This is a genomic window from Asticcacaulis currens, from assembly GCF_028550395.1.
Taxonomy (GTDB): Bacteria; Pseudomonadota; Alphaproteobacteria; order Caulobacterales; family Caulobacteraceae; genus Asticcacaulis; species Asticcacaulis currens.
In genome coordinates this window covers 1-56,922 of the sequence record NZ_JAQQKW010000014.1, presented here as the reverse complement: position 1 = coordinate 56,922, position 56,922 = coordinate 1, and the positions used below count along the sequence as shown (strand labels likewise).

52 protein-coding genes and 5 tRNA genes are annotated in these 56,922 nt (G+C 60.5%); 8 read left to right on the top strand and 49 right to left on the bottom strand.

What is annotated here, in order from left to right:
• Positions 1-37: 37 nt before the first annotated feature.
• From bamA to rplM, 18 genes are all read right to left on the bottom strand, one after another.
• Positions 38-2,446: an outer membrane protein assembly factor BamA gene (gene bamA, locus PQU94_RS17210; RefSeq protein ID WP_272742654.1), complete on the bottom strand. Its 2,409-nt coding sequence runs from the start codon at positions 2,444-2,446 to the stop codon at positions 38-40.
• A gap of 80 nt (positions 2,447-2,526) precedes the next feature.
• Entirely contained in the window at positions 2,527-3,729 is a 1,203-nt protein-coding gene (locus PQU94_RS17205) for a M50 family metallopeptidase (RefSeq protein ID WP_272742653.1), read from the bottom strand.
• A 44-nt stretch (positions 3,730-3,773) separates the two neighbouring features.
• The gene (dxr, locus tag PQU94_RS17200; protein ID WP_272742652.1) at positions 3,774-4,973 is read right to left on the bottom strand and encodes a 1-deoxy-D-xylulose-5-phosphate reductoisomerase; all 1,200 of its coding nucleotides are present in this window, start codon (positions 4,971-4,973) and stop codon (positions 3,774-3,776) included.
• Complete coding sequence (locus tag PQU94_RS17195; protein ID WP_272742651.1) at positions 4,970-5,800, bottom strand: phosphatidate cytidylyltransferase; 831 nt, start codon at positions 5,798-5,800, stop codon at positions 4,970-4,972. Before PQU94_RS17195 ends, dxr begins: the two co-directional genes overlap by 4 nt.
• On the bottom strand, positions 5,784-6,542 hold the full coding sequence (uppS, locus tag PQU94_RS17190) for a polyprenyl diphosphate synthase (RefSeq protein WP_272742650.1): 759 nt from the start codon (positions 6,540-6,542) through the stop codon (positions 5,784-5,786). Before uppS ends, PQU94_RS17195 begins: the two co-directional genes overlap by 17 nt.
• 92 nt (positions 6,543-6,634) lie before the next feature.
• Positions 6,635-7,192: a ribosome recycling factor gene (gene frr, locus PQU94_RS17185; protein ID WP_272742649.1), complete on the bottom strand. Its 558-nt coding sequence runs from the start codon at positions 7,190-7,192 to the stop codon at positions 6,635-6,637.
• A gap of 171 nt (positions 7,193-7,363) precedes the next feature.
• A complete protein-coding gene (gene pyrH, locus PQU94_RS17180; RefSeq protein WP_272742648.1) occupies positions 7,364-8,095 on the bottom strand; it encodes a UMP kinase in 732 nt (243 codons plus the stop codon).
• Between the two features lie 171 nt (positions 8,096-8,266).
• Positions 8,267-9,169, bottom strand: a complete 903-nt coding sequence (gene tsf / locus PQU94_RS17175) for a translation elongation factor Ts (protein WP_013480306.1) — start codon at positions 9,167-9,169, stop codon at positions 8,267-8,269.
• Between the two features lie 189 nt (positions 9,170-9,358).
• Complete coding sequence (gene rpsB, locus PQU94_RS17170) at positions 9,359-10,126, bottom strand: 30S ribosomal protein S2 (protein WP_013480305.1); 768 nt, start codon at positions 10,124-10,126, stop codon at positions 9,359-9,361.
• A gap of 252 nt (positions 10,127-10,378) precedes the next feature.
• Positions 10,379-13,807, bottom strand: a complete 3,429-nt coding sequence (dnaE, locus tag PQU94_RS17165; protein ID WP_272742647.1) for a DNA polymerase III subunit alpha — start codon at positions 13,805-13,807, stop codon at positions 10,379-10,381.
• Between the two features lie 265 nt (positions 13,808-14,072).
• The gene (locus PQU94_RS17160; RefSeq protein ID WP_272742672.1) at positions 14,073-14,771 is read right to left on the bottom strand and encodes an ABC transporter ATP-binding protein; all 699 of its coding nucleotides are present in this window, start codon (positions 14,769-14,771) and stop codon (positions 14,073-14,075) included.
• Positions 14,772-14,778: 7 nt separating this feature from the next.
• Positions 14,779-16,062 carry a lipoprotein-releasing ABC transporter permease subunit gene (locus PQU94_RS17155; RefSeq protein ID WP_272742671.1) on the bottom strand — a complete coding sequence of 428 codons (1,284 nt, stop codon included), beginning with the start codon at positions 16,060-16,062 and terminating at the stop codon, positions 14,779-14,781.
• Positions 16,062-17,381, bottom strand: coding sequence for a proline--tRNA ligase (gene proS / locus PQU94_RS17150; protein WP_272742670.1), 1,320 nt, complete (start codon positions 17,379-17,381; stop codon positions 16,062-16,064). Before proS ends, PQU94_RS17155 begins: the two co-directional genes overlap by 1 nt.
• 93 nt (positions 17,382-17,474) lie before the next feature.
• On the bottom strand, positions 17,475-17,735 hold the full coding sequence (locus PQU94_RS17145; protein ID WP_272742646.1) for a DUF1467 family protein: 261 nt from the start codon (positions 17,733-17,735) through the stop codon (positions 17,475-17,477).
• Positions 17,735-17,974, bottom strand: coding sequence for a hypothetical protein (locus PQU94_RS17140; protein ID WP_272742645.1), 240 nt, complete (start codon positions 17,972-17,974; stop codon positions 17,735-17,737). The genes PQU94_RS17145 and PQU94_RS17140 overlap by 1 nt, the downstream gene beginning before the upstream one ends.
• A gap of 1 nt (position 17,975) precedes the next feature.
• Complete coding sequence (gene argC, locus PQU94_RS17135) at positions 17,976-18,908, bottom strand: N-acetyl-gamma-glutamyl-phosphate reductase (RefSeq protein ID WP_272742644.1); 933 nt, start codon at positions 18,906-18,908, stop codon at positions 17,976-17,978.
• Positions 18,909-19,153: 245 nt separating this feature from the next.
• On the bottom strand, positions 19,154-19,636 hold the full coding sequence (rpsI, locus tag PQU94_RS17130; RefSeq protein ID WP_013480297.1) for a 30S ribosomal protein S9: 483 nt from the start codon (positions 19,634-19,636) through the stop codon (positions 19,154-19,156).
• 2 nt (positions 19,637-19,638) lie between these two features.
• Complete coding sequence (gene rplM, locus PQU94_RS17125) at positions 19,639-20,115, bottom strand: 50S ribosomal protein L13 (protein ID WP_272742643.1); 477 nt, start codon at positions 20,113-20,115, stop codon at positions 19,639-19,641.
• Between the two features lie 276 nt (positions 20,116-20,391).
• Between rplM and PQU94_RS17120 the strand changes: the two genes are divergently transcribed.
• Entirely contained in the window at positions 20,392-21,828 is a 1,437-nt protein-coding gene (locus PQU94_RS17120; RefSeq protein ID WP_272742642.1) for an alkaline phosphatase PhoX, read from the top strand.
• Between the two features lie 301 nt (positions 21,829-22,129).
• Here PQU94_RS17120 and PQU94_RS17115 read toward each other — a convergent pair whose 3' ends face one another.
• Positions 22,130-23,179, bottom strand: a complete 1,050-nt coding sequence (locus PQU94_RS17115) for a COX15/CtaA family protein (RefSeq protein ID WP_272742641.1) — start codon at positions 23,177-23,179, stop codon at positions 22,130-22,132.
• 162 nt (positions 23,180-23,341) lie between these two features.
• Here PQU94_RS17115 and PQU94_RS17110 point away from each other — a divergent pair, with 162 nt between their 5' ends.
• Together PQU94_RS17110 and PQU94_RS17105 are read left to right on the top strand one after the other, a co-directional pair.
• Complete coding sequence (locus PQU94_RS17110) at positions 23,342-23,611, top strand: transglycosylase (protein ID WP_272742640.1); 270 nt, start codon at positions 23,342-23,344, stop codon at positions 23,609-23,611.
• Complete coding sequence (locus PQU94_RS17105) at positions 23,598-23,858, top strand: DUF2842 domain-containing protein (protein ID WP_272742639.1); 261 nt, start codon at positions 23,598-23,600, stop codon at positions 23,856-23,858. The genes PQU94_RS17110 and PQU94_RS17105 overlap by 14 nt, the downstream gene beginning before the upstream one ends.
• On the opposite strand, the gene PQU94_RS17100 is transcribed toward PQU94_RS17105, so the two are convergent.
• The 11 genes from PQU94_RS17100 to PQU94_RS17050 all read right to left on the bottom strand — a co-directional run bounded on the left by PQU94_RS17100 (position 23,855) and on the right by PQU94_RS17050 (position 31,139).
• On the bottom strand, positions 23,855-24,238 hold the full coding sequence (locus PQU94_RS17100) for a hypothetical protein (RefSeq protein WP_272742638.1): 384 nt from the start codon (positions 24,236-24,238) through the stop codon (positions 23,855-23,857). The two genes, PQU94_RS17105 and PQU94_RS17100, sit on opposite strands and share 4 nt — an antisense overlap.
• A complete protein-coding gene (locus PQU94_RS17095) occupies positions 24,235-24,957 on the bottom strand; it encodes a L,D-transpeptidase family protein (RefSeq protein WP_272742637.1) in 723 nt (240 codons plus the stop codon). Before PQU94_RS17095 ends, PQU94_RS17100 begins: the two co-directional genes overlap by 4 nt.
• A 272-nt stretch (positions 24,958-25,229) precedes the next feature.
• A tRNA-Pro gene (locus PQU94_RS17090) sits at positions 25,230-25,306 on the bottom strand.
• 89 nt (positions 25,307-25,395) lie between these two features.
• The gene (locus PQU94_RS17085) at positions 25,396-25,857 is read right to left on the bottom strand and encodes a DUF192 domain-containing protein (protein WP_272742636.1); all 462 of its coding nucleotides are present in this window, start codon (positions 25,855-25,857) and stop codon (positions 25,396-25,398) included.
• 4 nt (positions 25,858-25,861) lie between these two features.
• Entirely contained in the window at positions 25,862-26,677 is an 816-nt protein-coding gene (locus tag PQU94_RS17080; protein WP_272742635.1) for a glutaminyl-peptide cyclotransferase, read from the bottom strand.
• A gap of 130 nt (positions 26,678-26,807) precedes the next feature.
• Complete coding sequence (locus PQU94_RS17075) at positions 26,808-27,368, bottom strand: cold-shock protein (RefSeq protein ID WP_272742634.1); 561 nt, start codon at positions 27,366-27,368, stop codon at positions 26,808-26,810.
• 261 nt (positions 27,369-27,629) lie between these two features.
• Positions 27,630-27,704 (bottom strand) — tRNA-Glu (locus PQU94_RS17070).
• A 26-nt stretch (positions 27,705-27,730) separates the two neighbouring features.
• Positions 27,731-27,805 (bottom strand) — tRNA-Glu (locus PQU94_RS17065).
• Positions 27,806-27,873: 68 nt separating this feature from the next.
• Positions 27,874-29,742: a single-stranded-DNA-specific exonuclease RecJ gene (gene recJ / locus PQU94_RS17060; RefSeq protein ID WP_272742633.1), complete on the bottom strand. Its 1,869-nt coding sequence runs from the start codon at positions 29,740-29,742 to the stop codon at positions 27,874-27,876.
• A 6-nt stretch (positions 29,743-29,748) separates the two neighbouring features.
• Positions 29,749-30,717 (bottom strand): class II fructose-bisphosphatase, encoded by a 969-nt coding sequence (gene glpX, locus PQU94_RS17055; protein WP_272742632.1) that lies wholly within the window; start codon positions 30,715-30,717, stop codon positions 29,749-29,751.
• 26 nt (positions 30,718-30,743) lie between these two features.
• Complete coding sequence (locus tag PQU94_RS17050; protein WP_272742631.1) at positions 30,744-31,139, bottom strand: hypothetical protein; 396 nt, start codon at positions 31,137-31,139, stop codon at positions 30,744-30,746.
• A gap of 191 nt (positions 31,140-31,330) precedes the next feature.
• On the opposite strand from PQU94_RS17050, the gene phaC reads away from it, so the two are divergent.
• Positions 31,331-33,373, top strand: coding sequence for a class I poly(R)-hydroxyalkanoic acid synthase (gene phaC, locus PQU94_RS17045; RefSeq protein WP_272742630.1), 2,043 nt, complete (start codon positions 31,331-31,333; stop codon positions 33,371-33,373).
• A 130-nt stretch (positions 33,374-33,503) separates the two neighbouring features.
• On the opposite strand, the gene PQU94_RS17040 is transcribed toward phaC, so the two are convergent.
• The 19 genes from PQU94_RS17040 to PQU94_RS16950 form a co-directional block, all read right to left on the bottom strand.
• Positions 33,504-35,171 carry a ribonuclease J gene (locus PQU94_RS17040; protein ID WP_126423712.1) on the bottom strand — a complete coding sequence of 556 codons (1,668 nt, stop codon included), beginning with the start codon at positions 35,169-35,171 and terminating at the stop codon, positions 33,504-33,506.
• Entirely contained in the window at positions 35,164-35,952 is a 789-nt protein-coding gene (locus PQU94_RS17035) for a type III pantothenate kinase (RefSeq protein WP_272742669.1), read from the bottom strand. The genes PQU94_RS17040 and PQU94_RS17035 overlap by 8 nt, the downstream gene beginning before the upstream one ends.
• Entirely contained in the window at positions 35,949-36,677 is a 729-nt protein-coding gene (locus PQU94_RS17030) for a biotin--[acetyl-CoA-carboxylase] ligase (RefSeq protein ID WP_272742629.1), read from the bottom strand. Before PQU94_RS17030 ends, PQU94_RS17035 begins: the two co-directional genes overlap by 4 nt.
• 65 nt (positions 36,678-36,742) lie before the next feature.
• Positions 36,743-38,176 carry an NADH-quinone oxidoreductase subunit NuoN gene (nuoN, locus tag PQU94_RS17025; protein WP_272742628.1) on the bottom strand — a complete coding sequence of 478 codons (1,434 nt, stop codon included), beginning with the start codon at positions 38,174-38,176 and terminating at the stop codon, positions 36,743-36,745.
• 11 nt (positions 38,177-38,187) lie between these two features.
• Positions 38,188-39,690: an NADH-quinone oxidoreductase subunit M gene (locus PQU94_RS17020; RefSeq protein ID WP_272742627.1), complete on the bottom strand. Its 1,503-nt coding sequence runs from the start codon at positions 39,688-39,690 to the stop codon at positions 38,188-38,190.
• Positions 39,691-39,706: 16 nt separating this feature from the next.
• On the bottom strand, positions 39,707-41,743 hold the full coding sequence (nuoL, locus tag PQU94_RS17015; protein WP_272742626.1) for an NADH-quinone oxidoreductase subunit L: 2,037 nt from the start codon (positions 41,741-41,743) through the stop codon (positions 39,707-39,709).
• 8 nt (positions 41,744-41,751) lie between these two features.
• Positions 41,752-42,060: an NADH-quinone oxidoreductase subunit NuoK gene (nuoK, locus tag PQU94_RS17010; protein WP_272742625.1), complete on the bottom strand. Its 309-nt coding sequence runs from the start codon at positions 42,058-42,060 to the stop codon at positions 41,752-41,754.
• Entirely contained in the window at positions 42,057-42,665 is a 609-nt protein-coding gene (locus PQU94_RS17005; protein WP_272742624.1) for an NADH-quinone oxidoreductase subunit J, read from the bottom strand. Before PQU94_RS17005 ends, nuoK begins: the two co-directional genes overlap by 4 nt.
• Before the next feature lie 199 nt (positions 42,666-42,864).
• On the bottom strand, positions 42,865-43,356 hold the full coding sequence (gene nuoI / locus PQU94_RS17000) for an NADH-quinone oxidoreductase subunit NuoI (protein ID WP_272742623.1): 492 nt from the start codon (positions 43,354-43,356) through the stop codon (positions 42,865-42,867).
• Positions 43,353-44,438: an NADH-quinone oxidoreductase subunit NuoH gene (gene nuoH / locus PQU94_RS16995; protein WP_272742622.1), complete on the bottom strand. Its 1,086-nt coding sequence runs from the start codon at positions 44,436-44,438 to the stop codon at positions 43,353-43,355. Before nuoH ends, nuoI begins: the two co-directional genes overlap by 4 nt.
• 6 nt (positions 44,439-44,444) lie before the next feature.
• Entirely contained in the window at positions 44,445-46,508 is a 2,064-nt protein-coding gene (gene nuoG, locus PQU94_RS16990) for an NADH-quinone oxidoreductase subunit NuoG (protein WP_272742621.1), read from the bottom strand.
• Positions 46,509-46,546: 38 nt separating this feature from the next.
• Positions 46,547-46,987: an NINE protein gene (locus PQU94_RS16985; protein WP_013480271.1), complete on the bottom strand. Its 441-nt coding sequence runs from the start codon at positions 46,985-46,987 to the stop codon at positions 46,547-46,549.
• A gap of 9 nt (positions 46,988-46,996) precedes the next feature.
• Positions 46,997-48,310, bottom strand: a complete 1,314-nt coding sequence (nuoF, locus tag PQU94_RS16980) for an NADH-quinone oxidoreductase subunit NuoF (protein ID WP_272742620.1) — start codon at positions 48,308-48,310, stop codon at positions 46,997-46,999.
• Positions 48,311-48,312: 2 nt separating this feature from the next.
• Entirely contained in the window at positions 48,313-48,978 is a 666-nt protein-coding gene (gene nuoE, locus PQU94_RS16975; protein ID WP_272742619.1) for an NADH-quinone oxidoreductase subunit NuoE, read from the bottom strand.
• A gap of 48 nt (positions 48,979-49,026) precedes the next feature.
• The gene (locus PQU94_RS16970; protein WP_272742618.1) at positions 49,027-49,395 is read right to left on the bottom strand and encodes a hypothetical protein; all 369 of its coding nucleotides are present in this window, start codon (positions 49,393-49,395) and stop codon (positions 49,027-49,029) included.
• Positions 49,395-50,654, bottom strand: a complete 1,260-nt coding sequence (locus PQU94_RS16965; protein WP_272742617.1) for an NADH-quinone oxidoreductase subunit D — start codon at positions 50,652-50,654, stop codon at positions 49,395-49,397. Before PQU94_RS16965 ends, PQU94_RS16970 begins: the two co-directional genes overlap by 1 nt.
• Before the next feature lie 9 nt (positions 50,655-50,663).
• Complete coding sequence (locus PQU94_RS16960) at positions 50,664-51,278, bottom strand: NADH-quinone oxidoreductase subunit C (RefSeq protein WP_272742616.1); 615 nt, start codon at positions 51,276-51,278, stop codon at positions 50,664-50,666.
• Positions 51,279-51,293: 15 nt separating this feature from the next.
• Entirely contained in the window at positions 51,294-51,854 is a 561-nt protein-coding gene (locus PQU94_RS16955; RefSeq protein ID WP_126423697.1) for a NuoB/complex I 20 kDa subunit family protein, read from the bottom strand.
• Positions 51,845-52,222 (bottom strand): NADH-quinone oxidoreductase subunit A, encoded by a 378-nt coding sequence (locus PQU94_RS16950; protein ID WP_013480264.1) that lies wholly within the window; start codon positions 52,220-52,222, stop codon positions 51,845-51,847. The genes PQU94_RS16955 and PQU94_RS16950 overlap by 10 nt, the downstream gene beginning before the upstream one ends.
• Positions 52,223-52,543: 321 nt before the next feature.
• Here PQU94_RS16950 and PQU94_RS16945 point away from each other — a divergent pair.
• From PQU94_RS16945 to PQU94_RS16930, 4 genes are all read left to right on the top strand, one after another.
• Positions 52,544-52,620, top strand: a tRNA-Asp gene (locus PQU94_RS16945).
• A gap of 60 nt (positions 52,621-52,680) precedes the next feature.
• Positions 52,681-52,757 (top strand) — tRNA-Asp (locus PQU94_RS16940).
• Between the two features lie 324 nt (positions 52,758-53,081).
• Entirely contained in the window at positions 53,082-56,288 is a 3,207-nt protein-coding gene (locus tag PQU94_RS16935) for an autotransporter family protein (protein WP_272742615.1), read from the top strand.
• A 143-nt stretch (positions 56,289-56,431) separates the two neighbouring features.
• The gene (locus PQU94_RS16930) at positions 56,432-56,677 is read left to right on the top strand and encodes a tumor necrosis factor receptor family protein (RefSeq protein WP_272742614.1); all 246 of its coding nucleotides are present in this window, start codon (positions 56,432-56,434) and stop codon (positions 56,675-56,677) included.
• Positions 56,678-56,922: the final 245 nt, after the last annotated feature.

Genomic DNA, 56,922 nt, shown 5'->3' with positions numbered 1-56,922 from the left:
AGCGTGAGAACTCGTTGATGGCTTTGGTAAGCGTGGGTTAGAACTGAGTGGATTGCGAGAAGCGGAAGGTTTCGGTCTTGTCGTAATCTTCGCGCGACAGGATCTGGCTGATATCGAACTGGATCGGACCCATGGGGGACTTCCAGCGGATGGTCACGCCTGCCGACGCACGCAGGGACATTTCGTCCTTGATATAGCTGAGGCGCGAACCGGCGGCACAGCTACCGACCGCCGCCTGAGCCGCGCTACAATATTTCAGGCGGTCGTCGATGCCCCCCAGGGTACCGAAATCGACAAACAGAGCGGTTTTAAGGCCGTACTGTTCGGGCAGGCCGTTGGGGATGCCCATTTCGACGGTGCCGATGGCGTAGGTTTCACCGCCCAGCGCGTAGGTCGTATTGCTGTCGCGCGGGCCGATACCGGCATTTTCGAAGCCGCGGAATGTGGTGCCCCCCTTAAAGAAACGGTCATTGATGCGAACGGCGTCGCCGCCCACCGGCGTGATATTGCCGGCGATGCCTTGCAGGTGCAGGACCATATCCTTGCGGAAGCCGTGATACCAATGGCCTTCAAGCTCGGAGCGAACATAGCGCGTGTCACCGCCCAATCCGGCGAAATCCTGACGCAGGATGGCCTGCCAACCGCGCGTCGCCAGCACGTAGTCATTGCGGCGATCGAAGGACAGGGTGTAGCCGACGCTGGAGGTCACGCCGTTGCCGCAGCTATATTGCAGGGCGTCACATTCCGACGAGCCCGAATAGCGCAGTTCGTCGCTGCGCAGGTTATAGCGCAGGCGCAGGATGGAGTAGCCGTTCAGGCTGTAGCCCAGACGCAGGCCCGCCCCGGTCGTCTTCGACGAATAGCTGACGCCCGAATAGTTGTACGAGCTGGAGAACAGATCGACGCCCGCCGACACGTCGCGGCCCATGAAGCGCGGCTCGGTGAAGCTGAGGTCGATATTCTTCTGGATCGAGCCCAGCGACACGCGCGCGCGCACGTTCTGACCGCGACCCCGAAAGTTGCGTTCGGTAATGCCGACGTCGAGGATGAACTTTTCATAGGACGAGAAGCCCGCCCCGAAGCTCAGTTCGCCGGTCGGCTGCTCGGTGACCTGCACCTGAATATTGGTGCGGTCAGGGGCCGAACCCGGCGTTTCCTTGATATCGACGTCCTTGAAGAAGCCCAGCGCATTGACGAACATCTTGGAACGTTCGATCAGGGCCTTGTTGTAGGCATCGCCTTCAGACACCAGCATTTCACGGCGCACGACGCGGTCGAGCGTGCGGGCGTTGCCGACAATGTCGATCTTGTCGATATAGACGCGGGCACCTTCGCGCACGTTGAAGGTTACATCGACCGTCTTCGTTTCGGGATTGCCTTCGTCGCGCGGACGCACGTCCACGAAGGCAAAGCCCGCCTGCCCGGCCGCATAGGTCAGGGCATCGACCGACTTTTCGATCAGGTCGCTCTCATAGAGCTGGCCCGGCTGGATCGGCAACATACGTTGCAGGTTCTCGCCGTTCAGCTTCTCGTTTTCGGTCTTCACCACGACGCGGCCGAAATTATACTTCTGACCTTCGTCCAGCGTGTAGGTGATGACGAAGTCCTTGCGGTCCGGCGTCAGTTCGGCCACGGCCGAGACGACGCGGAAGTCGTAATAGCCGCGGTTGGTATAAAACTTCTTCAACTGCTCGCGGTCGTAATCCATACGATCCGGATCGTAGTTGTCGTTCGAGGAGAAGAACTTCCACCACAGCGACTTTTTGGTGACGACCACCCCGGCCAGTTCATTGTCCGAAAAGGCCTTGTTGCCAACGAAGTTGACGTTCTCCACGCCGGTCTTCACACCTTCGTCGATTTCGAAGATCAGATCGACGCGCTTTTGCGGCAGTTCGACGATTTTCGGCGTCACCGTGGCCGAGATGCGGCCTGAGCGGCGATAAAGCTCGATAATGCGCTGGACGTCGGCCTGCACCTTGGCCTTGGTGAACACGCCGCGCGGGCGGATCGTCACTTCGTCGCGCAGCTTGTCCTTCGACAGGGCGCTGTTACCCTCGAACACCACCTGGTTGATGATCGGCGCTTCGACCACGCTGATAACCATTTCGTTGCCGTTCATGACGATCTGCACGTCGGAGAACAGTTCGGTGCGGTAAAGCGTCTTCACCGACTGGTCGATCAGGAGATCGTTGACCGTCTGACCCACCTGCACCGGCAGATAGGAGATGACCGTGGCGGCGTCGATCCGTTCGTTGCCTTCCACCTTGATTCGCCCGATGACGGCGACCTGTGGGGCTGGGGCGGCCTGAGGGGCCGGGGCCTGAGCCGCGTCGGCGGCCGGCGCCTGTTGCGCCAAAGCGGGACCGGTGGCCGCCAGAAGCGCCAGCAGGCTGACGCTGGCGGTCCAAGGACGTATCTTGGAGGTAGTGGAGGCAGGACTATTCATGGAAAGGTATCGTTCCGCTTGTATGTTTGGCCGTCACGAACGGAGGGAGTAGACAGGGATAAGGCCCTGATCTGTGCCGGTCATGAAAACAGCCCCCCGAAAAACTTGATGATGCCGGTACGGTTAAGGTCATTCCATGTAGCGAACAACATCAAACCGAACAAGGCCACAAGTCCAAATCTGTATCCCAGCCCCTGCACGGTGGCGCTGAGTGGCCGCCGCGCAATGGCTTCGTAAGTGTAAAAGACCAGATGCCCGCCATCGAGCACCGGTACCGGCAACAGGTTGACGAAGCCGATACCGACCGAGACGAAGGCCGCCATCTGTAACATGGTCAGCATCCAGCTAAAGGCAATCTGACCCGGCGTCGCCTTGATGCTGGCGACTTCGGCGGTCAGATCACCCGTCGCCTTGGTCATGCCGATAATGCCCGACAGCTGATCTCCGTTTTCTTTTCCGGTGAAAATACGGCCAATATAGGTCAGGGTCGTGTCAAGCACGCCGAGCGTCTTCTGCGTCCCCAGCCACAGGGCTTCGTGCGGCCACGGCACACGCGGCTTACCGTCGCCAATGGCCACAGCCAGCACGCCGGCATAGGTCGGCACATGTTTGGAGGCTTCGGGAATAAGTCGACGCTCCGGCGTAACGGTCAGGCGCACGATCTGCCCGTCGCGACGCACCTCGACCGCTACGGACTCGTTGCCGCGCATCCGCACCAGCATGATCACGTCTTCGGAGGTCTTGACCTCGCGGCCGTCGATGCGGACGAACTGATCGCCGACCTTCAGGCCTGAGCGGGCCCCCGGCCCATTGGGCTCCGGGAATCCCATGACCGTGCCGGGCGCCATGCCCTTGCCCACAATCATGAAGACGGCGGCGAAGATCAGAATAGACAGCACAAAATTAGCGACCGGACCGGCCAGCACGATCAGAAAGCGTTGCCACACCGGCTTGAAATGGAAATAGGCCATTTCCGCGCCCGGACCTTCGCGCTCACGGATGGCGCGGCGGGCCTTTTCCAATTCTTCGGCGTCGGGTGACATGGAAGACACATGTTCATCGCCCGAAAACTTGACATAGCCCCCCAGAGGCAGGGCGCTCAGGCACCAAAGCACACCATTTTTGTCGCGTCTGGACCAGATGACCGGGCCGAATCCGACGGAAAAGCGCTCGATCTTCGTTTTAAACAGGCGGGCGACGCTGAAGTGACCCAGTTCATGAAAGGTCACGATCAGGGATATCACCAGCAGGAATGTGGGTATGGCCAGAATTTGAAAGATCATTAGTGTCCGTACTTTATCCCGTCACGCCCGCAAAAAGGCCTGCCCTATGTTCCCGCTGCCCGGCGCGTATCGTCTCCGGAAGCGATCAGTTGTGATCGCGTTTCGGCATCCACCCGCTCGATTTGTGCCACATCATGGCGCAAATCATTTCCGAAAGCCATAGAGAGCGATTGCGCCCGCATCATGGCGGCTTCGACCGTTGCCGGAATGTCGAGGAAACCGATGCGGCCCTCAAGAAAGGCCTGCACCATCACCTCGTTGGCGGCATTATAGACGACAGGCATCAGCCCCCCCGCCTCCAGCGCCTCACGCGCCAGCCGGAGCATGGGGAAGACCTCGGTATCCGGGCGCTCGAAGGTCAAGGTCGAGAGTGCGCACAGATCGAGCGACGGCGCGGCCCAGCTATGGCGCTGCGGCCAGCCGAGGCAGTAGGAGATCGGCACCCTCATATCGGGCGGTCCCATCTGTGCCAGGGTCGAGCCATCGCTGTATTCGACCAGGCTGTGCACGACGGATTGCGGATGGATCAGCACGTCGATCTGAGCCGACGGCATGTCGAACAGATAGGCCGCCTCGATCAGCTCCAACCCCTTATTGGCCAGAGAGGCGCTGTCGATAGTGATCTTGGCCCCCATCGACCAGTTGGGATGCTTCAGCGCCTGCTCGAGCGTGACATGGGCCAGGTCTTTGCGCTGGCGACCGCGGAATGGCCCGCCCGAAGCCGTCAGGATCAGGCGGCGGATGCGCGCCCGCTCAGCCTCCTCAAAGACCTGAAAAATGGCGTTGTGTTCCGAATCGACCGGCAGGATGCGCCCACCGGCCGCCTCGGCACGCAGGATCAGGGCGCGGCCACAGCAGACAAGGCTCTCCTTGTTGGCCAGCGCCACCGTGGCCCCCGTTCCGGCCGCCGCCCACACCGGACGCAGACCGGCGATGCCGACAATGGCCGCCATGACCCAATCGACGGGACGCGCCGCTGCGGCTTCCACGGCGTCGGGACCGCAGGCGATCTCGATACCGGAGCCCTTCATGCGTTCGCTGAAATCGGCCCATAGCGAGGCATCGGATAGGACGGCCAGACGTGGCCTGAATTTCAGCGCCTGTTCGGCCAGCAAGGCCGCATTACGACCGGCACACAGGGCCTCAAGCTCGTAATCGACGCCGGGCGTCAGGGTTTCTTCGATCAGGTTCAGCGTCGAAACGCCGATGGAACCGGTCGAACCGAGGATGGAGATACGTCTCATAACTTGGTCCCCAGCATGACCAGCCAGCGGATACCGCCGATGGCGACGATGGCGAACATCAGCCCGTCCACCCGGTCGAGCAGACCGCCGTGACCGGGGATCAGCGTGCCGGAATCCTTGACGCCATACCGGCGTTTGAGCATGGACTCCCACAGGTCACCGCCCATGGTGGCGAAGGCGACCAGAAGGCCGACGATCAGGGCGGCAGTGCTCGACTGAAACAGCCTGGTGATGTCGGCCAGAGTTCCGGCCGTCAACATGCCGGCGATCATGCCCCCGGCAAAGCCCGACCAGGTCTTGTTGGGCGAATATTTGCGCCACAGCTTGGGTCCGCCGACCAGCTTGCCGACCAGATAGGCCGCACTGTCCGCCGCCCAGGCGATCAGGAAGGCAAAGAAGACCCAATAGACGCCGTTGTGCGTTTCGCGCAGCCAGATCAGCACCAGGGCCGGCCAGCCTATGTAGAACGCCCCATAGGCGGCATCGAGGTGCGGTCCCTTCAGGTAGCGGAAATAGAAACCCGCGCACGCCGCCCCCAGCACCAGAACCGCCAGACCGGCCAGCATGTTGAACAGATAGACGGTAAACACCCCGCCGAGTATCGCCAGACTGATGCTGACGGCCATGCGGCTCGACAGTTTCGGCGCCGCCATCGTGCCCCATTCGATGGCCAACAGCGCCACCCCGACGCTCAGCAGCAGCAGAAATGCCCAGTTGCCATAGGCAATGATCAGCAGGACGACCGGGATCAGCACCGCGGCAGAGGCGATGCGAAACAGTAACTCGCGTGACGACTTTTTCGGTTTCGCGTCAGGCGGAAGCGACATCACTGGCCTCAACAGCGCCGAAGCGGCGTTCGCGGCGGCGGAATTCATCCAGAGCCGCCTTCAGCGACACGCCGTCATAGTCCGGCCACAACACGTCCTGAAAGACAAACTCGGCATAGGCGGCCTCCCACAGCAGGAAGTTCGACAGCCGGTGTTCACCCGAGGTCCGGATCAGCAAATCCAGCGGCGGCAGGCCTGACGTGGACAGGAGTCCGCCAAAACGCTCCGGCGTCAGGTCATCAAGCGCCGCCTCGCCGGACTTCACTTGCAAAGCAAAAGTTTTGGCCGCTTCAAGAATATCGGCCTGCGCCCCATAGTTCAGCGCCACCTGAAGAAAGAAGTGGCTGTTGTCGCGGGTGCGCTGATGCGCCTCGTCCACGCACTCGCGGATATCCGCCGGCAATCCGGCCACATCCCCGATAATGCGGACGCAGACGCCTTCACGCGCCAGACGATCAAGATCGGAACGGATAAACGCCTTGAGCAGCCCCATCAGGTCGGACACCTCGGTGGCCGGGCGGCGCCAGTTCTCGGTGGAGAAGGCGAACACGGTCATATGCGTGACCCCCAGCCCTGGCGCAGCGCTGATCGTCTTGCGCAGCGCATCTACCCCGGCCTTATGGCCAAAGGTGCGTATCTGGCGGCGCGCCTTGGCCCAGCGCCCGTTACCGTCCATGATGATGGCCACGTGCAGCGGCACCGGTGCTGTGCCTGTACCGATATGATCCGGCCCTGAGGGCATAAAGGGACGCTTTCCTGAAAAAAACAGAGGCCTGTCTGAAGAGGCGATACGCAGGTTAAAGCCCGGCTCTGTGAGTCGGGCACGACGCAGGTTTAGACCTGCATGATCTCGGCTTCCTTCACCTTCAGCATCTCGTCGATGCGCTTGATCGCTTCATCGGTGAATTTCTGCACTTCGGTGGTCATCTTCTTCTGTTCGTCTTCGGAAATGGCCGAGTCCTTTTCGGCCTTCTTCAGCTCGTCATTGGCGTCGCGGCGCACATTTCGCACGGCCACGCGCTTTTCCTCGGCGTACTTGCCCGCAATCTTGGCCAGCTCCTTGCGGCGCTCCTCGGTCAGCGGCGGAATCGGCACGCGCAGGGTCTGACCGTCGGTGACCGGGTTGAGACCGAGACCCGCATTGCGGATGGCCTTTTCAACCGATACGACCAGCCCCTTATCCCACACATTGACGCTGATCATGCGCGGTTCCGGCACCGAGATGGCGGCGCAGGAGAGGATCGACATGGCGGACCCATAGGCATCGACCGTGATGCCTTCCAGCAGACCGGCCGAGGCACGGCCCGTGCGCAGACCGCCGAAATCGTCCTTCAGCGACGTAACGGACTTGTCCATGCGGTCCTTGTACTTATTGAGGTCAGGCTTGCTCATTTGGGTATCTCTGTATTGAAGCGCTCCCCTGTCAGTGGGCGACAGAGGGAAGACGCGCGTTAGACGAATAGGACCAGAGGTCATTGAAAACGACTTCTGGTCTTCCTTTCAAGACCGTCTCATGTCGCGGATAAATATGAGACCGTCTCGTATTTTCAACGGTCAGGGCGCTCAGGCCTCGCTTGATATGACCGTATGGACGCCCTGCCCCGTGATCACCTTGCGCAGACCGCCCGGCTCACGGATCGAAAAGACAACGATCGGAATACCATTTTCGCGCATCAGTGACACCGCCGAAGCGTCCATCACCCGCAGATCCTTCGACAAGACCTCCATATAGTTCAGCGAGTCATAGCGCGTCGCCGAAGCGTCCTTTTTGGGATCTGCCGTATAGACGCCATCGACCGAGGTGCCCTTGAACAGCGCGTCGCAGCGCATTTCCGCCGCACGCAGGGCCGCCGCTGTATCGGTGGTGAAATAGGGTGCCCCCAGGCCGGCGGCGAAAATCACCACGCGACCTTTTTCCAGATGGCGTTGCGCCCGGCGGTGCACAAAGGGCTCACAGACGGCATTCATCTGGATCGCCGACTGCACGCGCGTGCTGACCCCCAGCTTTTCCAGCGCGTTCTGCATGGCCAGCGCGTTCATCACAGTGGCCAGCATCCCCATATAGTCGGCGGAGGAGCGTTCCATCCCCACCGCCGCCTTCGACAGGCCGCGGAAGATATTGCCGCCCCCGATGACGAGGCACAGTTCAACACCCATACCGGCGACTTCGGCCACCTCTTCGGCCACCGCCTTGACGGTGTTCATGTCGATGCCGAACCCCTGCTCCCCCATCAGGACCTCACCGGAGATCTTCAGGAGGATGCGTTTATAAGTCGGGACGTCGGGCGAAGACATGGGAAAATCCTTCAAATGAATCAGCTTTGGGGCAATGGCGTATCTCAGACCTGCTCTAGCCGAGATTTCCGACTTTGAACAGTCAAAGGGCGCAGACACCTTGCGATGCTGCGCCCTTAAATCGTGCATAGGTCGGGAAATCAAGCCGATGGCCGATTTCCCTTTTAAGCCTTAACCTTGATTCATCATCGAGGCGACTTCGGCGGCGAAGTCATCGACCTTCTTTTCCACGCCTTCGCCGAGGGCGAGACGGGTGAAGCCGGTGACGGTGACGTCGGTGCCCAGCGCCTTGGCCGTGTCGGCAATCAGTTGCTTCACGGTCTGATCCGGGTTCATGACGAAGGGCTGCTCAAGCAGCACGACTTCGCGCTGGAACTTCGAGATCTGGCCGTCCACGATCTTGGCGATCATGGCTTCCGGCTTGCCTTCTTCGCGCGCCTTTTCGGTCAGAACGGTGCGCTCACGCTCCACGGCGGCCGGGTCGAGATCGTCAGACGACAGCGACAGCGGCTGGGTGGCGGCGATGTGCATGGCGATCTTGCGGCCCATATCGTTCAGGGCTTCGGCGTCACCCGCCGACTCAACGGCCACCAGAACGGCGATGCGGCCCAGGTTCGGGGCGATCGCGTTGTGGATGTAGGACGACACCACGCCTTGCGAAACGCTGTGCTTGGCCATACGACGGGCCACCATGTTTTCACCGATATTGGCGATCAGGTTGGTGATTTCGTCATTGATAGCCGCCTGCACACCTTCGACGTCAGCCGCAGCCAGACCGGCCTGAGCCGCATTGCGGGCCAGGTTCTGGAACAGCTCGTTGCGCGACACGAAGTCGGTTTCGGCGTTGACTTCGACGGCCACAGCGGTGGTACCCGAAGAGGCCACGGCGACCAGACCTTCGGCGGCGACGCGGTCGGCCTTCTTGGCAGCCTTCGACAGGCCCTTGGTACGCAGCCAGTCCATCGAGGCTTCAACGTTGCCGTCGTTTTCCGACAGAGCCTTCTTGCAGTCCATCATGCCGGCGCCGGACTTTTCGCGCAGTTCCTTAACGAGAGCGGCGGTGATCTCAGCCATGGAATTCCTCCATAAAAATTTGCAGTGCGCACCCCAAAAGACAAGGTGAGTCTTTCAGAATCAGTGGCGCGACCAACTAAAAGCTATCCCTCAGCGGCTCCATAGCCTGAGGGTATGACAAATGCGTAACAGCAAATGCGCTGAACGGAGCCTGATGTGCTTAGGCTCCGTTCAGGTTTCCTAAGCAGATCAGGCTTCGCCGGTCTCTTCGGCGATGAGCGCGGGCTCGATCGGGGCTTCCGAAGCGCCGAGGTCGATACCCGAAGCCGACTGACCCGCGGCGAGACCGTCGAGCACGGCGTCCGCGATCAGGTCGCAATACAGTTGCAGGGCGCGCGCGGCGTCGTCGTTACCCGGAACCGGGAAGGTGATGCCGTCCGGGTCGGAGTTCGAGTCGAGGATGCCGATCACCGGGATGTTCAGCTTGCGGGCTTCCTGAATGGCGATCGCTTCCTTATTGGTGTCGATCACGAACATCAGGTCGGGGATACCGCCCATGTCCTTGATGCCGCCCAGCGACAGCTCCAGCTTGTCACGCTCGCGCGTCAGGGTCAGCAGTTCCTTCTTGGAACGGCCAACCGGGTTTTCCATGACCTGTTCCAGTTCACGCAGACGCGCGATCGAACCCGAAATGGTGCGCCAGTTGGTCAGCGTGCCGCCGAGCCAGCGGTGGTTGACGTAATACTGAGCCGAACGCTTGGCCGCGACGGCGACCGGACCGGCGGCCTGACGCTTGGTGCCGACGAACAGGACGCGACCGCCGTTGGCGGCGACTTCGCGCACCTTCAGCAGGGCCTGATGCAGCAGCGGCAGGGTTTGCGACAGGTCGATGATGTGGATGTTGGAACGCGAACCGAAGAGGTAACGCTCCATCTTCGGGTTCCAGCGGTGGGTCTGGTGACCAAAGTGCGCACCGGCTTCGAGCAGGGCGCGCATAGACAGTTCAGGCATAGCCATGAGTAGATTTCCTTTTCATTCCGATAGACCTCCGCGGACGAAAAAAGCCTCGGCAAGCCGAAACCTCGGAACGGTCGGATGACATCTGTTTCTTTGAAAACCACAGGAAATCAAAGGTGCAGACAGCATCCCCCCGCGTGTCCGCGTGTGAGATGGTGCGCAACTAGGCACAATCGACAAAAAAATCAAGTGATTTTGAGGAAAATTGCGCCCGAAGAAGTGCTGACGGCGGTCAGGCCGTTTTCGCCTCTCCTATACGTCTTCACAATATAGGACGCCATTCATCGCTTTCAAGGCCCCGCGCAGGCTGGCGTCCAGACGATAGCGGTGAGGCATTTTCAATTCGACCTCGTTCCCGTCGATCTCGCTGAGAAGGGTGATTTCCCCGCCCTGCCCGCGCGCGGCATCCAGTTGCATTTTAAAAGCATCCACATCGAAACCACGGGGAGAGACGGTCAGGCGCAGGCCCATATCATCGGTCTTCAGAGCCCCGGCCATAGGTTCGGCGGATTCACCGAACATACGCACCTCGCCGTCCGAGCCCTTACAGCGCACCTTGAGCAGGATCGACTGACCGGGTTCCAGATGCTCACGGTATTTACGCAGGGCTTCAGGCTGGAACATCACTTCGTATTCGCCGCTTGGGTCAGAGAGGTTGACGAAGGCGAACTTTTCCCCGGTGCGGGCCGAGGCGCGCTCCTGCCGACGACGCACCACCCCGGCCATCCGGAAGGCTTCGCGGCCTTCCTGAGCCAGCGCCAGCGCTTCGGCGTACAGGGTCACATTACGACGCTTGAACACATCGACCATGTCCTGCAACGGGTGGCCGGACAGATAGAAGCCGACGGCGGACAGTTCTTCGTCCAGCGCATCCGGCCCGGAGGCCTTGGGAATATTGGGCAAGCGCGGGCGCGACGAATCATTGGTGCCGAACAGGCTGACCTGCGCCGAGGCGCGCTCGGCGGCCATGCTCTGAGCGTGGGCGATCAGCAGATCGGCGCTCTGGATGATCTGCGCGCGGTTGGGGTGGATCGAGTCAAAGGCCCCGGCCCGCGCCAGATTTTCGATGGCCCGCTTATTGACCGCCTTGGGGTCGATGCGTTCGAGGAAGTCGAAAATGTCCTTGAACGGTCCCCCCGCTTCGCGCACCGCCACCACGCTGTGCATGGCTTCGAGACCGACGTTGCGGATGGCCCCAAGCGCGTACAGCACTTCGCCATTTTCCACGTCGAAATCAGCCTTGGAGCGGTTGATATCGGGCGGGCGAATAGTCACCCCGAACTGCCGCGCGTCCTGATAAAATACCGCCAGCTTGTCGGTATTGGTGATATCGAGGCTCATGTTGGCGGCGAAGAATTCGACCGGATGATTGGCCTTCAGCCAGCCCGTCTGGTACGAAATAAAGGCATAGGCGGCGGCGTGTGATTTGTTGAAGCCATAGCCGGCAAACTTGTTCACCAGTTCAAAGATCGAGTCCGACTGCTTTTCGGGAACCCCCTTCTCCTTGGCGCCGGAAATAAACCTTGCTTTTTGCAAGTCCATTTCCTCTTTCTTCTTTTTACCCATGGCCCGGCGCAGCAGGTCGGCTTCGCCGAGGCTGTAGCCTGACAGGATCTGGGCGATCTGCATCACCTGTTCCTGATAGATGATGACGCCGTAGGTTTCCCGCAGAACCGGCTCCAGAGAGGGATGGAGCATGTCGATTTCGGCACGCCCGAACTTCCGATCGACATAGGTGTCGATATTGTCCATCGGGCCCGGACGATAGAGCGAAATCAGTGCGGTGATTTCCTCGATAGACCCGCAGCGCATCTTGCGCAGGGTGTCGCGCATCCCCTGACTTTCGAGCTGGAACACGCCGATCGACTGACCCGACGCCAGCAGCTCATAGGTGGTCTTGTCATCCAGCGGCAGGGTGGAGAAATCGACCTCAAGCCCGCGCTTTTTCAGATAGTGCCAGGCGCGGTTCAGCGTGGTCAGGGTCTTCAGACCCAGAAAGTCGAACTTGACCAGACCGGCGCTTTCGACCCATTTCATATTGAACTGCGTCGCCGGAATGTCGGAGCGCGGATCGCGATACAGCGGCACCAGCTCGGTCAGCGGGCGGTCGCCGATCACGATACCCGCGGCGTGGGTCGAGGCGTTGCGGTACAGGCCTTCGAGTTTCAGCGCCGTATCCAGAAGCTTGGCAACGGACTCTTCCTCGTCGCGGGCTTCGCGCAGGCGGGGTTCGATTTCGACAGCCTGAGCCAGGGTGGTCGGGTTGGCCGGGTTGTTCGGCACCATCTTACACAGACGGTCCACCTGCCCCAGCGGCAACTGCATCACCCGTCCGGTATCACGCAGCACGGCGCGCGCCTGAAGCGTACCGAAGGTGATGATCTGTGCCACCCGCTCGCGGCCGTATTTTTCCTGAACGTAGGTGATGACCTCTTCGCGGCGTTCCTGACAGAAGTCGATATCGAAGTCGGGCATGGAGACCCGCTCCGGATTTAGGAAGCGTTCGAACAGCAGACCAAAACGCAGCGGATCAAGGTCGGTGATGGTCAGTGCCCACGCGACCAGCGAACCGGCCCCCGACCCCCGGCCTGGCCCGACGGGGATATCGTGCGCCTTGGCCCATTTGATGAAGTCCGAAACGATCAGGAAGTAACCGGGGAAGCCCATCTTCTGGATGACGCCCACCTCCCGGTCGAGACGCGCCCAGTATTCCTCTTCAGGGAAGGCCGGCTCGACCTGTTGCAGACGCATTCTCAGGCCTTCACGCGCCTGAAAGGCCAGTTCTTCGTCTTCCGAGCGCCCGGCACCGGTATCGAAGCGCGGCAAAATCGGATCGCGCTTGCTAACCAGAAAAGCGCAGCGGCGCGCGATTTCCAGCGTATTGTCACAGGCTTCGGGCAGGTCCGAAAACACCTCGCGCATCAGCAGCGGCGGCTTCAGCCAGTGATCCTTGGTCACCTTGCGCCGGTCGGCCACGCCCATAAAGGTGCTGTCGGAAATACACAGCAGGGCCTCGTGCGCCTTGAACATGTCACGGTCAGCGAAATAGGCGTCATTGGTGGCTACCAGTGGCACGTCATGCGCATAGGCGAATTGCACCAGACCGCTTTCCGCCGAATCTCCGCGGATACCACCGTGCGGCGACCCGTCGTGCCGCTGAAGCTCGATATAGAATCGGTCCCCGAAGGCCGCGTGCATGTCCTTTAGCGCGGCATTGGCTTCGTCCGGCTGGTTTTGCTTGAACAGCGGGTTGATCGGACCGTCGGGACCACCCGACAGCAGGATCAGGCCCTCGGCGCGTTTAACCACCTCTTCCCACAGGACGTGCGGTTCGTCCGTCGCCTCAATATCGAGATAGGCTTTGGACGACAGTTCGGTGAGGTTGAGATAGCCCCGCTCGTTCTGAACGATCAGGACAATGGTCGGTATCTTGGCCCATCGGTCGCTGAGGGCACCGCCTATACCCTTGACCGGCAGGGCGCAGGCGATGATGGGCTGCACGCCCGTATCCTTGCACACCTGAGAAAATTCGAGCGCACCAAACAGGTTGCCGCGGTCGCAGATGGCTATGGCCGGCATCTTCGCCTTGGCCGCCAGCTTGCCCATATCATAGGCCTTGATCGCACCTTCCAGAAGGGAATAGGCCGATCGTACCCGCAGATGGACAAAACCGTCGCTCATCTCAAAAGCCTCTCCGTGCGGTTCACAGGGCGGCTACTGTCGGACGATTCACCCGATCAGCATAGCCGCCTGACAGACAAGCGCCACAAAAGCGGCAACGGCGGCGAAAGACAATACGTTATGGATGGCCAGCATAGTTTGTCCCCTGAAAGAACAGATGATCAATTCATGCTTTGTTCTATATTCTTATTTTGTTCCGCGTCAACACCCTTTTATCAACAGCGTGAACAAATCATGTATATCGTTGATTTAAAACGATATAATTTTACAGGTTTCCCGGAACGGTTTCCACCAGACGGCCGTCTTTGAGGCTGACCACGCGATCCATATGCCCGGCCAGTTCCAGATTGTGGGTGGCAATCAAGGCCGCGACCCCCTGCGCCTTGACGATCGTCCTCAGGGCGTCGAACACCTGTTGAGAGGTCTGGGGATCGAGATTGCCCGTCGGCTCATCGGCCAGCAGCAGGCGCGGACCATTAACCAGGGCGCGCGCAATAGCCACGCGCTGTTGTTCACCGCCTGACAGTTGCGCCGGCTGGTGATCAAGGCGTTCGCCGAGCCCCAGTTGCTCCAGAAGCCCCCTCGCCCGCGTTTCCGCCTGTTTGAGCGGCAGACCCAGCACACGCTGCGGCAGAGCGACATTGCCCAAGGCCGTAAATTCCGGCAGCAGGTGATGGAACTGATAGACAAAGCCGATCTTGTGCAGTCGTGCGCGGGTCCGGGCGGCCTCGCTGGCGCGCGTAAAGTCTTCGCCGTCGATGGTCAGTTGCGCCTCTTCGGACGATTCCAGCAAACCGATACAATGCAACAGCGACGACTTACCGGAACCGGAGGGCCCGATCAGCCCGACGACCTCACCGGCGCGCAAATCGAGATCGACGCCCTTGAGCACGTCCAGCGTGCGACCATCGGCGATGGGATAGGCGCGCACCAGGCCGCGCAGGGACAGCACCACATCACTCATAAGCCCATTATTCATATCTCAGGGCCTCCACGGGTTCGAGCCTAGACGCCCACAGGGCCGGGAACAGGGTGGCCACGCAGGTAGCGATCATCGAAAAGCCCACGATGATCAGCACTTCGGTCGGCTCGACCTTCGCCGGTATATAGGCGAGGTAATAGACCTCTTCATTAAAGACCTTCACGTGGAAGATGGCTTCGACGATCTGCTGGATCGGCCGAATAAAGATGCAAAAGAGCGTGCCGATAGCGACGCCCAGCACCGTGCCGGTGGCTCCGATAATGGCCCCCGACAGGAAGAATATCTTGGTAATCGAGGTGCGATCCGCGCCCAGGGTGCGCATGATAGCGATATCACGCGTCTTGTTCTTCACCAGCATGACGATGCCGGAAATGATGTTCATGGCGGCAATCAGCACGATCAGCATCAGGATCAGGCGCATCACGTTGCGTTCGACCTGAAGCGCGTTCCACAAAGGCGCATTGCGCTGCGCCCAGTCGAGCAGGACGGCCTTGTCCCCGACAGCCTTACGGAAGGCCGGGTAGTAGTCCTTGATATTGTAAGGGTCTTTGACCTTGATTTCGACGGCATCCCACTCCCCTTCCCGATCGAAAAAGAGTTGTGCCTGCTGTAATGGCATGAAGACAAACGCCGCATCCAGTTCCGACACACCGCTTTTGAAGATACCGCCCACCACATAGGGCTTGCGGCGCGGCATGGCCCCAAAGGCCGTGCTGCCCGACGGCGACAGGAGGGTCAGTTCGTCGCCGACACGCACATTCATCTGGCTGGCCAGACCTTCGCCGATCAGGACCAGATCGCCGCCATATTCGCCTTCGCCAAATCCATCCAGCGAGCCAGACTTGATATTGTCGCGGATAATCGGCGTGTTCTTCACCGTCGCGACGTCGATGCCGCGCATATAGGCCAGACCGGCCTGCGAAAACGGCCCCTGAGCCAGACCGGGCGATTCCACGTAGGGCGAGGCTTCGATAACGCCCGGAATGGCGCGCAGGCGCTTGAGCATAGCGTCGCGGCCTTCCCAGTCAGTCAGCGGCTCACCGGCCACAAACTCGTGACCGTTAAAGGCCAGCACGCGCGACATCAGCTCGTCGCGAAAACCGTTCATCACCGACATGACGATGATCAGCACACCCACGGCCAGCGTGATGCCGATAAAGCTGATGATGGCGATGAGGGCGATGCCGCCGTCCTTGCGTTTGGTGCGCAGATACCTGAGCGCCAGATCGGTTTCCCACGCGGAGAAAGAAAACAGTGACAACAGCCCCTTCATCATTTTGCCTTGGTCAGTTGTTCAAGGACGGCGTCGAAGGCCGCCGTGTGACGTTCGCCCGTGGCGCGGTGCTTGATTTCGACCTGACCTTCGGCAATGCCCTTGGGCCCGATGATCAGTTGCCACGGAATACCGATCAGGTCCATCGAGGCGAACTTGGCACCCGGACGGTCGTCCGTATCGTGATAGAGCACGTCACGCCCGGCGGCGGTCAGCGCCTTATAGGCCTTGTCGCAGGCCGCATCGCAGGCTTCGTCGCCAACGCGCAGATTGATCAGGGCCACATCGAAGGGCGCGACACTTTCGGGCCAGATGATGCCCGCTTCGTCGTGGCTGGCTTCGATTATGCCGCCGATCAGGCGCGACACGCCGACGCCGTAAGAGCCCATGTGCACATTGACCTGCGAACCGTCGGGACCGGAGACCTTGGCCCCCATAGGCGCGGAATATTTCTCACCGAAATAGAAGATGTGGCCGACTTCGATGCCGCGCGCCGACAACTGCTTGTCCGCCGGAACGGCATTAAAGGCCGCCTCGTCGTGCATTTCTTCGGTGGCGGCATAGAGCGACGTGCGCTGATCAACCAGCCCTTGCAGATCGTCCCAGTCCACATCGGCACCGGGCGCCGGCATATCGACCAGATCCTTGTGGCAGAAGACGGCGCTTTCGCCGGTTTCGGCGAGGATGATGAATTCGTGGCTGAGGTCGCCGCCGATCGGGCCGGTATCCGCGCGCATCGGCACCGCCTTCAGGCCCAGACGGCTGAAGGTGTTGAGATAGGCGATGAACATGCGGTTATAGGCCTTGCGCGCCGAGACCTCGTCGATGTCGAACGAATAGGCGTCCTTCATCAGGAACTCACGGCCGCGCATGACGCCGAAGCGCGGGCGCTGCTCGTCGCGGAACTTCCACTGGATGTGGTAGAGGTTCATCGGCAAATCCTTGTAGGACTTGACCGTGCCACGGAAGATTTCCGTGATCATTTCCTCATTGGTCGGGCCATAGAGCATCTCGCGCTCATGACGGTCCTTGATGCGCAGCATTTCCTGACCGTAGTCGTCATAGCGACCCGACTCGCGCCACAGATCGGCCAGTTGCAGGGTCGGCATCAGAAGCTCGACCGCACCGGCGCGCTGCATTTCCTCATGCACGATCTTTTCGATCTTGCGCAGCACCCGCAGACCCAGCGGCAGCCAGGCATAGATACCGGCGGCCTCCTGACGGATCATGCCGGTGCGCAGCATGAGACGGTGCGAGACGATCTGGGCTTCGGAAGGATTTTCCTTAAGCAACGGAAGCAAATAGCGCGACAGGCGCATGGGCAGGGAACCTTGGGATTGCAGCAAACTGGCCCTGTACTAGCCAGCTTCGCCGTCATTGATCAATGCTAAAAAGGCGGAAATAGGACGGGCCTATCTGGCCGCTGGGATTTCCGGCAGCGGAATGAGGTGATAGTTGACGATCACCAGAACGATAAGCCACACCACCACGGCCACCGCCGTATTGATCAGCAGCTTCTTTTTGAGGTTGTGGAAGACCGGCGCACCGGGATCACCGCCGTCCCTGGTTTTAATACCCGCTTCGTGATGGCTGATATTGCCGAACGGCAGGACGGCGAACAGAGTCACCCACCAGATCATCAGAAGAATGGCAATGCTGGTCAGAGGTCCCATTATGACGCCTTGTCCTTATCCGTCACATCAGGGGAAGATTGGTCCTTTTTGCGGAACATCGTCAAGCCGCCAAACACCACAAACAGGATGATAAAGGTCACCCACGGAAAGCCGCCTTTATGTTCAGAGGTTTCAGCCTTTTCTGCTACCGGCGCCACCGAAGCGGTGGGGGATGCCGGGGCGGTCTGGGCGGAAACCGGCGCAACCGTGATGGCCAGAGCGAGCCAAACCGCTCTCATCTCAGAGCAGTCCGGCGGTTTCGTCGAGGCCCAGCACGAGGTTGAGATTCTGCACCGCCGCGCCCGACGCTCCCTTGCCCAGATTGTCGAACACCGCGACCAGGTTGGCCGTGTCACCGTCTTCCTGACCGAAGACGTGGATCAGCAATTGGTTGGTGTCGCGTAAGGCATCGCCATTGACCGAGGTGGCCGCCGCTGTTTCTTCGGGCGAAGCGACGCGCACAAAGGGTTCACCGGCATAGTGGGCGGTGAGGATGTTGTAGATGGTGGTCAGGTCAGGCGCATCCGGCAGGGCCCACAGGTGCAGTGGCACCTCGACGATTAGGCCTTGCGCAAAATTGGCGACGGTCGGCGAGAAAATCGGCGCGGTTTCCAGCCCGGCATAGAGCTGCATTTCCGGCAGGTGCTTGTGCGTCAGGCCGGTGGCATAGATGCGTTCGCGCCCCTGCCCGCTTTCGAACTCCGCGATCATGGCCTTGCCGCCGCCGCTATAGCCGGTCAGCGACGTGGCCACCATCGGGAAGAATGGCGGCAGGACGCCCAGTTCGACCAGAGGCCGCGTCAGGGCAATGAAGCCGGTGGCGTGGCAACCGGGATTGCTGATGCGCTTTGAGGCGCGGATGAGATCGCGCTGATCCTCGGTCATTTCGGGAAAGCCGTAGGTCCAGCCCTCAGCGACGCGGTGCGCCGTCGAAGCGTCAATCACCACCACGTCCGGATTTTCGATCAGGGCTACAGCCTCCTTCGCCGCCTCATCGGGCAGGCAGAGGATGACGGCATCGGCGGCATTGAGCGCTTCGCGACGGGCTTCGGTGTCCTTGCGGCGATCATCGCTCAGGCGGATCAGGTCGATCTCCGGGCGCTTTTCCAGCCGCTCGCGGATTTGCAGACCGGTGGTGCCGGCTTCGCCGTCGATGAAAACCTTATGGGACATGATACGCTCCTTGGTCAGCGGACGAAAGATACCCCACCACCACATCTCGCTTGCTTCGCAAGCTCGTGCGGTCCCCCTCCCCAACACGTTGGGGAGATATGAAGTCAGAGCGTCTTATTGGGAAAACAGCCCTGAAAAAAGCGAAAAACACCCCCAAGACGACCAAACCGCCGCCCCGAGGGTGTTTTTCTCCGTATTCCGGAAGGGGGCACTTGGGGGAAACAAAGTTTCCCCCAAGACCTCCATTAGCGCTTCGAGAACTGGAAGGAACGGCGAGCCTTGGCGCGGCCGTACTTCTTACGCTCGACGACACGCGAGTCGCGCGTCAGGAAGCCCGCGGCCTTCAGCGCCGGGCGCAGGGCGGGCTCGTAATAGGTCAAAGCCTTAGACAGGCCGTGACGGATAGCACCCGCCTGACCCGACAGACCCGAACCGTGGACCGAGACGATGACGTCGAATTGCGACGCGCGGTCGGTCAGGTTCAGCGGCTGAGCGATCATCATGCGCAGAACCGGACGCGCGAAATAGACTTCCTGCGCGCGGTCGTTGATGATCCACTTGCCCGAACCCGGCTTGATCCAGACGCGGGCGACGGCGTTCTTACGCTTGCCGGTGGCATAGGCGCGGCCGTACTTGTCGAGTTGCTGAACGCGCTCGACCGGCGCATTTTCAGGGTTCGACGACAGGGAAGCGAGGGCTTCGAGGCCTTGAGCTTGAACTTCAGACATTCTTAGACGCTCCGGACGTTCTTGCGGCTCAGGGCCTTGAAGTCGATGACTTCCGGCGATTGAGCTTCGTGGGGGTGCTCCGAACCGGCGTAGATACGCAGGTGGGTCATTTGGGCGCGGGCCAGCGGCGATTCCTTGGGCAGCATACGCTCAACCGCCTTGGTCAGGACGCGCTCAGGGTACTTGCCGCTGAGGATCTGACCCATGGTGCGTTGCTTAACGCCGCCGGGGTGACCGGTGTGCCAGTAGAAGATCTTGTCCGTCAGCTTCTTGCCGGTGTAGTGCACCTTGTCGGCATTGATGACGATGACGTAGTCGCCGGAATCGACGTGCGGGGTATAGTCCGGCTTGTGTTTGCCGCGAAGACGCATGGCGATGAAGGAAGCCAGACGGCCAACAACGGCGTCCTGGGCGTCAATCACGATCCACTTCTTCTCGACATTGGCGGGCTTGAGCGCCGCGGTCGCAGAGGTAAGCATGGGAGATTCCTTTGGTGAAATCCGGGGTTTGAAACGGGTGCTTCCCGCCGTGACAGACGCCACCGCCGGAAAAGTCGGGAGCGTATAGACGAGGCAAATAGCCGCGTCAACACTTATTTTTGACAAAAATTGAAACAGGCAATTGTTTTTATTGGTATTTTTGAATTAGGTATTAAATTACCGTATTCAAACGTCATAATTCTGTGCGCCCCTGTCTTTACAGAAGGCGTATCCGATTCCAAACGATACCTTCCCTTCCCGCGCAAAGGTGTTCCCATGTCGCTGTCCCGTCGTACCGTCCTGTCTTCGTCCCTGGCCACCTCTGCGGCCTTTACCGGCATGGCCCTGTGGATCAGCAAGGCCGCCGCGGCCCACCGCCTGACGGAAAATGCGTCTGATACCTATGTCAATCAGATCGAAGGCTATGGCCCGCTGGTGAAGGACCCCAACGGTATCGCCGACCTGCCCGCCGGTTTCACCTATCGCATTTTCTCGCGTCAGGGCGAAACCATGAGCGATGGCCTGATCGTGCCGGGCAAGCACGACGGCATGGCCTGCTTCCCGCACGGCCCGGACACGGTGCTGCTGGTGCGCAACCACGAAATCAAGCATAGCCTCAGCAAGATGGGCCCCTTCGGCGCGCAGAACGAACTGTTTGGCAAGGTCGATGCGGCCAGGGTCTATGACTTCGCGCCCGACGGTCGGCCGCTGCACGGCGGCACCACCACGCTGGTCTATAATATTAAGGAACAGAAACTGGTCAGCCATCACCTGTCGCTGGTCGGCACCTCGACCAACTGCGCCGGTGGCCCGACGCCCTGGGGCTCGTGGCTGACCTGTGAGGAAACCTCGCAAAAGGCCCCCAACGGCGTCGGCAAGGACCATGGCTATGTCTTCGAAGTCCCGGCGCGCGCCGAAGGCCTCGTCAAGGCTGAACCCATCAAGGCCATGGGCCGCTTCGAGCACGAGGCCGTAGCCGTCGATCCCAAGACCGGTATCGTCTATCTGACCGAAGACGCCGGGGACTCGGCCTTCTATCGCTTCATCCCCAAGGTGCCGGGCAAGCTGCGGGAAGGCGGTAGGTTGCAGGCCCTGGTCATCAAGGGCAAGCCGCACGCCCTTACCGACAACAAGAGCGGTATCTTCTGGCAGCAGGGCGACTGGTTTGAAAGCGAATGGGTCGATCTCGACGAGGTCGAAAGCCCCAATAACGATCTGCGCACCCGCGCCCACGCCAAGGGCGCGGCGCAGTTCGCGCGCGAAGAAGGCATTTTCTTCGGCGAGGGCGAGCTTTACTTTACCTGCACCTCCGGCGGTCCCGGCGAAAACGGCCAGATCATGCGCTATGTGCCCAGCCCCCACGAAGGCACACCTCAGGAGGCCCGCGCCCCCGGCCGTATCCAGCTCTTTGCCGAGCCGAACAACGACCTGCTGTTCGACTATGTGGACAATATCGTCGTTTCACCGCGCGGTCAGATCTTCGCCTGCGAAGACCGCTATTCCGACACGCTGAAAAACCATCTGAAGATACTCACCCGTGACGGCAAGGTCACGACCTTCGCCCGCAATACCGAGCCGACCAATTCGGAATGGGCCGGGGTCTGCTTCTCGCCCGACGGCTCGACCATGTTCGTCAACCTGCAAAACCCCGGCTGGACGCTGGCCATCACCGGTCCGTGGGATCGGTTCAGCACGGAAGCGGTCAAGGGGTAAGAAAGACGTGGGGCCTGCGCTCAAACAGCGAAGCGGTAGCGCACTTCAAAGCCCCCACACCCCATCACTGAGTGTTTAAACAGCGAACATCGGCGCGTGTTTGACGTGAAAAAGGGGGGGCTTCGCCCCCAAAATAATCCTTCCCTCACACGCTGTATCTCAGTTTGAGCGCGGATAGGTGTGGGGTGCAGGGGCCTGTGGCCCCTGCGTCTTTCCTTCGGCTTCGCCTCCCCCTCCGTCTTTTTGCCTTTCAGGCAAAAATCCACCTCCCCATGACTGCGGCACAGAGAGGAGGGTCAACTTAAAAATTACGCCGGCGGAAGTCGCGATCGGCGCGGGCGACCTTCCACAGCAGCAGGGTGGCCAGGATCAGCAGCAGGACGGCCCCCAACTGGTGCGTCAGTCCAAAGGCGATATGCACATTGGTCCACAGAGTCGCGACGCCCAGCATGGCCTGACACCAGACCAGCACGCCAAAGGCGGCGGCGATCAGGCGCATGCCGTCATCAAGGCAACGCCGCCACAGCCACAGGACCAGAGCCGTGGCGTAGATAAGCAGGGAGTAGGCGTTGAAGCGGTGCAGGACCTGCACCATGCCCTGATCGTGGACGAAGACGTGCCACAGGCCTTTGGAGTAATCGACAAAGGGCACGATGCGCCCGCCCATCAGCGGCCAGTCATTATAGACCAGCCCGGCATCGTTACCCGCGACCAGCGCGCCCAGCATGGATTGCAGGAAGGTCAGGCCGAACAGACCGGCGACGGCGGCCACCCAGCCACCGGGCGCGCCATGCCCGCGCGATTGGCCGTGCAGGGCTTCATTGGCGGTCCATATGGCAAAAATCATAATGACCAGCGCCAGGCTGAGGTGCGTCATCAGCCGTTCGGGGGCGACGTCGATGCGATTGGCCAGTCCCGAGTGCACCATCCACCAGCCGATCGTCCCCTGCACGCCGATCAGCCCGACAAGTAACGCGCAGCGCCAGATCAGGCGTTGCGGGATGGCCTGCATCAGCAGAAACACGACGAAGGGGATCAGCACGGCGGCACCGATCAGCCGTCCCAGCAGACGATGGCCCCATTCCCACCAGAAGATGAATTTGAACTGCGCCACCGTCATGTTCGCATTGACCTGCTTGAACTGCGGTATCTGCTGGTATTTGGTGAACTCTTCGGCCCACTGGCTGTCATTCAGCGGCGGCACCACACCGTGGATGGGCTTCCATTCGGTGATCGACAGGCCGGATCCGGTCAGGCGCGTGGCGCCACCGACCATGACGATCAGCACGACCATGGCGGCCACGATATAGAGCCAGATGGCCACGGAAGGGGATTTGAGCGGAAGCCTCACCGTTACGCCTCACTGAAAAATAATTGTTGGGTTCCGTCGGGCGGCCCTGTTCAACTGCGGCGAAATAACCTGTAATAGGCTTTGGCCGCGCGCAGTGATTTGCCCACAGGGAGGGGTGAAATTCAAGCGATGCGCGACGGAAAAATGTGAAAGGTTCCACAAATGGGTGTTCAGGACTGGATTCTGGCCGGTATGACGGGGTTCATCGTCGGTTGGATCGCCAACAACCTGACCAAAAGCCGCTACAGCGCCATCATCAATATGTTTGTGGGCATTTTCGGGGCGATCCTGATGACCTTTTTCATCCATATTCTCGATATTTATCCAGATCGCTTTTACACAACCCTGCGGGCGGCGGGCGCCGGTTCGGCCGGTCTTCTGGCGCTGTTTCACCTGACCCGCGCCATCGAGAAGGTCAATGTCAAGAAATGAAACGGGTAAGCCGATGAGCGCAGATGCGACAAAGGGTCTCAGCCTGCCTGTGCGCCGTGTCATCGCCTGTATCGGCATTGTGGTATTTCTGACGGTCTATGTGGTGATCGTTTCCAGCATCGGCCAGAAGCTGCCCGACAATCAGATCGTGCACCTGCTGTATTACGGCCTGTCCGGCATACTCTGGGGGATTCCGGTGCTGCCGATCATAAGCTGGTCCGAGAATTACAAACGCAAGACGCGTTAGATCTGCAGAAAGCTGTCGTCGTCGGAGTCAGGAGGCTTATTACCCACGGCGAAGCCGCTGGCGGCCCACAGGCTCCACAGGGTCAGCACACCGAGCCCCAGCGCACAGATCACCAGACGATCTTCGACCCCCTTCTGCGCGTGCTGAAGCATCCAGACTGAGGCCGCGGTCAGCAGGGCGACACCTCCTATGTGCACCAGTACGTGCAGTATGCCCCGCCTTAAAACCGCCAACAGACCCAGCATCCCGACCACAAAAGCCGCTACGCCAGAGCCCCAGACCACCCACTCAGGTCCGGTCAGCGGCCCGCGCAACGGCACACCGGCGGTGAGCAGCAAAAGCGCGGCAAGACCTGCGAAGACAGCGACGGCGCGGTTCATGGGGCGACCCTATATCTTTTATTAACGATCGTAACATTCAGGTCGGAGTGATTTTGCTCAAACCGGTCATAACCCGCTTTGATATCCATCCAGAAGTCCAACCACGGCGAACCCGCATGGCGTTGAATATTGGGGTCAGTCATGCGGAACGGATAGACGTGCACCTGAAACGCGGTCTGCCCTCCCTTCAAGGCCTCATCAGCTATCAACCAGATTTCCTCAATCCCTTTATCAGTCATGGCATAACAGCCGATTGAGGCACATTTGCCGTGGACCATTAGATAGCTGCCGGTTCTGCGGTTGGCTCGATCAAAGGCATTAGGATATCCGAGGTTGAAAGCCAGATGATATTGGCTATCGGGTTTCATCTGCGCACGTGAGACGCTATAAAAGCCTTCGGGTGACTGCCCATCCCCTTCTTTCTGTTTGGGACCGAGAGCACCGGACCAGCTACAGATACGAAAGGTTTTATAGAGTCGGTATTTGCTCCCCGACTTGACCCAAACCTCCAGTTCATCCGTTTCCTTGAAGATGCGGATGAGTATGGGCTGACCCAGTTGCAGGTCGTTTTGAGTCAAGGACGCCCGGATATGGCTCAGGCGCTCTTTTCGTACCTGTTGAAGGTCTGCCGCGCCCGACTCCCAAGGCTTGACGGCCCAAAGCGAACCGCAAAGAACAACTATGACTGTGACCAGTAATAACCCACGCTTTCCGTTCATGGCATCCCTCCAACTGGTTACAGGATAACGCAAAGTCGCCACGGATGTATCGGTAAATTGAGACAGGGTATTGCGGTCGGGTCAGGCGAGAGGATTGATGCGCCGCGTTTTAACGCGGCTTACCCTTCGGGCGCCTTCGGCGTCCATCGCCCTTTCGGGTCGATGTGGCTACGCTACCCCTTTTGAGCGTCGCGAACCTCTTATCGGTTCGAACCCTGCTCTGAAGATCAATAAAAAAGGGACTGCCCTATAGGCAGTCCCTTTTTTAGTGATGGTCGGGGCGAGAGGATTCGAACCTCCGACCTGCTGCACCCAAAACAGCTGCGCTACCAGGCTGCGCTACACCCCGACACCCTGCCCGCAGGCAAGGCGCGCTTCATGCCACTTCAAAGCCCGTTCCGCAAGCCGTTTTACGCACCACCCACAGGACAAGTCTGCCTATTGCGGCATCGGCCCCTTGCCTTCGAAGAAGCGGTGCGTAATGCGGTCGCCCGGCTTGATCCCCAGAGCATCGGCCTGCCCGCCATTGATTTCCAGAACCGCCGCCGCCGGGCCGAACGAATGCAAAGGTGTTTCGTTCATCGGCATCGTGTTTTTCTGAATGGAGATGACTTCGCCCGACTTGGAAATGTAAATAATATCAAGCGGTATATGCGTATTCTTCATCCAGAAGGCGCGTTCGCGCGCATCCGGAAACAGGAACAGCATCCCCTGCCCCGCCGGCAGATTGTCGCGGTTCATCAGACCGGTTTCTCGCTCCGGCTCATCATCGGCGATTTCCACCTGAAACGCGTGGGTGGCCCCACCTGATAAAACCTGAAGCGCTTCGCGCTCCGGCGGTTTCGGCTGACAGGCGGCCAGAACCACAAACAAGGGAAGCCATTTTACCTTCTTGATCATAGGGTTACCGAAAAACATAGGGTTTACCCGTCGCCTTGTCGATCAGTTCGATCTCAAACAGGGCGGGCCAGTATTTTCCGGTGACCAGCAAATGCTTCGTTTCCGGATTGAAGGCGATACCATTCAGCACGTCGATGCGCTGGGTGATGGCCGGTCCATAGGCCATCAGACCTTTCAGATCGACTATGCCATTGATCTTGCCGTCTTTGGGGTCGATGCGGACGATATAATCGGTCTGCCACACATTGGCATAGACCTGCCCCTCGACATATTCCAGCTCATTGAGCATCTCGATAGGCTCGCCGCGCAGGGTCACCGGCACCTCGCTGACCACCTTGAAGGTCTGCGGGTCCAGAAAGCGCAGCCGGTCGCTGCCGTCGCTGAGGATCAGGTGCGTGCCGTCACCGGTCAGGCCCCAACCCTCCCCCGTGTACGCAAACTCCCCCTTCGGCGCGAAACTGTCGCGGTCCCAGACGAAGGCCTTGCCCTGCGTCCAGGTCAGGCCGATGATGGCGTTACCCCAGGGGGCGACGCCTTCGGCAAAGTAAGGCCGCGCAATCTCGCGTTTGCGTTTGACCTCGCCAGTGGTCAGATCGACCTCGCGCAGCGACGAGGCCCCCGCCATGCCGGTGCTTTCAAACAGACGGCCGTTCTGAATGAACAGGCCTTGTGTAAAGGCCTGCGGGTCGTGCGGATAGACCTTCACGACGCGGTAGGTGTAATGCGCCACCTCAGAAGCGGCAGGGGCCGCAACCGTCGCCGGGGGCGTCGGCGTCTGAGCAAACCCGACGACGGGCGACAGGCCACCGGCCATCAGCATCAGAGAGCATCCAAGGGCTTTGAAAACCGATTTCACCGTTCACACCCACAGAGAAAAACGGAGGCGGGATGTCGCCTCCGTTTGAAATTCGCCGGATTCAATGGCCGTTTCAAGGCCCTTCTTAGAGCCGTCAGACCAGAGCCTTGGGCTGAACCTCGGTGACCACCAGCCCTTTGGGCCCTTCACCGAAACGCACCATCAGGGTGTCGCCCTGCTGAACGTCCTCAAGCCCGAAACGGCGCAGGGTTTCGATGTGGATAAAGATATCGGTCGGGTCGTTGCCGCGCACCACAAAGCCATAGCCCTTGGTACGGTTGAACCACTTGATCGTCGCGGCTTCGAGATCGCCGATTGTCGCCTGAACATTGTGCGTCGAGCGCACAGCCGACGGGTCGCGCGCTTCGCGTAGCGGACCAGTGCCGGTGTCTTCGAGCGACGTAATCTGGATAACCTGCCACCCCTTGGCACGCTTGGCGATCTTGCACTCGATGGCGGCACCTTCGTGCGCCACGTCGCGGCCCAGATCGCGAAGTGCGGATACATGCAGCAGCACGTCACGCATACCGGTCAATTCCGGAGATTGTGGAACGATAAAGCCGTAGCCCTTGCCAGCGTCGAACCACTTAACGCGGCCTGAAATGGCCTTTACGTCTTCCGCCTCGCTGCTCTTTGCGTAATCGTACAAACTCATATTCCTCACCAAGCCCACAGATAATTTTGGTGTGCGAGCACTGTAACATGGATATTTTTAAATGGGCAGCACCTCGTTATCCCCTGCCCCTCTCTTTTTAAAGACGATATGCGAAAATATCGCTTATTGCGAGTAAAAAAGCCGTAATCTTGTCGCATGGGGTAGCGTTTGGCCCATATATGACGTTTTTAACACACACGCGCCTGCGTGGCGTTCACAAATTCGACAAGAAAAATGACGGGAATGGCAGCAGAATGACGGTGGCAGTCCCTAGGGGAGTCGAACCCCTCTTTTCAGGTTGAAAACCTGACGTCCTAACCGATAGACGAAGGGACCGCGTGTCCGTATTCACATGTCCTGACTGGCAGTCCCTAGGGGAGTCGAACCCCTCTTTTCAGGTTGAAAACCTGACGTCCTAACCGATAGACGAAGGGACCGCGTCAAGAGGTGCGCTTGATAGCGTCACGGATTGTCCGTTGCAAGCGCTATTTTCGGCATTCTCACGTCAACTTGTGAATATATGGGCGATATCCTCGATTTCGAACTGCACGCCCTTGCGTCCCATATAGTCGTCCGGTTTAAGCCGCCCCGCCACGTGGATGGCCCCGACCGGATTGAGCAGCGCCGCCCCCACGGCCGTATCCTGCGCCCGCCAGGCAATGGCTTTCAGCCGCTTGCCCCCTTCATCGATCAGGTCGCAGCGCACGTGCCCGCCCTTTAGCGCTGAGGCATAGCCCACCCGCATCCCCGGCAGGACAAACATCGGCTCCGGATTGCCCTGACCGAAGGGCGCCATAATCTCAAAGCGGTCGAGCAAGGCGCGCGTACAGGTTGCCGCGCTGAGCGCTGCATCAATTTCCAGCCGGTCCTTACGGTCGGCTTCCACCGTGGCATGGGCGATGTGGGCGTTCAGGAACGCCCGCAACTCAGGGATCCGCGCGGCGTCGATGCTCAGGCCCGCGGCCATGGCGTGACCGCCCCCCGACAGCAACAATCCGCTTTCAAAGGCCGCCGTCACCGCCTGCCCCAGATTGATGCCGGCCTGAGACCGGCCCGACCCCTTGCCTATCCCCGTAACCGGGTCGATGCCAATGACGATGACCGGCTTGTGCCAGCGTTCACGCAGACGACCCGCTACGATACCGATGACACCCGGATGCCAGTCTTCGTGCGCAACGATAATGACGTGGTCTTCGGCCGCCACCAGCCCCTTTGCATCGGCCATAGCCAGCGCCTGTTCCTGCACGGCGGCTTCAACGTCACGGCGCGTCTTGTTCAGTTCATCCAGTTCCTGCGCCAGCGCCGCCGCCTCATCCGCATCGTCGGTGGACAGAAGCCGCACCCCCAGATCGGCGCGACCGATACGACCGCCGGCATTGATGCGCGGCCCCAGCACAAAGCCGGAATGAAACACCCCGAGCGCTGTTGCCGCATCCTTCGGCTCGCCCCCGGCCACCTGCATCAGGGCGCGGATGCCCGGATTGTTCAGGCGCGACATGACCTTCAGCCCCTGCGAAGCCAGGGCGCGATTGAAGCCGCTGAGTGCCGTCACATCGCAGATGGCCCCGAGCGCCGCCAGATCGAGCCACTGGGTCAGGTCCGGTCTGGGCCGCTCGGCAAACAGCCCGCGCTTTTCGGCTTCGCGGTTAAGCGCCGCCAGCACCACGAAGACTACGCCAGCCGCCGCCAGATTGCCTTGGGCCGAGGTGCAACCGGGCCGATTGGGATTGACCACGGCGCGGCATTTGGGCGGGTCTTCGCGCATGATGTGATGGTCGATCACCACCACCTCAAGCCCGATGCGCGCCGCATAGTCGAGCGCCCTGTGCGCCGATGCCCCGCAATCGACCGTGATGACCAGATCGGCCCCTTCGGCTTTCAGGCGGTCAAAGGCCTTTTCCGACGGGCCATAGCCTTCGAGCATCCGGTCAGGCACATAGACGCTCAGTTCGTGTCCCATATGGCGGAACCAGCGCACGAGTTGCGCCGCCGAGGTGGCGCCGTCCACATCATAGTCGGCAAAGATATAGATCTTCTGCCGGGCCTGAAGCGCATCGAGAATGGCCGCCACCGCCTGCGGCATATCCATGAAGCCATCCGGATCGGGGAACAGCGCTTTCAATGTCGGGCGCAGATAGTCGTCGAGCGACGCCGCCGTGACACCGCGCGCGGCAATGGAACGCGCCACCGGCTCGACAAAGGCCTCTTCCATCAGGTCCTTCAGTGCGATTTGCTGCGTGATCTGACGCAATTCATGCGCGCTGACGCGCTGACTGTCGCGGCGATCCACCCATAACCGGCCCGTCACCGACGTATCGACCCCCAGAAAAGGCGGCCATTCGCTCAGGCTGTAGTGGGCAGTATCATCGGGCATGAGACCTCACGATTGGAGGGGGCGACGCATATACAACTTACGGATAGTCTGAGTCCGCGAAATCATCACCAGACTTTCGGTACTGATAAAAACCTGTCCGTCGGCAGACATTTCCTTCTGCACCCCGTCGAGCAACGCGCCGGGCGTGACGCCCGTGGCGACAAAGACGACATCGGACGAGACCAGTTCGTTCAGACTGTATTTGCGGTCGTAATCGGTCAGGCCCAGACGCTGCGCCCGCTGACGCTCATCATCATTACGGAAGACCAGACGGCCCTGAAACTGACCGCCGACGCATTTCAGCGCCGCCGCTGCGAGCACGCCTTCCGGTGCGCCGCCCAGACCCAGATAGATGTCGATGCCGGTTTCCGGCTGCGCCGTGTGAAAGACGCCGGCAACATCGCCGTCGGTGATCAGATGGACGCGCGCCCCCGCCTTGCGCAGCGAGGCGATAATGCGGTCATGGCGCGGACGATCCAGCACACAGGCCACGATTTCAGACACATCCACGCCCTTGGCGGCGGCCAGGGCCCGCACATTGTCTTCCGGACTAGCGTCCAGATCGACCACACCGTCCGGATAGCCGGGGCCGATGGCGATCTTGTCCATATAGGTGTCGGGTGCGTGCAGCAGGCCGCCGCGCGGCGCAAAGGCGACCACGGTCAGGGCGTTGTTCATGGCCTTGGCCGCCAGAGTCGTCCCTTCCAGCGGGTCAAGCGCGATGTCGATAGCCGGGCCTTTACCCGTACCGACGTTTTCGCCGATAAACAGCATGGGGGCGTCGTCGCGTTCGCCTTCGCCGATAACGATGCGGCCATCCATTTCCAGAGCATTGAGCGCTGAACGCATGGCGTCCACCGCCGCCTGATCCGCCGCCTTTTCATCGCCCTTGCCGATCCAGCCGTGCGCGGCGATAGCGGCATCTTCGGCCACCCGAACAATGTCGAGGCCCAGGTCGAAACCCGTTTGTGACATACGCAATTCCCTGTTTTCTCTATTCTTTATTTCGCCACGGGGGGCGGTTCGGCCCGCGCCCTCAGACGGGCGGCCAGAGTTTCGACGGCGACCTTATCGACACCGGTTTGCACCGGAGCCCCCAGAACGGGGTCGATCCGGGCATTGGCCGCGGCGGCCATGGCGTCCGGGGCCTTCAGTTCCCATGGCAAGGCATCGGCGGTTTTCTGAAGCTGCTCGGCGGTGGCCTTAAGGGCAACGACCTGCTGCCGGATCTGTGCAGGGGTCGGCACGTCCTTCGGCGGCGGCGGAAACTCCGACCACTTTGGGAAGCTGTCGTAGGTGCGCGGTGACGCGGTGTCCTGCGCCGAAGTAGACACAGCGAAAACCCCCATAATCGCACAGGGCAGAAGGAGGGCGTAGATCGCAGACCGCTGGGTCATGATGAGACTCCGCAACCGAAGACGTCCGGGGGTCGAAAAACCGGGCTGATCAAAAGCAAACTTTCGGCGACCTGAACAGCCCTAAAACACGTCATAACGCGATGTTGCACATTATACAGTGAAAATTGTGGCGCAAAGGCTCAGGAAGCGCGTTAGAAAAACACCAAGGACGCGACTCACCGAGGGCCCCCATGACAGAGAAACCGACCGAAAAAACGACCGGGCAAACCGTTTCCAAAGCCAAAACCCGTAAGGCCGCTGCGCCCAAAAAGGTCGTCGCCGCGGAAACCGGGGTCGCGGCCCCTGCCCCTCCGGTGGCCAAAGCGCCGCGCAAGGCCGCCCCAAAGGCGCGCCCCGCGCCCAAGGTTGCGCCACAAGAGGCCCTGCCCCCGCCGAAGCCCGCCGTCGAGGCCCCGGCGGCCTCTGAACCAGCCCCTGAAGGCCCTTTCGACGCCGAGCAGATGAAGGCCATCGAGGACCTGTCGATCAATCTCGCCAAGGCGGCCATCACAGCCCAGACCGCTCTCGCCAGCGCGGTGTTGAAACAGCCGGATTTTAACGGTGCCCCGAACGGCGACCCGTTTCAGGTCGCCCCTGCCATGACCAGCGTCATGACCTCACTGGCTCAGAATCCGGAAAAGGTCATCGAAGCCCAGACCGACCTGATGACCGGCTACATGTCGCTGTGGGCCGAAATGACCCGCCGGTCGCTGGGCGTCGAAAGCGAAGCCGACACCACGCCCAAGGACAAGCGGTTCTCCGATCCGCGCTGGCAGCAAAACCTTGTCTTCGACATGATGCGCAAGTCGTATCTTCTGTCCTCGACCTGGCTCAACAACCTCGTGTCCTCTGTCGACGACGTCGATCCGCTGCATAAGCGCCGGGCCGAGTTTTTCACCAAGCTGGTCACAGACGCCTTTTCGCCTTCTAACTTCCTGATGTCCAACCCGGCGGCTCTCGATACGCTGCTCACCTCCAAGGGCGAAAGCCTGGTCAAGGGGATGCAGAAATTCGCCGACGATCTGGCCCGCGGTGATGGCAAGCTGAAGATTTCTCAGGCCGATTATGCCCATTTCAAGGTCGGCGAAAACGTCGCCACCACGCCGGGCAAGGTGGTGTGGCGCGGGCCCTTGTTCGAACTGCTGCAATATAATCCGACTACGGACGAAGTGCGCGAAACGCCATTGCTCATCTTCCCGCCATGGATCAACAAATACTATATTCTCGATCTGCAATCGAAGAACTCCCTGATTAAGTGGCTGACGGATCAGGGCTTTTCGGTTTTTGTCGTGTCGTGGGTCAATCCGGACGCAGACCTCAAAGACGTCACCTTTGAAGACTATATGTTCGGCGGCATCTACAAGGCCGTATCATTAGTCCGTGAACAGACGGGTTCGCCCAAGGTCAATACCGTCGGCTACTGCATCGGCGGCACGCTGCTGGGCGTCGCTCTGGCCCACATGGCGGCCAAGGGTGACGACAGCGTCTCTTCGGCCACCTTCTTTACCGCCCAGCACGATTTCTCCGAAGCCGGCGACCTGCTCCTGTTCACCAATGAAGCCTGGCTGAAAGAGCTGGAGCGCCAGATGGACGCCGCCGGGGGCGTTCTGCCCGGTGCCGCCATGGCGGATACGTTCAACGCCTTACGCGCCAACGATCTCGTCTGGTCCTTCTTCGTCAATAACTACCTGATGGGTAAGGACCTGACCGCCTTCGACCTTCTGTGCTGGAATGCCGACCAGACGCGCATGCCCAAGGCGTTGCACATGTACTACCTGCGTAAATTCTATCACGAAAACGCCCTGTCTCAGGGCAAGCTCACCATTGCGGGCGTGCCCATCGACCTCAAAAACGTCAAAATCCCCGTCTTTGAGCAGTCTGGCCGCGAAGACCATATCGCCCCGCCGGGCTCGGTGTTCAAATCGGCGCGACTGTTCGGGGGCCCGGTGACCTTCGTCATGGCCGGCTCCGGCCATATCGCCGGCGTCGTCAACCCGCCTGCGGCCCAGAAGTACCAACACTGGATCAACGAGTTGAGCAATGCCAGGGGCTTACCGGAGACTCTTGAGGCCTGGCAAAAGGACGCCGTCGAGCATAAGGGGTCGTGGTGGGACTATTGGGCCCAATGGTTGCACGATAAGTCCGGCCCGATGGTCCCGGCGCGTGACCCGTCCAAGGGTAAGTTCAAACCCGATATGGATGCACCGGGTTCGTATGTTCTGGTAAAATCGTAAGAAGAAGACGCAAGATCGTGGGGCCGCAGGCCCCACACCCCAAAACCGGAAGTCTGATAACGCCGGAGTCTTGGGGGTGCGAACCCGATATGGGGTGCAGGGGCCTGTGGCCCCTGCGTCTTTTAAACCCTTACAACCTCAGAATAATCGTTTCGACGATCGGTCTGCGGCCCCAGGTATTCTGAGCGGCCTTCTTGAGCACGCGCGCCACAGCGGTTTCGACGGTCTGATCGTCGTCCCGTTCTTCGCGCGATAGCTTCTGCACAGCCTTTTCAGCCATATCACACAGCTTTTCGAGCTGATCGGAGATGCTGTCCTCGTCCTCAAAGGCGAGGCCCAGACCCCGCACCTCGACATAGGAAGCGAGCTGGTTTTTGCTGTTGAGGGCGAAGGAGACGAATAACATGCCGTTGTGGGCGGCGTGGCGACGTTCGCGCAGGGCTTCGGAGGCTTCGGGGACCAGCATCCCACCATCGACAAACAGGCGGCCGGACGGCACTTCGTCGATGATTTCGGGCTTACCGGGCGCGAGGCGGACCATATCGCCATTGCGCAGGACGACCTGTTCCGGGATGCCGATTTCGGCGGCCAGAGCGGCGTGCTTTTGCAGATGGCGGCGTTCCCCATGCGTCGGAATGGCGATTTTCGGGCGCGCCCAGGCGTACATTTGCTTCAGTTCATCGCGGCAGGGGTGGCCGGAGACGTGGATCCCGGGGTGATCCTTTTCGGTATGGATTTCGACACCGAGGTCCGACAGACGGTTTTGCAGGCTGCGGATAGCGATTTCGTTGCCCGGAATGACACGGGACGAGAAGACGCAGGAATCCCCGGCCCCCAGACGCACCAGCGGGTGGTTGCCGTCGGCAATGCGCGACAGGGCGGCGCGCGGCTCGCCCTGAGAGCCCGTACACAGATAAAGGACGTCGGTGTCCTTCATCTTGGCGGCTTCGGCTTCGGAGACGAATTCCTGCACGCCCTTCATCAGGCCCACGAATTTCGCAGCAGCCGCCATGCGGTGCATGGAGCGCCCGACGAGGCAGACCGAGCGCCCACACGCTTCGGCAGCGCGAATGACGCTGTCCATGCGGGCGACGTTCGAGGCGAAGCAGGCCACGGCGACGCGACCTTTCAGTGTACGGATCACCGCCTCAAGCGCCACCTTCACATCGGCTTCGGAGCCCGCCTGCCCGTCCACGAACACATTGGTTGAGTCGCAGACCATGGCCAGCACGCCCTCATCGCCGAGCGCGACAATGCGGCTGATGTCGGTGGGTTTACCGGTAATGGGGTCCGGGTCGATCTTCCAGTCGCCGGTGTGCAAAACGGTCCCCAGCGGTGTTTTAATCGACAGGCCGTTGGGTTCCGGGATCGAGTGAGTGATGGTGATATAGTCGATTTCAAACGGACCCAGATGCACCTTGCCACCCAGCGGCACCTCGGTCAGATCGAAGTCTTCGACCCCCGCTTCGCGCAGCTTTTCGCGGATGAGAAAGGCGGTGAAGGGCGTGGCATAGAGCGGCGCCTTGATGCGGTCCCACAGCCAGCCCAGCGCCCCGATATGGTCTTCGTGGGCGTGGGTCAGGATGACACCCAGAATCTCCTCACCTTCGAGGAATTTGGGGTCAGGCACGATGACTTCTATGCCCGGCGTGGTCAGGTCGCCGAAGGTGACGCCTACATCGACCAGAATCCATTTACGGTCATGCTCCGGCCCGAAGCCGTAAGCATTGAGGTTCATACCGATTTCGTTTGAGCCGCCCAGCGGCAGAAACACCAGTTCGTCTTTGTTTTTACTCATTTTTCTTTTGGTTAGAGAGGGTACGCTGATAGATTTCGAGCAGACCCCGCAGCGTAAGATCGGGATCGAAATGATGGATGCGGTCGGTCGCGCCTTCGAACAGCGACGCCACGCCGCCGGTCGCCACGACCGTCATGGGTTGACCGTATTCGGCCTGAATCTTGTCGGTCAGATATTCGATAAGGCCCATATAGCCCCAGAATATGCCCGATTGCATGGCGCTGACCGTGTCCTTGCCGATATAGTGCGCGGGGCGCTCGATCGCAATGCGCGGCAGCTTGGCCGCCGCCGAATGCAGGGCCTGAACTGAGAGGTTGATGCCCGGCGCAATCGCCGTCCCTTCTAGCGCGCCGTCGGCGGCCACTACATCGAAGGTGGTGGCAGTGCCGGAGTCAATGACGATAAGCGGCCCGCCGTATTTGATCCACGCGCCCACCGTATTGACCAGACGGTCCGCCCCGGCTTCTGACGGCTTGTCGATGCGGACTTCGATGCCGATGTGCGTATTGTCACCGATAACGTAGGGCGTCTTGTTGAAATAGCGTTGGGCCAGCTTGCGCAGGTTGAACAGCGACTGAGGCACGACGGAGGAAATGATGCAGTCTTCGATCTGATTGAAATCGAGGCCGTTCATCTGAAGGAGCTGATAGAGCCAGACGGCGTATTCGTCAGCGGTGCGCGTCGATTCGGTGGCCGTGCGCCACTGCGCGCGCCAGCCTTCGCCATCGTGCACGGCGAACAACGTATTGGTATTGCCCTGTTCGATGGCGAGCAGCATCAGGCCTCCGGATACGAAACGGACCCGCTGGCGATCACGTGGATCGTGCCGTCCGGGTCTCTGACGCGCAGCGCGCCATAGTCATCAAGGCCAAGAATCGTTCCCGTCCGGGCCTGAGGGTGTTGCTCTATCAGACAGAGGCGGTCGCGGCCATAGGCCTGATCCCACCACTGCGCGGCTGTGGCTTCAAAGCCATGCGTAAGCCAGTCGTCCAGACGCCGTGTCAGGGCGGCATCGAGGGCTTCGAGGACGCTTTCGACGGTTTGCGGTTGCGCCGCCAACGCGTTGAGCGCCGCCGGGCCATAGCTCAGCCCCTGCGGCGCTTCGGCGATATTGATGCCGATGCCGATGACCACACCCAGCCCTGTTTCAAGCGTTTCGCTTTGGGCCAGTATGCCGCACAGCTTGTGACCCTCGTACAGCACGTCGTTCGGCCATTTGATCTTCAGCGGGTCGGGCACGCGAAGCAAGGGACGGATCGCTTCGGTCACCGCCAGCGCCGCCACGAAGGACAGTTGCGTCACGCGGCGCATCTCGACCGGCAGCACCCCATACCACGAGGCCATCAGATTGCCCGACGGCCCTTCCCACTGACGCCCCATGCGCCCCTGCCCGGCCGTTTGCCGCTCTGCGCGGATCCAGCGCGGGCCGCAATCTCCCGCCCGCAGCCGGTTCAGGGCTTCAGTCTGGGTAGATGTCAGGGTTTCAAACAGATCAACAGGTGTCATATGAAAAAAAGATGCAGGGGTTACAAACCCCTGCACCCCATAAATCAGGCTACGTCAACAGTGCGTTAGTTCAGGCCGAAGCTCTTGACCGCCGTTTCCGCCAGCGGATAGAGGCCGGACAGAGCGAAGGCCGCGATCGGGAAGGCAAAGGCGGCGGCCGCATAGGCAATCCACTTGGCTTCGAACGGGGCCTTGTCCAGCTCGCCCTTATCCCCATCGAACCACATCACCTTGATGATGCGCAGGTAATAGAAGGCGGCGATAACCGAAGCCACCAGACCGGCCACGGCGAAGCCCCAGTAACCGGCTTCGAGGGCGGCACCGAAGACGAAGAACTTGCCCCAGAAGCCGGAGAAGGGCGGCATCCCCAGCACCGACAGAGCCAGCACCGTGATGGCGATGGTCAGCTTCATATCGACCTTGGACAGACCCGACAGGTCGTCGATCTTGCTGACCGCAATGCCCTTGCGCGACAGGGCGATCTGCGCCGAGAACAGGCCCAGCGTATCGACCATGTACAGGACCGAGAACAGCAGCAGTGCCATGACTCCCTTGTCCGTACCGGCCGCCAGGGCCAGCATGGCGTATCCCATATTGGCAATCGACGAATAGGCCAGCAGGCGCTTGAAGTCCTTTTGCATCAGGCCGCCGAGGCCACCGATCAGGAATGACAGGGTGGCGATGGCGAGCAGCACCTGCGCCCACTGATCGTGCAGGCCGGCAAAGGCGTCGTTGAGGACGCGCGCCAGCAGCACCAGAGCCGCAAACTTCGGAGCGCCGGCGAACAGGGCTACGACCGGAGTCGGCGCACCTTCATAAACGTCGGGCGTCCACATATGGAACGGCGCAGCGGAGACCTTGAAGGCCAGACCGGCAATAACGAAAACCAGACCGAAGATCAGACCGACCTGCATATTGGCCTGCGCCGAGGCGGCAATGGCGTCGAAATTCATCGAGCCGGCAAAGCCATAGACCAGCGAGATGCCGTAAAGCAGCAGACCCGACGACAGCGACCCCAGCACAAAATACTTAAGGCCGGCTTCCGAGCCCTTGGCGTCGTCGCGGCGGAAAGCCGCCATGACATAAGCCGCCAGCGAATTCAGTTCGAGGCCGATATAGAGGGCAATCAGGTCGCCCGCCGACACCATCATGCTCATGCCGATGGCCGACAGGGTGACGAGGATCGGAAATTCGAAGCGGTTATTGTTCTGACGCTCGAAATAGCCGCGCGCCAGCACCACAACCAGAGCCGAGGCTATGTAGATGAAGGTCTTGGCAAAATTGGCCACGCCGTCGGCGATGAAGGACCCGTTGAAGACCTTGCCGTGACCGTTAAAGGCCGCGGCAAAGGCCGCCGCGATCAGGGCCGCACCGCACAGTGCCGCGACCGAGCCTGCCGCCTTGTCACCGCGCAGCGCGCCGTAAACGAGGATGCCGAGAACGGAAACCGCCAGTATCAGTTCCGGAAGGGCCAGATGAAGAGCCGATGTCAAATCCATGAGGGGCGCTCCTATCCGCCGATAATAGCGCGGTACGTCGCCACAACGGCGTCCACGCTGGCGGTGGTAAAGTCAAATACAAAGGCCGGATAGATACCCAGCAGCAGCGTCCCCGCGATCAGGGGCGCAAAGATGATTTTTTCGCGCAAGCTCAGGTCCGGATGGCCCTTGAGCTGTTCATTGGTCACCTCGCCGTACATGACGCGCTTGAACAGGGTCAGGGCGTACATGGCCGACAGGATGACCCCCGTGGCGGCAACCAGCGCGGCCCAGGTCGAAGCCTGATAGAGACCGGTCATGGTCAGGATTTCCCCGACAAAGCCCGACGTGCCCGGCAGGCCGACATTGGCCATGGTGAACAGCAGGAAGACGAAGGCGAAGTGCGGCATCAGCTTGGTCAGACCGCCGTAGAAGGCGATTTCGCGCGTATGCCAGCGGTCATAGACCACACCGACGCAAAGGAAGAGGGCCCCGGAGATAAAGCCGTGCGAGATCATCTGATAGACCGCACCCTGCACGCCCGCCTGATTACCGGCGAAGATCCCCATGGTCACGAAGCCCATGTGGGCGACCGACGAATAGGCGATCAGCTTCTTGATATCCGTCTGACGGAAGGCGATCAGCGAGGTCACGACGATGGCGATGACCGACAGGGTCAGCACGAAGGGCGTGAACAGCTCCGAAGCGTGCGGGAACATCGGCAGGTTGAAGCGGATAAACCCGTAGCCGCCGAGCTTCAGCAGGATACCGGCCAGCATGACCGAGCCCGCCGTAGGGGCCTGCACGTGGGCGTCCGGAAGCCAGGTGTGCACCGGCCACATCGGCATCTTCACCGCGAACGAGGCGAAGAAGGCGAACCACAGCCACGGCTGTGCCGCTTGCGAGAAGCCGTAGGTCGAAAGGGTCGGGATGTCCGACGTGCCCGCGACGCTGACCATGTACAGCATGGCCGCCAGCATCAGCACGGACCCCAGCAGGGTATAGAGGAAGAACTTGTAGGCCGCGTAGATACGGTCCTTGCCACCCCAGATACCGATGATGAGGAACATCGGGACCAGACCGCCTTCGAAGAAGACGTAGAAGAGGAACAGGTCGAGCGCGGTGAACACGCCGATGACCAGCGTTTCCAGCACGAGGAAGGCGATCATATATTCGACGAGGCGCGTCTTGACCGAGTCCCACGAGGCGAGGATGCACAGCGGCATCAGCAGCGCCGTCAGGGCCACGAACAGCACCGAAATGCCATCGACGCCCATGTGATAGCTCAGGAAGCTGAACCACTGCACCTTTTCCACAAACTGATAGTCGGTGGTGGTGCGGTCAAAGCCCGCCAGCAGGATGACCGTCAGGGCCAGGGTCGCCAGCGTCGTCCACAGGGCGATCCACTTGGCATTTCGCTCGATGACGCTGGCGTCATCCTTGCGCGAGACCCATTTGACGCCAAGGATGGCCAACGCCCCTACCAGTGGCAGGAAGGTAATAAGGCTGAGAAGATTGGGGATTACCGGTGACATACTTAAAAGCTCTCCCCTATCGCGCCATACCGAAGACAACCCAGGTCAGAAGACCCGCGATGCCGAGGAACATGACGAAGGCGTAGTGATAGACATAGCCGGTCTGGGTCTTGACCAGACGCTGCGCCGATTTCAGCGCCGTCCAAGCGGCACCGTTCGGGCCCAGGCCGTCGATGATCTTGACATCGAGCACCTTCCAGAACAGGTCGCCCAGCGCCTTGGCCCCCTTCACGAAGGTCGCCTGATACAGCTCATCGAAGAACCACTTGTTGTACAGGAAGGTGTACAGCGGCCCCTTGCGCGCGGCCATGGCCTTGGGCAGGGCGGGCTTCAGCAGGTAGAAGTACACAGCCAGAGCCGTACCAATCAGGGTCACCACCAGCGGCGCCCACTTGACCCAGGCTTCTTCGATGTGGTGCGCCTCATGCAGGACGTGGTTGTGCGGTCCGTGCTGAATGGCGTGGCCCCAGAAGGCGTGGGCATAATCGCCGATAAAGTACGGCGCGAAGACGAAACCGGCAGCCACCGCACCGATCGACAGCACGATCAGCGGGATCAGCATGACGATCGGGCTTTCGTGCGGCGTATGCGCGTGGCCGTGGTGATCGTCATGGCCATGAGCGTGCGCATGGTCGTCATGGCCGTGCGCATGATGATCGTCGTGCGCCGCTTCCCAGTGCTTCTTGCCGTGGAAGGTCATGAAAGCCAGACGCCAGCTATAGAAGGCCGTCAGCAGAGCCGCCAGAATACCGATCACGAAGGCGAACATGCCCTGCGGCGTATTATGGGCCGCCCAAGCGGTTTCGATGATCATGTCCTTCGAGAAGAAGCCTGCGAAACCGATTTGCGTATAGGGAATGCCAAGGCCGGTGATGGCGATGGTGCCGATGGTCATGGCCGCGTAGGTGACCGGCAGATACTTGGCCAGACCGCCCATGTGACGCATATCCTGCTCGTGGTGCATGCCGTGGATGACCGACCCGGCCCCGAGGAACAGCAGCGCCTTGAAGAAGGCGTGGGTAAACAGGTGGAACATGGCCGCCTCATAGGCACCGACGCCCGCGGCGAAGAACATGTAGCCGAGCTGCGAACAGGTCGAGAAGGCGATAACGCGCTTGATGTCGTTCTGCGTGAAGCCGATGGAGGCGGCGAAGATGGCGGTGATGGCCCCAATATAGGTGACGATCATCTTCGCCACCGGCGCGTATTCAAACAGCGGCGACAGCAGGCAGACCATGTACACGCCGGCGGTCACCATTGTGGCGGCGTGGATCAGGGCCGACACCGGCGTCGGGCCTTCCATGGCGTCCGGCAGCCAGGTGTGCAGGAAAAACTGCGCCGACTTACCCATGGCCCCGATGAACAGCAGGAAGGCGGCCAGATCGAGCGCCGAGAAGCTGTGGCCGAGGAACATCCAGCTGGTATTGGCCTTAGCGGCGATCAGCGGGAACAGCTCGTGGAAGTTGATGGTCCCGAACATCCAGTAGATCGTCATGATGCCCAGCGCGAAGCCGAAGTCGCCGACGCGATTGACGACAAAGGCCTTGATGGCCGCCGAAGACGCCGAGTCCTTCTGGAACCAGAAACCGATCAGCAGGTAGGAGGCCAGACCGACGCCTTCCCAACCAAAGAAGAGCTGCATGAAGTCGGCCGCCGTCACCAGCATCAGCATGGCAAAGGTGAACAGCGACAGGTAAGCGAAGAACCGCGGACGGCTGGGGTCTTCGGCCATGTAGCCCCAGCTATAGAGGTGGACCAGCGAGGAGACCGAGGTCACCACGATCAGCATGGTGGCCGACAGGGCATCAATGCGGATCGACCACGCCGAGTGGAAGGTGCCGATATTGATGAAGTCGAGCAGCTTTACGGTGAAGGGCTCAAGACCGCCCCAGGTGTGCTGGGCAAAGGTGTACCACGACAGGGCGCAGGACAGAAACAGCAGCCCGGTGGTCACCGCCTGAGAGGCGATGTCACCGATCTTGCGCCCGAACAGGCCCGCGACCAGAGCCCCCAGAAGCGGGGCCAGAACAAGGATCGTAACCAGATTTTGCATGACTTCCCTTAGCCCTTCATCATGCTGGCGTCATCGACTTCGATGTCACCGCGGTTACGGAAGAACGTCACAAGAATAGCCAGACCGACCGCCGCTTCCGCAGCCGCAACGGTGAGGACGAACATCGCCATGACCTGACCCTGCACATTATGCAGGTGCGTCGAGAAGGCGACGAAGTTGATATTGACCGCGAGCAGGATCAGTTCGATCGACATCAGGATGATGATGATGTTGCGGCGGTTCATGAAGATGCCGAACACCCCGATGGTGAACAGGATGGCCGAAACGATCAGATAGTGTTCAAGACCGATAGTCATTCCTTGATTCCTTCGCCGGTTTTGACCTTGACGATGGCCACGGCGTCCTTGCGGCGGCGCGTCACCTGGGTGTGGATGTCCTGACGCTTGACATAGGTGCGGTGCTGGAGTGTCAGCACGATGGCGCCGATCATGGCCACCAGAAGCACCAGACCCGCCGCCTGGAAGACATAGACGTAATCTGTGTAGAGCACGCGACCAATGGCTTCGATATTGCTCATCTCTGCGCCATAGACCTGCGGCGATTTACCCGCCGCCGCGCCGCGCTGGGCCACCGCCGAGGAGATCATAATCAGTTCGATTAGAAGCAGGATACCGACCACCATGCCGATGGGGAGGTAGTTGGCGAAGCCCTGCCGCAGCTTGGTGAAGTCCACGTCCAGCATCATGACGACGAAGAGGAAGAGGACCGCCACCGCGCCGACATAGACGACGACCAGCAGCATGGCGAGGAATTCCGCCCCCATCAGGACGAACAGGCCCGCCGCCGAAAAGAAGGCGAGGATCAGAAACAGCACCGAGTGCACCGGGTTGCGCGCGGTAATCACCAACGCCCCCGATACGACGGTCACGGCCGCCAGAATGTAAAAGGCTATTGCCAGCATGATCGGGACCTCCGCCCCTTCTCTACTTTGCGGGTTCGGGATCGCTCCCTAGCCCCTCAGACTGTGATCCCGCAAGGCATATCCTTACGGAATCGGTGGATATTCCAGAGCACTTCCCGATTGGGAAGCGCTCTTACTCTCTTGTCGCGCGTTTGTTTCCGAAAACCGCTTCACACTTTTCGGAACGCGCTCACGCGCCTTAACGGTAAGGCGCGTCCAGTTCGAGGGCGCGCGCAATCTCGCGCTCCCAGCGGTCGCCATTGGCCAGCAGCTTCGACTTGTCGTAGTACAGTTCTTCGCGCGTATCGGTGGCGAATTCGAAGTTCGGGCCTTCGACAATGGCATCGACCGGACAGGCTTCCTGACACAGGCCGCAATAGATGCACTTCACCATGTCGATGTCGTAGCGCGTCGTACGGCGCGACCCGTCTTCGCGCGGTTCAGCCTCGATGGTGATGGCCTGAGCCGGGCAAATGGCTTCGCACAGCTTGCAGGCGATGCAGCGCTCTTCGCCATTGGGATAGCGACGCAGGGCGTGCTCACCGCGGAAGCGCGGGCTGATCGGTCCCTTCTCGAACGGGTAGTTGATGGTCTTCTTCGGCTTGAACATATATTTCACGGCAAGGCCCGTGGCCCCGACGAAGTCAAGCAGCAGCGCGCCCTTGGCGGCTTGGACAATACGGCCGATCATGCGAAATTACCTCCGAAAACCTGGTAGGCCGCGATGATAACGACGGCAACGAGAGACAGGGGCAGAAAGACCTTCCAGCCCAGACGCATCAGCTGATCGTAGCGGTAGCGCGGAACGATGGCCTTGGCGATGGCGAACATGATGAACCAGAACACCACCTTGACGATGAACCAGCCAAGGCTGATCAGGGTGTAGGCAAGCGTGCCGGGGGCAATGATCGAGTCCATCGGGATGGGCGATTGCCAGCCGCCGAAGAACAGGATGGTGATCATGGCGCACATCAGCACGATGTTGGCGTATTCACCGATCATGAACAACAGGTACGGCGTCGAGGAATATTCGACCTGATAACCGGCGACCAGTTCGGACTCGGCTTCGGGCAGGTCGAACGGAGGACGGTTGGTTTCGGCCAGAGCCGAAATGTAGAACATGACCATCATGCCGAACATGACCGGCAGCTTGATGATGCCAAGGCCCAGAAGCCCGCCGCCGCCGAGGAAGTTCCAGTTCCAGATGCCGCCCGCCTGCTTGTTGACAATGTCCGACAGGTTCATCGACCCGGCCAGCAGCACAACCGTGATGATAATGAAGCCCAGCGACACTTCGTAGGACACCATCTGCGCAGCAGACCGCAGGCCGCCGAGGAAGGGGTATTTTGAGTTGGACGCCCAGCCGCCCATGATGATGCCATAAACACCCAGAGACGAGATGGCGAACAGGTAGAGGATGCCGACATTGATGTTGGACACCACCCAGCCCGGCGCGAACGGAATGACCGCCCACGACATAAAGGCCAGAACGAAGGTCAGAAGCGGCGCGATCAGGAAGACCGGCTTGTCAGCCCCGGCGGGGATGATCACTTCCTTCAGCACGAATTTGAAGAAGTCGGCGAAGGACTGCATCAGGCCGAAAGGACCGACGACGTTCGGTCCTTTGCGCATCTGCACGCCGGCCCATACCTTGCGGTCACCCCACAGCAGGAAGGCCAGCGAAACCATCACGCCGACGATAACGGCGAGGGCCTGCCCGATGGTGATGATCGTCCAGCCCCACGGACCGGCCCAGAAATTAGCGTCTGTCATATGCTCTTACTCCGCCGCCAGGCTCACCGGACCGGACCGGGTGGCCGAGATATCGGCCATGGCCACGGACGCCCGCGCGATGGGGTTGGTCAGGTAGAAGTCTTTGATAGTGCTGGCGAAGGTTTCGCCGGTGATCTCGCCCTTGGCCCCCAGTATCGCCACGTCGAACGCCTTGGGCGTCGGGCGCGCGTCGATGCGACCAAAGGTCGGATGATCGGTGATCAGGGTGTGGCGCAGGTCCGACAGGCTGTCGTAAGGCAGGGTCTTGCCCAGCTTCGCCGACAGGGCGCGGAAGATGGCCCAGTCCTCTTTGGCCTCGCCCTTCGGGAAGACGGCGCGTTCGGAAATCTGCACGCGGCCTTCCATATTCACGTAAAGGCCCGACTTTTCGGTGTAGGCCGCGCCCGGCAGGATGACGTCGGCCGCCGAGGCCCCGGCATCGCCGTGCGAGCCGACATAGACCACGAACGCCCCCTTGAGTTTGGCGGTGTCGATCTCGTCAGCACCCAGCAGCACCACGACGTCCAGCTTAGCGTTCAGGATACCTTGGGTGTCCAGCCCGCCCTCACCCGGCACGAAGCCGAGGTCGAGACCGGCGACGCGCGCGGCGGCCTGATGCACGATGTTGAAGCCGTTCCAGTCGTCGCGCACCACAGTGTAGGGCTTGAGGATTTCGCTGGCGATCAGGGCCAGCACGGCAGCCCCCTCTTCGCCCGATACCGCGCCGGAACCGATCAGCACCGCGGGCTTCTTCGCATCCTTCAAGAGATCGCGGAAAGCTGATTTCTTAAAGTCTTTCAGCGCTTTCGCGCCGGTTCCTAAGTGCGCGTAATCATAGGTCAGATCACAGGCTTCGCCGATCACGGCGACCTGCGTCTTGCCCTTCAGCCACGACTTGCGGATGCGCGCATTGATCAGCGGCGCTTCGAGGCGCGGATTGGTGCCGATCAGCAGGATAACATCGGCCTCTTCGATCCCGGCAATGCCTGAATTGAACAGCCAGGCTTCGCGCGGCGTGTTGGCGGAAACCGGACCGAAGGCTTCGCCCGCCTGACGGCAATCGAGGTTCTTCACGCCCAGCGAGGTGAACAGGTCCTTGGCCGCTTTCAGGCTTTCGGCGTCCTGAAGGTCGCCGGCGATCACGCCGATCTTGTCCGCAGACGTCGCTTGCAGCTTGCCCGCCACAACGTCCAGCGCCTCATCCCACGAGGCCGGGGTCAGGCTGCCGTTCTTGCGCACATAGGGACGGTCGAGACGCTGACGGCTCAGACCATCGACGGCATAGCGCGACTTGTCCGACAGCCATTCCTCGTTGATGTCGTCCTTCAGGCGCGGCAGGGCGCGCAGGACGGTCGAACCGCGATAGTCGATACGGATGTGCGCGCCAAGGGCGTCGTGCACGTCGATGGTTTCGACCTTTTGCAGTTCCCACGGACGATAGTTGAACGACCACGGCTTGTGCGTCAGGGCACCAACCGGGCACAGATCATTGAGATTGCCCGACAGTTCCGACGACACGGCCTGTTCGAGATAGGAGGTGATTTCAGCGTTTTCCCCGCGTGAGATCATACCCATTTCGGTGACACCGGCCACTTCGGTCGAGAAGCGAACGCAGCGCGTGCACTGGATGCAGCGCGTCATGAAGGTCTTGATCGTCGGCCCGAGATACTTTTCTTCGACGGCGCGCTTGTTTTCCTGATAGCGCGAGCCATCGCGGCCATAGCCCATGGCCTGATCCTGAAGGTCACATTCGCCGCCCTGATCGCAGATCGGGCAGTCGAGCGGGTGGTTGATGAGCAGGAACTCCATCACCCCTTCGCGCGCCTTCTTGACCATCGGCGTGTTCGTGAAGATTTCCTGACCGTCGGCGGCCGGCAGCGCACACGAAGCCTGCGGCTTCGGCGGTCCGGGCTTCACCTCGACGAGGCACATGCGGCAGTTGCCGGCGATCGACAGGCGCTCATGGTAGCAGAAACGGGGAATCTCCTCACCCGCCAGCTCCGCCACCTGAAGCACGGTCATGCCGGGTTCGAACTCGACCTCGACACCATTGACTTTAGCTATCGGCATCTGCCTCAAACCTCATACAAAAAAAGCATTCCGAACCGTCAAAACCAAGACTTGTCGCCAGCGACATAGTCCTCGTGGAACTGCTGTTCGGACTTGAACAGGTAGATGATCAGCTCGATGAACGAGATGAACGCCACCGCCAGACCCGGCAGGATCAGGAACCAGCCAATCGTGCCGCAAGCGAGCATGATGATGCCGGCATTGGTCTTGCCGAGATAGAATTTGTGGACGCCCCAGATCCCGAAGAAGAAGGTCAGGAGGGCCGCCACCCATTTGTTCTTGTCAGGGATGCCGGACTTGATGACATAGACGCTGACGGCGACGCCTTCAGAGCCTTCGAAATCCACCGCCATACCGGCCGCCACGGAGCGGGCACCGCCCATGAGATCGGCGCGCGAAAAACTGTAGCGCTGACCGTCATCGCCACTGATCAGGCCCTGACCCGTGGCATCGCTGAATGAGAGTACCTTGCCCCGCATGACCGTCCCCTACTCTGCCGCAATCGAATGTCCGGCGAAATTACCCTTCGACGAACGATATAGTGCAATCCGGTCTTCAATTTCGTGACGGAAGTGCCGGATCAGGCCCTGAATCGGCCAGGCCGCCGCGTCGCCCAGCGCGCAGATGGTATGGCCTTCGACCTGCTTGGTCACGTCCAGCAGGATGTCGATTTCCTTGGGGTCGGCGTCGCCCTTGGCCATGCGCTCCATCACGCGCCACATCCAGCCCGTCCCTTCGCGGCAGGGTGTGCACTGACCGCAGGATTCGTGCTTGTAGAAGTAGCTGAGACGCGCAATGGCCTTGATCAGGTCGGTCGATTTGTCCATCACGATCACCGCCGCCGTGCCGAGGCCGGAGCCCAGACCGCGCAGGGTGTCGAAATCCATCGGCATGTTTTCGCACTGTTCGGCCGGGATCATCGGCACGGACGAGCCGCCCGGAATGACGGCCTTCAGATTGCCCCAGCCACCCCGGATGCCGCCGCAGTGATCTTCGATCAACTGACGGAAGGGGATCGACATGGCCTCTTCGACATTGCAGGGGCGCTCGACATGGCCCGAAATGCAGAACAGCTTGGTGCCGGTATTGTTTTGTGCGCCGAAACCGGCAAACCACGCCGCACCGCGACGCAGGATGGTGCCGACAACCGCAATGGATTCCACGTTGTTGACCGTCGTCGGACAGCCATAGAGGCCGGCACCGGCCGGGAACGGCGGCTTCAGGCGCGGCTGGCCCTTCTTGCCTTCCAGCGATTCCAGAAGCGCGGTTTCTTCACCGCAGATATAGGCCCCGCCACCGTGGTGGACATAGATGTCGAAATCCCAGCCGTGGACGTTATTCTTGCCGACCAGTTTGGCCTCATAGGCCTGCTTGATGGCCGCTTCGAGACGCTCGCGCTCAAAGACATACTCACCACGGATATAGATATAGCAGGCGTGGGCCTGCATGGCGAAGGAGGCGATCAGGCAGCCTTCGATCAGCAGGTGCGGATCGTGGCGCATGATTTCGCGGTCTTTACAGGTGCCCGGTTCCGACTCGTCGGCATTGACGACCAGATAGTGCGGACGGTCCTTGACCTCCTTCGGCATGAAGGACCACTTCAGACCGGTCGAGAAGCCGGCACCGCCGCGCCCGCGCAGCCCCGAATTCTTCACATTGGTGATGATCCAGTCGCGCCCGTAGGACAGGATGTCCTTGGTCGCGTTCCAGCAGCCGCGTTGCTTTGCCCCCTCAAGGCCCCAGTCATGGAAGCCATAGAGGTTGGTAAAGATGCGGTCCTTGTCTTCGAGAATACCCACCATGATTACGCCTTGACCTCTGCTTCCGGAGCATTGGGGATTTTGACCGGCCTGGCCGCCGAACCGTCATAGAGCGACGGGTCTTTCAGCGTGGTTGCGCCACCCAGCGGTTCGGACGTGAAGCGGCCATTGTACGGGCCGGTCTTCGGCGTCTTGCCCGCCGCGAAATCGTCGATGATCTGGGCCAGATTGTCCGGCGTCAGGTCCTCGTAGAAATAGTCGTTGATCTGCGCCATCGGCGCATTGGTGCAGGCCCCGAGGCATTCGACCTCCTGCCAGTAGAACTTGCCATCGGCCGACAGCTTGTCCTTCGGGCCGATCTTGTCCTTGCACACCTTCATCAGGGCCTCAGAGCCGCGCAGCTGGCACGGCGTCGTGCCGCACACCTGAATCAGCGCCGCCGAGCCCACCGGCTCCAGCATGAACATGGTGTAGAAGGTGGCCACTTCGTAAACGCGGATGCGCGCCATGCCCAGCATTTCGGCGACGACGGCGATGGCGGGTTCCGACACCCAGCCCTCCTGCTTCTGGATCAGCCACAGGATGGGGATGACCGCCGACTGGCGACGGTTTTCAGGATACTTGGCAATCCACCAGTTAGCCTTTTCAAGCGTTTCCGGCTTGAACGCAAAGCTATCCGGCTGAACGGCGGCGAGACGGCGAACGGACATCTCAGGCCTCTCTCATCTGGGATACGATAGGATTATAAGCGAAAAGGCTCATTGTTTCAGAGCCTCCCAGCGGTCGTTGCGCGCCTTCATCATGCGCTCGCTCGCCGCCTTGACCGGCGGGATGCGTCGCGCCAGCATCATGGACACGATGGCAATGGCTATGGACGCGAACACCATGGGCGATTGCGCATACTGCGGATTGACGTCGATATAGATTTTGACGCCGAAAATGATCAGCAGCATGGGCGCGTAGGATATGACGGTTTCCAGCACCAGATCCTGCAAATAGCCCCGCGCGCCGCCGGGGTGAAAGCCCCAGGCGGCCTTGGCCAGCCAGAAACGCAGGCCCAGCGCCACCGCCAGAAAGACGAAGACGAGCAGGAAGGATTGCCAGGTTTGGAGTTGAAAGCCCTGCATCAGCGGTCCACTTCCCCGAACACGATGTCAAGCGAACCGAGGATGGCCGACACGTCGGCCAGCAGGTGGCCCCGGTTCATCCAGTCCATCGCCTGAAGGTGGGCAAAGCCCGGCGCGCGGATCTTGCAGCGGTACGGTTTGTTGGAGCCGTCCGACACCAGATAGACGCCGAACTCACCCTTAGGCGCTTCGACGGCGGCATAGACTTCGCCCGGCGGGGTCTTGAAGCCTTCGGTGTAAAGCTTGAAGTGATGGATGAGGGCTTCCATCGAATTTTTCATGTCGGCGCGGCGCGGCGGCGTGACCTTGTGGTCGGTGGCCAGCACTTCGCCGCCGGTGACGCGCAGCTTCTGCACGCACTGTTCCATGATCTTCACGGCCTGACGCATCTCTTCGACGCGGCAGAGGTAACGATCCCAGCAGTCGCCGTTCTTGCCGATGACGATATCGAAGTCGAGTTCGTCATAGCATTCATAGGGCTGCGACTTGCGCAGGTCCCACTCGATGCCCGAACCGCGGATCATGACGCCGGTAAAGCCCCAGTCATAGGCCTCCTGCTTGCTGACCACGCCGATATCGACATTGCGCTGCTTGAAGATGCGGTTTTCCGTGACCAGCGACTCGATATCGGCCAGGGCGCTCGGGAACGCCTTGCACCATTGCTCGATATCGTCGATCAGCTCCGGCGTCAGGTCCTGATGGACGCCGCCCGGACGGAAGTAGTTGGCGTGCAAACGCGCCCCGCAGGCGCGCTCGTAGAACACCATCAGCTTCTCGCGCTCCTCAAAGCCCCATAGCGGCGGCGTCAGGGCGCCGACGTCCATGGCCTGAGTGGTGATATTCAGAAGGTGCGACAGGATACGGCCGATTTCCGAGAACAGGACGCGGATCAGTTGCGCGCGCTTGGGCACTTCGAGGCCCAGCAGGCGCTCGATCGCCAGGCAGAAGGCGTGCTCCTGATTCATCGGCGCCACGTAGTCGAGGCGGTCGAAATAGGGCGTGTTCTGCAGATAGGTGCGGTATTCCATCAGCTTTTCGGTGCCGCGGTGCAGCAGGCCGATATGCGGATCGACGCGCTCGACGATTTCCCCGTCAAGGTCGAGCACCAGACGCAGAACGCCGTGGGCCGCCGGGTGTTGCGGGCCGAAATTGATGGTGAACTTACGGTCGTCGAAACTGGCGCGTGCCTCGACCTCTTCGAAGGCCCCGGTGCGGGGATCAACAAAGGAGGACAGCGGGGTTTTGATGTCTTCAGCCATGATAACCCTTTACGCCTTGTTCGGATTGGCAGCCTTCTCATCGCCCGGAAGGACGTAGGAGGCCCCTTCCCATGGCGACAGGAAGTCGAAACGACGGAATTCCTGAACCAGCTTGACCGGTTCGTACACGACGCGCTTCTGCTCTTCGTCATAGCGCACTTCGACATGCCCCGTCATCGGGAAGTCTTTGCGCAGCGGATGACCGGAGAAGCCATAGTCAGTCAGGATGCGGCGCAGGTCCGGCTGACCCGAAAACAGCATACCGTACATGTCGAAGGCTTCGCGCTCGTACCAGTCGGCGTTCGGATAGACGCTGCGCACGGTCGGAACGGGGACGGTTTCGTCGGTCATCACCTTGACGCGCAAGCGCAGGTTCTGCGTCAGCGACAGAAGGTGATAGACGACGTCGAAACGGCGCTCGCGCTTCGGATAGTCGGCCCCGCACAGGTCAATGAGCTGATGAAAGCGATAGGGTTCGGCGCGCAGTTTGCTCAGCACCTCGACGATACGCTCACGCTCCACCACCAGGGTCAGTTCGCCAAAGGCGTGGATGACGTCGATCAGCGCTTCCTTGAAGTCGGCGCGGGCCTGCTCGGCGATCTTGAGGAATTTTTCTTCAGACATGGCGTGAAATCCCTCTTAGCGGCGGATCGTGCCGTTGCGGCGGATCTTCTTCTGAAGCTGAAGAAGACCGTAGAGCAACGCTTCAGCCGACGGCGGGCAGCCCGGCACATAGACATCCACCGGCACGATGCGGTCGCAACCGCGCACGACGCTGTAGGAATAGTGGTAATAACCACCCCCATTGGCGCATGAGCCCATCGACAGGACGTAGCGCGGATCGGGCATCTGGTCATAGACCTTGCGCAGGGCCGGCGCCATCTTGTTGGTCAGGGTGCCGGCGACGATCATCAGGTCCGACTGACGCGGTGAGGCGCGCGGGGCCATGCCGAAGCGCTCCATGTCATAACGCGGCATCGAGGCCTGCATCATTTCCACGGCGCAGCAGGCCAGACCGAAGGTCATCCACATCAGCGAGCCGGTGCGCGCCCAGGTGATGACATCATCCGCCGAGGCGACAAGGAAGCCCTTTTCGTTCAGTTCCGAGGACACGGCCTCAAAGAATTTGTCGTGGACCTTGGGATCGTAGCCCTCAACCGTAGTGCGGCCAGCCTGACCGGCAGGAATGATTACTCCCATTCCAGGGCTCCTTTGTTCCACTCATAGATAAAGCCGACCGTCAGGACGCCCAGAAAGACCATCATCGACCAGAAGGCAAACTGCATACCCGCCTGCGGCAGATCGAACATCGACACCGCCCAAGGGAAGAGGAAGGCCACTTCGAGGTCGAAGATGATGAAGAGGATCGAGACGAGATAGAAGCGCACGTCAAACTTCTGACGCGCGCTGTCGAAAGCATTGAAACCGCATTCGTAAGCCGAAAGCTTTTCGGTGTCGGGGGCCTTGGGCGCCAGAACCAGCGCCGCGATGATGAACCCCAGCCCAAGGACGAGGGCGATGCCGAAGAAAATCACAATCGGCAGATACTTTATAAGGAGGGCTTCCATTGTACGATCCCACTTTTTGGCTCTGCCCCGCCAATGGTGCACCGCAAAAGGTTCGGGGGACAGACTCAACTGAGCCTATTAGACCACCTCGCGCCGCGCTTCAAACACTCAAAAGCCTAAAATCGGGGGAAATGCCAAAAATGTCGCCAAAATTTCTGCATTTGAAAATCGTTCTCATCCCCTCCCCTGTCTTCCACAGCCAAATGGCTTTTTGACGGTTTTACGCAATATGTCGCTTGACACCGCAGGCCGCCCCGCACTATCAAGCGCACCTCTTCGAACGGGCATATGTCCGGACGCAGAGGACGACAATATATGGATGCGGGTGTAGCTCAGTTGGTTAGAGTGTCGGCCTGTCACGCCGAAGGTCGCGGGTTCGAGCCCCGTCACTCGCGCCACCCCTTGTAACGCAAGCCGGTGGCCTTCGCATCCCGAAACGTCGTCGCCCGAACAGGAATGCGGGTGTAGCTCAGTTGGTTAGAGTGTCGGCCTGTCACGCCGAAGGTCGCGGGTTCGAGCCCCGTCACTCGCGCCACCTAGAGGATACGCTCTCTCAGGTGGCCCCGCATATCCTTTCTTTTTCTCTCAGCTAAATTCATCTTCGCGCAAAGTTTGCATTAGGCAAATCTGTGTGTCCGCGTGTATGTCTGTGACGAAACAGGGTTGACGCAAACGACACATACGGGCCTCGGCATGTCCATGATGACATAGAATAGCCCATATTCGTCCCGAAGAGTCGCCACTGGCCAAAGGCGGAAAATACCGCCCATATTGTGTTTCCTTGGGGGCAGGCGCGCCATTGCATGACGCGACGCGTTGTTCTGTCTGAGAATTTACATCGACGAGCGAAAGCGAAACTATGCGCAAATCTCACCTTTTCAACGCCACCGCCATCGGTCTGGTCATGGGCCTCGCCGCCGGCGCGGTACAGGCCGAAACCGTTATCAACACCGCGACCACGACGGCCGTTAAGACCTCAACGGCGACCTCGACGGGCACGGCGGACGATATCAAGCTGGATACGGGCGGAACCATCACGCTGAAGACGGCAGGGGCCCGCGCCATCACGGTCGATTCGAACAACAAGGTGAATGTCGTCGGTGCGATCGACATGTCGTCTTCGGGCGATGACGCGACGGGTATCTATATAGACGGCGGTCGCACCAGTGGCCTGACCCTCTCCGGCAAGATCACGGTCACTGACGACTACACCCCTACCGACACCGACTCGCCGGCCGACGGCATTACGGACGGCCCGTTCGCCAAGGGCGAGCGCCGTTACGGCATCCGCTCGGTCGGTACCACGCCGTTTGTCGGCAATGTCAGCCTCGCTTCGGGCAGCGCGATTCAGGTCGAAGGCAATAATTCCTACGGCGTGCGCTTCGAAAACGCCCTGACGGGGAATTTCAATTCCGACAGCACCGTGACCGTCGTGGGCACCAATGCCCGCGCCTATTCGTTTGAGGGCGGCGTCACCGGCAATATCGTTATCGGCGGCGCGACCACGGTTCAGGGCGAGAATGCCACGGCGCTGAACCTCGGCAGCAACCTGACCGGGGCGCTCATTTTGGACGGAAGTATCGCCGGAACGGGCTATCGCCTGACGACGGTGGCAGACAAGACGACGCTGGACAAACTTCAGGCCGAAGACAAGCTGCAGGCCGGTCCGCTGGTCAATATTTCCGGCAATGTCACCAAAGGCATTCTACTGCAATCGACTATCGCCAACACCGATTCGACCAAGCCCGCGGCCGAACAGAACAATGATGAAGACGGCAACGGCGTCCTGGATACGGATGACGGTGCCGCCAGCCTGTCGCAATATGGCGGCGCGGCAGCCCTGAAGGTCGGCTCGGCCACGCAGGACATCACCATCAACGCCATCTCGATCGCCTCCACAGCGACCGACACCTACAAGAACCAGACTTTCGGTCTGGTCGTGCGCGGCAACATCGCCTCGTCCGGCGTGTTCGAAGGTGTGGTGGCCAAGGCGATTGAAACGGGCGGCCTCGGTCGCACTGTGACGTTCGAAAACGGCATCCTCGTCAACGGCACGGTGTCGGCCACCTCCTATCTGGCCGGGGTGCGGACGGTCAATCTTTTGTCCGGAACGATCGCCAACAAGTTCAATGTTGGCGGCACCGTGCGCGCCGCCAATTCGTCCACCAAGAACGAAACCGGCTATGCGGTCTATATCGCTTCCGGGGCGCAGGTGCCGGAAATCAACGTCAGCGGCACGGTCAGTGCCGCAGCGACGGGCTCCAAATCCAACGCCACGGCTATTTTCGACGGTTCGAACACGCTGGTGCGCCTGACCAATACCGGCAGCATCTCCGCCACCCTCACCCGCACGGATGATGATGGCGACGGCGTGGTGGACGCCACCAGCAACCGCGCCGTGGCCATCGACCTGAGCGGCAATACGGCTGGCGTTACCCTCACCCAGACCAATCTGAAGCCGGACGATGCCACGGCGGTGGCCCCGGTCATCACCGGCGATATCCGTCTCGGCTCAGGTAATGATGCGGTCAATATCAATGGCGGCTTTGTGGTCGGCAATATCGACTTCGGTGCTGGCAGCAACAGCCTGAGCATCACCACCAACGGTATCGTCGCCGGCAAGATGACGGGGGCCGGCACGGTGTCGATCGACATCGTCAAGGGCGCCCTCAACCTCGACGCCGGTTCAAAGCTCAATGCCACGACGGTGAATGTGCGCAAGGATGGCGTGCTGCGCTTCGTGCCGGACACGGCCAATCCGACCACCCCCATCATCGTCGCGTCGGGGGCCGCCGTGTTCGAAACCGGGGCCAAGGTGCAGATCGGCATGTCCAGCATCGTCAAGCCGACGACGCGCTACACGCTGATAACCGCCTCCAACATCACACTGGGGACGCTCGACACGGCCAGCCTGGATAGCAATATCCCCTACCTGTATAAGGCGGCCCTTTCGACCAATACGGGCAATACGGCGCTTTATGCCGACGTGCGTCTGCGCACCCAGAGCGAAACCACTCTGTCGCCCAATGAGTTCGCGGCCTTCGACGCCGTTCTGACAGCGGCTCAGGGCAATACGGGAGCGACCCGCGCCCTGCTCGACCCGACAAGCGCCGATGGCTTCAACAAGGCCTATCTGTCCTTCCTGCCCGACTATTCCGGTGAAACCCTCCTGACCCTGTCGAAGAGCAATGACGGCCTGTCGCGCACCATGGCCAGCCAGTCCATTATCCCGCAGGCCGGTGTGAACCAGTACTGGGCGCAGGAATACGGCTATCAGATCAACCGCGATCGCGGTGAGGCCACGGGCTTTGATTCGACCGGCTTTGCCTTTGCCGGCGGCGTCGAACGCGGCATCACCTCCACCCAGGCGGCGGGTCTTTATCTCGCCTATACCGCGGCCAACCCCAAGGGCACGCTGGGCGCGCCGGACGAAGACCTCAGCTCGACCGACCTGTCCGTGGGCCTCTACTGGCGCATGGACACCGGTTCGGGTCTCAAGAGCTGGGTGCGCGGGGGCGTCGGCTACGCCCACTTCGACTCCAAGCGTCAGATACTGGAACCGTCCTTCATCGCCAGTTCGACCGCCAAGTGGAAGGGCGTCAGCTATTCGGGCAGCGTCGGGGCCTCCTACAGCGTCGATGCGGGCTGGCTCAGCCTGACCCCGATGGTCAGTGCCGACTATTACGGCCTGAAGGAAGATGCCCACACCGAGACCGGTGGCGGCACGGCCTTCGACCTGTCGGTCGATGAGCGCACGGGTCATATCTTCAGCGGGACGGCCCTGCTGAATATCGGACGCTCGAACAAGACCGCCCTCTTCCGCCCGGAAGTGTGGGTCGGTTACCGCAACAACTTCTCGGCTGAAATCGCCGATACGGTCGCGCGCTTTGGCACGGCCACGCCCTTTACCCTCAAGGGCGGCGATATCAAGGGCGGGGCGCCTATCGCCGGTGTCCGCATCGCGGCCTCGAACGAATACAGCTATTTCGGCATCGAAGCCGAATACGAAAAGTACGACGCCTACGACAATGTGTCGCTGTCGCTGCGTGCCCGCTTCCAGTTCTGACGGGTTTCAGATCGGATCGAAAAGACCGCCGGTACCCCGGCGGTTTTTTTATGCCCTTCCTACGCGCAACCGCGGTTATCCGTGCTGAGCGCTTTCGTTCACGTGCCTATTCTGGGATCAGCTAAGACGCAGAGGAGCATCCCATGGCTAACACGACAACGGCCCCCGGTAAGGGCACGAACAGCATTCTCATCCTGATTGGGGTCGCGGTGATCGCCCTGCTGGCGGTCGGCGCGGTGTTTCTGATGCAGGACAACCGCAGCGGCTCTGAGCGGTTGGGCGACGCCGTAGAGGCCCTGCCGCAGGGCGTGGACAAGGCGGCCAATGAGCTGGGCGATCAGCCCCCCGCCGAGAACATCAAGCGCAACGCCGAAAAGGCCACGAACTAAAAATCAGACCGGTCTGAGAACGCTCAGGCCGGTTTTTTTTACCCTCCCGCAGGAGAGCCAACGAACAGGTCAGAGGCTTAAAGGGGACAGGGTGAGCGGAGGTTCGCGCAGTGTTGGAGGGAAACTGTGGGCGATGACGGGTTGTCTATGGCATTGATTCTCTTCAGTTTTCATTGAGCGCTCCAGAGTTCTTTGGATGCGTCATTGAACCATGCAATGCCCCGACCGGGGAAGCGAAGCCCACT

Excerpts from the sequence above, each read along its gene's own strand:
- bamA (WP_272742654.1), bottom strand. The coding sequence starts at position 2,446 with ATGAATAGTCCTGCCTCCACTACCTCCAAGATACGTCCTTGGACCGCC.
- PQU94_RS17205 (WP_272742653.1), bottom strand. The coding sequence starts at position 3,729 with ATGATCTTTCAAATTCTGGCCATACCCACATTCCTGCTGGTGATATCC.
- dxr (WP_272742652.1), bottom strand. The coding sequence starts at position 4,973 with ATGAGACGTATCTCCATCCTCGGTTCGACCGGTTCCATCGGCGTTTCG.
- PQU94_RS17195 (WP_272742651.1), bottom strand. The coding sequence starts at position 5,800 with ATGTCGCTTCCGCCTGACGCGAAACCGAAAAAGTCGTCACGCGAGTTA.
- uppS (WP_272742650.1), bottom strand. The coding sequence starts at position 6,542 with ATGCCCTCAGGGCCGGATCATATCGGTACAGGCACAGCACCGGTGCCG.
- frr (WP_272742649.1), bottom strand. The coding sequence starts at position 7,192 with ATGAGCAAGCCTGACCTCAATAAGTACAAGGACCGCATGGACAAGTCC.
- pyrH (WP_272742648.1), bottom strand. The coding sequence starts at position 8,095 with ATGTCTTCGCCCGACGTCCCGACTTATAAACGCATCCTCCTGAAGATC.
- tsf (WP_013480306.1), bottom strand. The coding sequence starts at position 9,169 with ATGGCTGAGATCACCGCCGCTCTCGTTAAGGAACTGCGCGAAAAGTCC.
- rpsB (WP_013480305.1), bottom strand. The coding sequence starts at position 10,126 with ATGGCTATGCCTGAACTGTCTATGCGCGCCCTGCTCGAAGCCGGTGCG.
- dnaE (WP_272742647.1), bottom strand. The coding sequence starts at position 13,807 with ATGAGCGACGGTTTTGTCCATCTGCGGGTACGATCGGCCTATTCCCTT.
- PQU94_RS17160 (WP_272742672.1), bottom strand. The coding sequence starts at position 14,771 with ATGAGTGATGTGGTGCTGTCCCTGCGCGGCCTGGTGCGCGCCTATCCC.
- PQU94_RS17155 (WP_272742671.1), bottom strand. The coding sequence starts at position 16,062 with ATGAAGGGGCTGTTGTCACTGTTTTCTTTCTCCGCGTGGGAAACCGAT.
- proS (WP_272742670.1), bottom strand. The coding sequence starts at position 17,381 with ATGCGCCTGTCGCGCTATTTGCTTCCGTTGCTTAAGGAAAATCCTTCC.
- PQU94_RS17145 (WP_272742646.1), bottom strand. The coding sequence starts at position 17,735 with ATGGGACCTCTGACCAGCATTGCCATTCTTCTGATGATCTGGTGGGTG.
- PQU94_RS17140 (WP_272742645.1), bottom strand. The coding sequence starts at position 17,974 with ATGAGAGCGGTTTGGCTCGCTCTGGCCATCACGGTTGCGCCGGTTTCC.
- argC (WP_272742644.1), bottom strand. The coding sequence starts at position 18,908 with ATGTCCCATAAGGTTTTCATCGACGGCGAAGCCGGCACCACCGGTCTG.
- rpsI (WP_013480297.1), bottom strand. The coding sequence starts at position 19,636 with ATGTCTGAAGTTCAAGCTCAAGGCCTCGAAGCCCTCGCTTCCCTGTCG.
- rplM (WP_272742643.1), bottom strand. The coding sequence starts at position 20,115 with ATGCTTACCTCTGCGACCGCGGCGCTCAAGCCCGCCAATGTCGAGAAG.
- PQU94_RS17120 (WP_272742642.1), top strand. The coding sequence starts at position 20,392 with ATGTCGCTGTCCCGTCGTACCGTCCTGTCTTCGTCCCTGGCCACCTCT.
- PQU94_RS17110 (WP_272742640.1), top strand. The coding sequence starts at position 23,342 with ATGGGTGTTCAGGACTGGATTCTGGCCGGTATGACGGGGTTCATCGTC.
- PQU94_RS17105 (WP_272742639.1), top strand. The coding sequence starts at position 23,598 with ATGTCAAGAAATGAAACGGGTAAGCCGATGAGCGCAGATGCGACAAAG.
- PQU94_RS17100 (WP_272742638.1), bottom strand. The coding sequence starts at position 24,238 with ATGAACCGCGCCGTCGCTGTCTTCGCAGGTCTTGCCGCGCTTTTGCTG.
- PQU94_RS17095 (WP_272742637.1), bottom strand. The coding sequence starts at position 24,957 with ATGAACGGAAAGCGTGGGTTATTACTGGTCACAGTCATAGTTGTTCTT.
- PQU94_RS17085 (WP_272742636.1), bottom strand. The coding sequence starts at position 25,857 with ATGATCAAGAAGGTAAAATGGCTTCCCTTGTTTGTGGTTCTGGCCGCC.
- PQU94_RS17080 (WP_272742635.1), bottom strand. The coding sequence starts at position 26,677 with ATGCTGATGGCCGGTGGCCTGTCGCCCGTCGTCGGGTTTGCTCAGACG.
- PQU94_RS17075 (WP_272742634.1), bottom strand. The coding sequence starts at position 27,368 with ATGAGTTTGTACGATTACGCAAAGAGCAGCGAGGCGGAAGACGTAAAG.
- recJ (WP_272742633.1), bottom strand. The coding sequence starts at position 29,742 with ATGCCCGATGATACTGCCCACTACAGCCTGAGCGAATGGCCGCCTTTT.
- glpX (WP_272742632.1), bottom strand. The coding sequence starts at position 30,717 with ATGTCACAAACGGGTTTCGACCTGGGCCTCGACATTGTTCGGGTGGCC.
- PQU94_RS17050 (WP_272742631.1), bottom strand. The coding sequence starts at position 31,139 with ATGACCCAGCGGTCTGCGATCTACGCCCTCCTTCTGCCCTGTGCGATT.
- phaC (WP_272742630.1), top strand. The coding sequence starts at position 31,331 with ATGACAGAGAAACCGACCGAAAAAACGACCGGGCAAACCGTTTCCAAA.
- PQU94_RS17040 (WP_126423712.1), bottom strand. The coding sequence starts at position 35,171 with ATGAGTAAAAACAAAGACGAACTGGTGTTTCTGCCGCTGGGCGGCTCA.
- PQU94_RS17030 (WP_272742629.1), bottom strand. The coding sequence starts at position 36,677 with ATGACACCTGTTGATCTGTTTGAAACCCTGACATCTACCCAGACTGAA.
- nuoN (WP_272742628.1), bottom strand. The coding sequence starts at position 38,176 with ATGGATTTGACATCGGCTCTTCATCTGGCCCTTCCGGAACTGATACTG.
- PQU94_RS17020 (WP_272742627.1), bottom strand. The coding sequence starts at position 39,690 with ATGTCACCGGTAATCCCCAATCTTCTCAGCCTTATTACCTTCCTGCCA.
- nuoL (WP_272742626.1), bottom strand. The coding sequence starts at position 41,743 with ATGCAAAATCTGGTTACGATCCTTGTTCTGGCCCCGCTTCTGGGGGCT.
- nuoK (WP_272742625.1), bottom strand. The coding sequence starts at position 42,060 with ATGACTATCGGTCTTGAACACTATCTGATCGTTTCGGCCATCCTGTTC.
- PQU94_RS17005 (WP_272742624.1), bottom strand. The coding sequence starts at position 42,665 with ATGCTGGCAATAGCCTTTTACATTCTGGCGGCCGTGACCGTCGTATCG.
- nuoI (WP_272742623.1), bottom strand. The coding sequence starts at position 43,356 with ATGATCGGCCGTATTGTCCAAGCCGCCAAGGGCGCGCTGCTGCTTGAC.
- nuoH (WP_272742622.1), bottom strand. The coding sequence starts at position 44,438 with ATGACAGACGCTAATTTCTGGGCCGGTCCGTGGGGCTGGACGATCATC.
- nuoG (WP_272742621.1), bottom strand. The coding sequence starts at position 46,508 with ATGCCGATAGCTAAAGTCAATGGTGTCGAGGTCGAGTTCGAACCCGGC.
- PQU94_RS16985 (WP_013480271.1), bottom strand. The coding sequence starts at position 46,987 with ATGCGGGGCAAGGTACTCTCATTCAGCGATGCCACGGGTCAGGGCCTG.
- nuoF (WP_272742620.1), bottom strand. The coding sequence starts at position 48,310 with ATGGTGGGTATTCTCGAAGACAAGGACCGCATCTTTACCAACCTCTAT.
- nuoE (WP_272742619.1), bottom strand. The coding sequence starts at position 48,978 with ATGTCCGTTCGCCGTCTCGCCGCCGTTCAGCCGGATAGCTTTGCGTTC.
- PQU94_RS16970 (WP_272742618.1), bottom strand. The coding sequence starts at position 49,395 with ATGCAGGGCTTTCAACTCCAAACCTGGCAATCCTTCCTGCTCGTCTTC.
- PQU94_RS16965 (WP_272742617.1), bottom strand. The coding sequence starts at position 50,654 with ATGGCTGAAGACATCAAAACCCCGCTGTCCTCCTTTGTTGATCCCCGC.
- PQU94_RS16960 (WP_272742616.1), bottom strand. The coding sequence starts at position 51,278 with ATGTCTGAAGAAAAATTCCTCAAGATCGCCGAGCAGGCCCGCGCCGAC.
- PQU94_RS16955 (WP_126423697.1), bottom strand. The coding sequence starts at position 51,854 with ATGGGAGTAATCATTCCTGCCGGTCAGGCTGGCCGCACTACGGTTGAG.
- PQU94_RS16950 (WP_013480264.1), bottom strand. The coding sequence starts at position 52,222 with ATGGAAGCCCTCCTTATAAAGTATCTGCCGATTGTGATTTTCTTCGGC.
- PQU94_RS16935 (WP_272742615.1), top strand. The coding sequence starts at position 53,082 with ATGCGCAAATCTCACCTTTTCAACGCCACCGCCATCGGTCTGGTCATG.
- PQU94_RS16930 (WP_272742614.1), top strand. The coding sequence starts at position 56,432 with ATGGCTAACACGACAACGGCCCCCGGTAAGGGCACGAACAGCATTCTC.